Raw genomic sequence first — 57,671 nt, 5'->3', positions numbered from 1 at the left:
GAATACAAAGAAAAAATCGTTGACTATATGTTCAACGAATATGAAAAAGGACGCACACCAAACCCTGATGTGTTGTGTAATCGTGAGATTAAATTTGATGTTTTCATGAAAATTGCATTAAGTCTTGGAGCTGATTATGTGGCTACAGGACATTATTGTCAGAAAACGGAAGTAGAAGTTAATGGCGAAAAAGTATACCAACTTATTGCTGGAGCTGATACAAATAAAGACCAATCTTATTTCTTATGTCAATTGTCACAAGAGCAATTGTCTAAATCGTTGTTTCCTATTGGAGGATTAACTAAACCAGAAGTACGCGAAATTGCTGCCGAAATGGATTTGGTTACAGCCGAAAAGAAAGATTCACAAGGATTATGTTTCATCGGAAAAGTACGTTTGCCAGAATTTTTACAACAAAAACTACAACCTAAAGATGGTTTAATTGTACAAATTGATAAAAATGACCCAATATATAATGCTGAAAAATCAGAAGATTTATCTTTTGAAAAAGAATTAGAACTTGAATCTCAAAAATTACCTTATACACCAAAAATGGGTAAAGTAGTTGGGAAACATCAAGGAGCACATTATTTTACTATTGGTCAACGAAAAGGACTTAATGTAGGCGGAACAACTGATCCGTTATTTATTATTGCAACCGACGTTGAAACAAATACTATTTATACTGGTTTAACGAGTCAACATCCTGGTTTGTTCAAAAAAGCATTGTTTATAGAAAAATCTGAAGTACACTGGATTCGTACTGATTTAGCTTTAAAAAATGGAGAACAAATGGAGGTTATGGCAAGAATTCGTTACCGCCAACCTTTACAAAAAGCGACTTTACACCAATTTGAAGGCGGAATGTACGTTCACTTCGACGAGCCACAATCAGCTATTACAGAGGGACAATTTGTTGCTTGGTATTTAGATAATGAATTAGTTGGTTCGGGAGTAATTTCTTAGATTAGTACTTTTTTACGGGAGGTTTAACCTTATCTAAAAAAGTAAGCTATGAAAAGATATTTCATAATTCTCTTATTATTCATTTCGGCAGCGAGTTTTTCGCAAGAAGAAGCATGGGTTTATTTTAACGCTAAACCTAATTCTCAAACCTATTTTGATAATCCTTTATTGATGCTTTCGCAAAGAGCTTTGGATAGAAGGACGAATCAGAATATTGCTTTAGATTTTAAAGATATTCCTATCGAAACTGCTTATGTTAATCAGGTACAGGCTAGTACTGGGATTACGGTTATGGCAAAATCGAAATGGTTGAATGCGCTTCATATTCGAGGTACGCAAGTCAATATTAATAATCTAAAGTTATTATCGTTTGTTTCTAAAGTTGATTTTGCAAATAAATCATTAAATCTTACAGGAAAAAAAGTAGCATCGGATAAGGTTAAAGTAACTGATAAGGAGCTTAAAACAACCATAAACTACTCTTATGGAACTTCTGCAAACCAGATACAAATGCTCAATGGGCATATCTTGCATCAACAAGATTATACTGGTTCGGGAAAAATTATTGCTGTTCTCGATGCTGGTTTTCCGGGTGTTAATACTGCAAGTACTTTTCAGCGTTTAAGAGATAATAACAAGATTTTGGGTGGTTATAATTACGTTTTAAGAAACCCTGATTTTTATACAGGTGTTTCTCATGGCACCGAAGTTTTATCGACAATGGGAGGATACAAAGTCAATGCTTTGGTTGGTACTGCTCCCGATGCTTCTTATTATTTGTTTATTACTGAGGATGATAACTCTGAGAATCCTGTAGAGGAATCTCTTTGGGTTGAAGCTGCAGAGGAGGCAGATAGGTTAGGGGCTGATATTATTACTACTTCTTTGGGGTATTTTGGATATGATAATGCAAATTATAGCCATACATATAGTGATATGAATGGTACGACTAATTTTATTTCGCGAGGGGCTGAAATTGCTTTTAGCAGAGGTATGATTGTAGTTGCATCTGCAGGAAATGAAGGAAGTACATCTGAGAAACATATTGGCGGTCCGGCTGATGCTGTATCTGTAATTACTGTAGGTTCGGTAACTGCTATTAAAACATTATCTTATTTTAGTTCTATTGGCCCTAGTTATGACCAAAGGATTAAACCTGATGTTATGGCTCAGGGAACGGCAGCTGTAGTATCGGATGTTTCTGGAAATATTGGTACAACAAACGGAACTTCTTTTTCATGCCCTATAATGGCTGGAGCAATTGCTTGTTTATGGCAGGCTTTCCCGAATAAAACCAATCAGCAAATTAGACAATTGGTTTTGCAATCTTCAGATAAATATGCTTCGCCTAATGCGCAATTTGGCTACGGAATTCCAAATTTTAGTTTGGCTTTGAATACTGCTTTAAGTGTAAAATTGAATGAGATTCCTGATTTTGTACTGTATCCTAATCCAACTAATTCTGATATTTTCTTTACTTTATCCAATGGAGTTAACGAAGCGTTTGTAACGGTGTATTCTGTTCTTGGGCAAAAGGTTCTTGAAAAGCAAATTACTAATGAGGCATCGACGGTTTCATTACAATCATTACATTCAGGAATTTATTTTTATACTTTAGAGGCAAATAACCTGCATAAAACAGGTAAAATTATAAAACAATAATTGGCATTTTTACATGAATAAAATCACAACTCTTTTTAATATTAAATACCCAATCATTCAGGCAGGAATGATCTGGAACAGTGGCTACAAACTTGCTAGCGCGGTAAGTAATGCAGGTGGTTTAGGGATAATAGGAGCAGGCTCGATGTATCCGGAAGTTTTACGGGAACATATCCAGAAATGCAAGAAGGCAACATCTAAACCTTTTGGTGTTAATGTACCAATGCTTTATCCTAATATTGACGAAATCATAAATATTATTGTTGATGAAGGGGTGAAAATCGTATTTACATCGGCTGGAAATCCTAAAAAATGGACATCTTTTTTAAAAGAAAAAGGGATTACTGTTGTGCATGTGGTAAGTAGTACTATTTTTGCGCTAAAAGCACAGGAAGCGGGTGTTGATGCTATTGTTGCCGAAGGTTTTGAAGCTGGAGGACACAATGGTCGTGACGAAACAACGACTTTTACATTAATTCCGATGGTGCGCGAAAAAATTACTATTCCGCTTATTGCAGCGGGTGGGATTGCAACTGGTAAAGGAATGCTTGCAGCGATGGTTTTGGGTGCAGATGGTGTTCAGGTGGGGAGTCGTTTTGCGGCTTCGACTGAATCATCGGCACATGATAATTTTAAGCAAACTATAGTTAATGTAAAAGAGGGAGATACGCAATTGACATTAAAGGAATTGGCTCCGGTGCGTTTAATTAAGAATAAATTTTATCAGGATGTTCAGGCATTGTACGAAAAATGTCCAACTAAAGAAGAGCTTGTTGAACTTTTGGGAAGAGCGAGAGCTAAACGCGGAATGTTTGAAGGGGATTTGGAAGAAGGTGAATTAGAAATTGGGCAAATTGCTGGACTTATTCATGATATTAAACCTGCTGCAGAAATTATTGATGAAATGATTTCGGAATTTGAAACGGCACGTAAGCAAACATTAAATTTAGATTTTTAGATAAATGAATCGCATAAAAATATATATAGTATTACTTTTTTTAGGTCTTGGTTTGCAACAAACCTATAGTCAGAGTTATAAGTTTAGGACTTCTGGTTATAGTGTTTTACAGAAAACTGAAAAGGGAAAATGGGGCAAATGGTCTGACCTGGAATTGGTTAATATTATGGTTGTTTTGGATACCGATAAAAACCGAATTGTTGTTAACTCTCAGGAAGTACAGGTATTTCAAATTTCAGATTATATAGCCAGAGAAGAAAACGATACTGATATTGTGTATTCTTTTATTTGCAAAGATTTAGGTGGAAATGATGCTAAGTTGTCGATTATTACCAGAAAAATGCAGGATAACAGAAAGCAATTGTATATAAATTACAACGACCGAATTGTTGTATACAATATTTTTAATATGTAATGATATTGGATTTTGTTTGCGTGAGGGATGGTAGTGAAAAGCCCACAGCCTGACGAAGGAAGTGCGAGGACTTGTAGCGAACAGCCCGACCCGCTTTTTCTGCGGGACACGCCCAAATTATTATATTTTATTGTTGCAATAAAGGTTAGAATCAAAATAGAAAACCCGACAGATTTTATAGTCTGTCGGGTTTTTTGTTTTATTTTGAGATGATAACTACGACTTTATTAAAATCGGCGGCTGCATTTATAACCGCTTTGTATTGCTCAAAGCTAGACAAGGGATAGTTTACGATATTATAGAACTCTGAATTCTCGATTATAACTTCGTTATTATTCTTGGTATATTTACTTGTAAAACCTGCTTCTGGTTTGCCATTTAGCACGGTCTTGAAATCCATATTGAATTTCTCTAGGTTTTTTATAGTTGCTCCGTTTGGCAGTATAAGTTTGATTTTTCGTGTGTATGAATGCGGATAATCAATTTCTACAGGTAAGATTCTTTTGTTTTCCTGGTAAAATTCCATTTGTTTACCAATGGTTTTTCCAGCAGAAACTAGGTAATTTGGTCCTGCTTTCTGGATTATTTCTTTTCCATCAAACGTAAGATTAATTATAAAAGGTTTTTTTCCTATAAAGTCGGTTCCATCATTTTCGGTGGTTAATGTCTTGTATTCGGTTTGGGATGTATAATTCTCGGCTATGCTTTTTAGCATTGTTTGGTATTGTTCATCGGAAACGAAATCTTTTATAGGCTGAAAATTTAATCCTGAATATCCGCCATAAGTAAGTTTACTTGTTATTAATGGGTTTTCTATATCTTTTGTAAAGTCTATAGTAATGTCCATAAAATCATGCGTGATGTTTGCATCTGGAATTTCGATAAAATTGATTTCACTAATTCCCATTTTTACTCCTGCAAATACTTTTTCTTTTATAAATAATCCATTGGTATTTGCTAAGTAAGCAGGAAATAACGGAATACGAAATTCCATTTCTGTTGGAGTTAGGTATTTTTTTATTGATGGAAAGTAGAATAAAAATTCGCTTAAGTTTTCATAACTCTCAAAATTTTTATCAAATGGTATTTCGTATCTGTTTGAAGTAAATACGACATTGTTCTCGATATTAAAATTCTTTAATACGGTTACATATAATTTTAAGATATCGATGCTACAAGCTTGTTTGCTAGCAATTACCTCTGATAATGTTGCTTTCTGACTTACATATTTATCATAAGCAATGCTTTTTTTAATTGTGTTTTCGATATTCCAGATTTGTTCTTGCAGGTCATTAGACTTAGGTATTTTTGAACAAAACTCGGTTATTGCTTTTTGCTGTTTTTTATCTAATACAGGATTTACACGCTCATATAAGTTGGTAGCATATTCTTTAAAATTATTGATGTTTTTAGAACCACTATAATTATTAGCATCTAGTTTATAGCGTAGTAATCTTAATTGTACATCCCAATTAGAGTATGCTTCGTCATTTTTTAAAGCAATGATGTTTTTATCGTTTATGCTTAATACAGTTTTGTTTTCATACTTTTTATCGTCTAAAACGGGTTCGCTTAAACCGTTATATGATTTAGTTTTAAAAACGAGGTGTGATGGATAAATCAGCGCAAAATTTAGTTCGGCAATAGGGTATTGCGACTGCATTTTAATTGTTTTTCCATCTAATTCTGGAGTTTCCTGCAGGATGTATAATTTCTCGATTACAGCCCCTTTTTCGAGTCCGTTTACTGCAAAATAATGGTATTTTAACCCTTTTTCGGCATCAACTTCTTCTTTAATATCTCCTTTGTCTAAGGTTATTACTTTTCCGTTTTTTAAAATTACTCTGGCTTTGTTAAGTACCAAGGTTTCGTCATCATTAAAAGGGATATAGATTTTATTATTTCTTTCTATCGATTCATCAGAATTAATGTAAATTTTTTCATGAAGTAATCGGTATTGTTGAGCCGCTTTTCCTACTACAATAATTTCTATTTTGATGGTACGATTTAAGATTACTTCTTTTTCGTCTTTGTATTGTTTTGGGATTTCTATAGTGGTTTCTTTCTCGTTCCAATCATAGTCTTTGAAACTATAATCTTGTGCAAAAAAAACTGAGGTGTTTATAATTGCAATAAAGGTTAAGATTGTTCTTAATATTTCTTTTTTCATTATTTCTCAGATAGGATTAGATTCTCGTTGTAGTTGGTTTTTAGTTTTTTTATAGTTTCGTTCCAAGCAGCAAAATCAGAATTGATAAGCAATAATTTCTTTTGGCTTAACTCGATATTTAGATACAAAAGATTGTTCTTTAATGCATAAGTAAAGTTTGCTTTTATATAATCATTGTCTAACTCAAAGTTTTTTGGAAGATATTTTATCTTATAATTTTTTGGAATTTCGAGAATATATTGTGTATTGAATTTGGTTAGATATTCAAACTCAAACGGGAAAGTTCTATTTTGTTCTATAACTGTTTTATCTAGATATTTATCCAGAAATAAATTGATATAGACTTCCTTATCTACTTTTACGATGTAATTGTCTAAATCGAATTTGTAGTTTATTATATAAGGTTTGTCTCTATCGGTTACATTTTCTTCGGTGTATTCCTCGAGATTAAACTTATTATTACCTTTTATAACAAGACTTTTTATTCTTTCGAATCGAGCTTTATTTGTAGCATCGCCAATTTGCATTAATGTATGACTTCTGTCGTACCCTGTGCGTGATACTTTTCCTGAGCCTATTAATTTGTTTTTTGCAATAGTGATGTTTACGATTTCGTTTATTTCATTTTTATCGGCTGGTACTATCGGAACTTTAATGATTTTGTAGGTTCCGTTTTCGCTAAATATTGCTTCTTTTCCTTGTATAAATGCTGTTGGGATTCCGTATCGAGTTTGTTTGTCGGTACCATCTAAAAAGATGTATTCATCATTATTTTTAAAAATAGCAATCATATGATTATCTACCGCAGGTGTAGGTAGTTCATCATATGAATAGGGGATGCTGCGTGTCCCGATCCAGGCTAGAGTTACATTGCTTACATTGGCATATTTTGCCATGCACGAAATTATGCTTGCCATGTCTTTACAGTCTCCAAATTTTCTCTGGAAAACCAATGTTGCTTCACGAGGGATAAATCCTTCATACCCGTTTTCAAAAGCGATGTATTTAATGTTTTCTTTTACCCAATAAAAGATGCTTTTTATTTTATCGCTATCTGTTTTTTTATCTTTTGTAATTTCGAGTGATAGTGCTTTTAAATCAGCATTATCATCTTTATTTAAATCTTTAACAAAGCCTTTATAATAACCAAATAATTGATTTATTGTGCCTAATACTTCTACTGGTTTATTGTCTATTTGATACTCTTTTATATAAAAGGCAATGTGAGGAACGAGGTATAAATATCCAGGAGAATTGTTCTCGTATTTTACTGGTTTTATATCTGATAATGTCCATTTATAGACCCATTTTCCCTTTTTTTCTGTTTTAGAAAATGTGATTGTATTTTTAGGATCATTAAAAATCTTAAAATCTATCGAAATATTTTTATCGGTTTTTACCTCTAAGCTTGAAGATTGAATAGGTAAATTATTTCCAAAGATAAATCTTTGTAATAAATACGGATCTATGAATTCAGTTTGATAATCATAGACTTTTTTTGCACCTGTTTCAAGATTCGGAAATGTAAGCTGACGCTCCATTACGTCATTATAAAAGACGGAACTTTGTTGCGATTGCTTTTCGTTTGTTTGCGTTACTTTTATTTTTTTCTCTTTTCCGTTGTTGTTTATAATTGTATACGCATCGTAACTTTTTAGTTTTATTAAATCTGAGTATGAAAATGATTCTTTGGTGTTTTGAATTCCATTTTGGTTAAGAATCATTGACTCATAATGATTATCCTGAATGATTTTTAGTTTTTTATCTTTAATAGATATATCATAAGATTGGGAATCATCTAAAATAAGTTCATTATAATCTGGATATAGATTTTTATAGTCTTGAAGCGATTTCTGAGCTGAACTCGTTAACGCAAAAGACGCAAAAAAAGTAATATATAAAAGGTGTTTATTTAGTAATATTGACCAATTCATCTGAATCGTATTTTTTTGTTAATATTAGCTTTCCTTCTTTATAAATTAAGGTGTTGCCGTGAAACTCACCATTTTTATAAGCAGAAATAAGCCAAGGTTTTCCGTCTTCTTTATAGTATTCCTGATTGCCCTCGAAGTCATTTTTTACAAAATGCTCTTTTTTATATATTTTGCCGTTTGCATAATATTCTATACGATCTCCGTCAAGAATGCTATTCTTGTACATAGATTCATATTCAGGTTTACTCTCAGCGTTATAAATAACGAATTTACCGTCTAGATTCCCTTTTAGCAGATTCAGTTGTATAGCAACTTTTCCGTTAGGGTAATAAGAGCTAACCTGAGCTGTTTCGTTTTCTATAATTACTTTGTCATTTAGTTCGCCTGTTTTGCTTTTGCGAGTATAATATGTAGGCTGATTATTTGTGTAGCCAATAGCTAATATAGGTTCTCCTTTTTGATTGTAATAAATGTGTTCACCTTCAGTTAATCCGTCTAGTTCATTATACTCTGATAATTTAGTTTTATTGTGGTAATAACGAATGGTTTTTCCGTTTTCATCTCCAAATGTATACTCGGTTGTAAGTCTTAAATTACCCACTAAATCGTATTGTTTGCTGATACCATTTCTGTCTCCATTATAATAAGTACTCTCAGTGTAAATACTACCAGTAGGCCCATACGATTTGTATGCATTATGTAACTTACCATTAACATATTCGGCTGTGGTAATAGGAGTATTTAGTTTGTCTTTTGCTGTATAAGCACCATTAAATATTCCGTTCTTAAGGTTATAGTCTTGAATAATAGTACCATTATTACGTGATAAAACAAATTTCCCTGTTTTATTCTTGTAATCAATATCATTCTCTTTTATTCCTTTTAGGTTATAATATTCTTTATTAAGTAAATAACCATCAACATAATTCTCGATGCTAGAAATTGTTCCGTTTTGATAATAACTGTATTTTTTAAAATTTAAATCGCCATTTACAAAATAACCTTCAATACTTGTTGTTCCGTCAGGATAAAAAGATTTAAAAGGCCCGTTTTGTGTGTTGTTTTGGTAATAAAAAGTTCTGTTTAATTTGTTATCCTCATAGACTTCAAAAGTTCCGTTTATAGTATCATTGGCATAATTTCGAATGTTATCTAAATTTCCATTCTGATTATAAGAGGTATACAATCCATGTAGTTTACCGCGGGTATAAAATTCTTTAGTTTTAGGGCTGCCAGATCTAAAGTTATAATTCCATTCTCCGTTTTTATTACCTTTCTCATAATTACCATAAGCTATTACTTTTCCTTCGTAAGTTTTAATTTCAAAAGGTTTTTGTGAAAGGCTTATTTCTTTAGGTTTTGCATTTTTATCAGAATACTGTAATCCGTATTTTAATTCTCCAGATTTGTATTTCTCTTCGTAATATTTGTTGCCATTGATATCAAAATAGTTGTATGCTTCTACAAGACCTTTTTGGTCGTATGTTAATTCGGTTGATTTTTTTCCATTCGGGAAGTAATCATTTAATTTGGTTATTTTACCCGATAAAAATGTACTTTCTCTTTCTATGGTTTTATTACTATAATATGATTTATATGTATCCTGTAAATCACCATTTTTATAAGTAACTTCGTTTTTTACTACTTTACCATCATAGTATTCGATAGATTTTCCGTCGACTACATCGTTAGTATAATTTGCAGTTTCCTTTAAGTCTCCAGCTTCATTATACTCTAAGTAATTTCCGTTTAATTTTCCGTTTTCATAATTTGTTTCAGTTTTTTTCCCTCCGTTTTGATATGAACAAATTAGTTTTCCGTTACGTTTTCCATTGACAAAACTTATCTCGCAGTTTTTTCCTCCATTAGGATAGTAAGAAGTACATATACCGTCTAAAAGATCATCTTTATAATTTTCAACCAAATCTATAGAACCGTTTTTATAATAGGTTGTTCTAGTACCATCTAGTTTTCCATTGACGAAATTTTTCTCTTCGATTAAGTTTCCTTTGGGATCATAATATTTTTGATGTCCATCTAATAAATTATTCTTAAAGTTGATTTCTCCATTAAGGTTTCCATCACTATTTAAGTATTTGTATTTACCTTCTGATTTTCCGTTTATTTGCGGACCAATAAGATAAGGTCTGCCATTTTGTAATGTTATAACAACATCTTCTTGTTTTCCAAAAATGTCTAAGTTTCTCTTAGCATATTTTGGCCAAAAGCTTTTCGTAATGAAATTTTCATTAAATGAGGTGATTTTCTTTACGTTCTTGGTTAATGCTTTTCCTAACTTTTCTTCCATTGATACTAACATATAATAAGAGAATCCCTCAAATTGGTTTTCTTCCATCATAGTTTTTACCCACGGAATATATATAGTTTCAAAAAAACCATCACCCATTTTGTGTTCTAATGTGTATTCGGCAACAGCCTGAACTTGTCTTATTATAACATCATCAATACTAGACTTTACTTTATAAGCACTATTTAATGGTAATTGGTTTCTAAGTATTGTTTCTATTTCTTCAAAATTATCTCCTGTTTTAGAAAAAACAACTTTACTTTCGTCAAGATAATTCTGACCATATTTAGCATTCAATTTTAAAATGGCAGCTTCAGCATATGGACCCGTTGGAGCAATTACAAGGTAGCTCATTAAAGCAAGTGTACCCTCGGTTATTTTTCCGTTTTCTAATGCAATCGTTCCCAAAAAAAAGTGAGAGGAAGGATGATTAGGATTATTTGTAATTATACGTTCAAGTATATCAACACTTTTTTGTGTGTCTCCTTTTCGAACATAAAGAATTGCAAAATTGTACAAGAATGAAGAAGAGTTTGGTAAGTATTTTTCTCCTTCTTTAAAAATTTTCTCTGATTTGTCGTATTCTTTTTCATCACTCAAAAAATTAGCATAAACCGTGTAAAGCTCAGGGTATTCTGGCATTACATTTTTTGAGTATAAATCTTCAATAAAGGATTTAAATTCTTCTTTTTTATCAGATTGTTTGAGGCTAAGGGCTTTCTCGTATTGAGCATTTAAGAATTTAGGATCAGTTTTGCTGATTTTTTCATATTCTTTAATTGCTTCATCATACTTTTTAGCATCGTGAAGGGAGACTCCTTTTTTAAGTATAGAATCATTATTATAAACGAATGCATAATTTGTTTGAGAATAGGTTTTAGCAAATGAAACTAAAATAATTGCGAGTAAAATTTTTTTCATTGATGGTTTTAATTTTGTCAAATATAAAAATTTTATTAACGTTTGTAAGAAATTAAGTGTTTTAATTTGAGTTTTTTTAGCTGTGGTAATTTGCTGTTTTTAGAGCAAAACCGAACTGATTTTCAGCTTTTATCGCTATAGTTGGTAACTAAAAAAACAAACCCGACAAGTTATAGAACCTGTCGGGTTTGTTTGTTTTTTTTATGAAAGTACATTGTCACAATTCAGGAAACCTTTGTCACTTTGCGCCTCAGTGCCTTAGAACCTTAAAAAGAAACTATTCAATATCTTTAATAAATTCATCATACTCTAGGTAAAACATTTCAAGCGCATTCATTTTTTCGAAATAGAAATCAAAAATTGCATCCCAATAATTACGATTGCTAAAACCAACTCCAAGTTTTTCAACCCAAATTCGGCTAATAGTTTTACCACTTTCTAAGGTATATTCTTTTTCAAAAACAAGGTCTTTAATAAATTCTTCCTCAAGGATATTTTTTAAGGCTTCTATTTTTTCAAAGTATGCATTACGTTTGTCATCATTACGATGTTCGATATCTATTAAAACTTGAGCTTTTTTGTTATCGACATAAAACTTAAATGAAAAATCTTTTATTTTGGTATCATAAAGCACCCATTTTCGAGGATATTTTTCTGCGAAAGAAACCCAGAATTCTCGTTTTAATTTTTGTGATTCTTCTTTACTATACATTTTTATTGGCTTAAGGTCTAGAAAATTTGTGAGACACTATTTTCTAAAGTATATTTATATATTATTTGAGACTACAAAAATAGACTTTGATTATGGATTTTCAAGACTTTTTACATTTTGTTCCCAATTTTGCACATGCAAAACTTCCTGCTGTTGATGCTCACTTAAAAATGGCACCTTTGGAAAGAGTTGAGTCCTTGAAAAATCAGGATATGAGTACTAAGAACCCCAGGATTGCTGCGGTTATGATGTTGTTTTATCCTAAAAACGGGAGAACACATTTGGTATTAATTGTTCGTAATGCTTATAATGGAGTTCACTCGTCGCAAATAGCTTTTCCTGGAGGAAAATATGAACTCGAAGATGAAAATTACGAGCACACTGCCTTGAGAGAAACGTATGAAGAAGTAGGGGTTTTGCCAGAAAAAATTAAGGTATTAAAGGCTTTTACGCCTATGTATATTCCGCCTAGCAACTTTATGGTACATCCTTTTCTTGGAGTTTGTAATGAGGAAATTCATTTTTATCCAGATCCAAGAGAGGTTGCTGATATTATAGAGCTACCACTTTCAGTTTTTTTAGATGATGAAATTGTTATTGATACCATTTTATCAACTTCGTATGCAGCTAATATTTCAGTTCCGGCTTTTAAGATTGAGAATCATATTGTTTGGGGAGCTACTGCAATGATATTAAGTGAATTGAAAGATTTTTTAAAAGAGAATTTTATAACTAAATAGTTTTTAAATGCTGATACCTTAGTTGAGAGTTATAGAGGTTCTTGTTTTTTAGGATACATTTATTTAACAAACTGAGTCATTTATTTTAAATAAATTATAGTTTTAATGCTGATATTTAGAAAGTTGCAATTTGCAATCATAGACTAGATTCTACTAGGAACGACAAAAATAAATTTCGTAAGTTTGTCCTTCTAATTTGTCAAAATAACACATAAATTTATGGGATTGTTTAAAAGAAATCCTTTTGGTCATATACTATTTATTAAGAAATGGTTAATTCGAGCTTTTGGAGCAATTACGCACAGACGCTATCGTGGTTTTAACGAATTACAAATTGATGGCTCAGAAATTATAAGAAGTTTACCAGATACAAATGTTCTTTTTATATCCAACCATCAGACTTATTTTGCTGATGTTGTGGCAATGTTTCATGTTTTTAACGCAAGTTTAAGTGGGAGAGAAGATAATATAAAAAATGTAGGTTACTTATGGCAACCTAAAATGAATATTTATTATGTTGCTGCCAAAGAAACAATGAGAGCAGGTTTGTTACCAAGAATCTTATCTTATGTAGGAGCAATATCGGTAGAGCGTACTTGGCGTGCCAAAGGTGTAGATGTTACCGAAAAGAGAGAAGTAAACCCAAATGATACCGAGAATATTAAAATAGCGCTTAACGATGGTTGGGTAATCACGTTTCCGCAAGGAACAACCAAGTCATTTAAGCCTGTTCGTAAAGGTACTGCACACATTATTAAGGAACACAGACCTATTGTTGTTCCGATTGTAATAGATGGTTTCCGTCGTTCTTTTGACAAAAAAGGGTTACGAATGAAAAAGAAAGGAATACTGCAATCATTTATTATCAAAGAGCCACTTGTTATTGATTATGATAATGATACTATAGATGAAATTGTAGAAAAAGTAGAATATGCTATCGAACAACATCCTTCATTTTTAAAAGTTATTCCATCTGAAGAACTAAAACTTCAGGAAGAACTGAACCAAATGCGTAGATGGGGGTATTAGTTTTCTAGATAAAAATGATTTTCATAAAAAATGGAGATGTAAAATATATTTTACATCTCCATTTTTAGTTTAATAGTATTCTATTTTTTGAAAGACAAACTGTTATATAGAAGTTTCAGAAGTACCTCAATTTAAAATCTTTGAACCTTATGATTATAAATCAATCTTTTTAAGTTCTTTATAATTGGCATACAGTCTTCGTAGTAAGGTACCATATATTAGTCTGTAAAAACACCAGAAAAGCCCTAGGAAAAAAAGTGTTACCAATACTAGTATACCAATTACCATAAGCATTACCGTACCATTGGTAGCAATTTTCTCTTTAAGATAATTCATTTCTGGGCTTGAAAAAGCTATAAAGAAACTTATAATAGAAGTTATTACTGCCATTGCCAAGTTATACCAAACATAGTATTGAACCGTTTTACGGGTTTTTAAAATACTACTCATTAGTAATTTTGTAGATTTTGTAGTAGATATAGTAGTGTAGTTTTTATAGAAAAAATACACAAAAATTAATACTACTACATAATTAAAGTAAGTGATTACCTCAAGATATAGTATATATTCAGGATGATTGATTTGTTTTAAAAAATCATCAATGCTAAATACAAAATTCGATATAGTCCAAAATAATATTTCCAGAAGACTTATAACCAAAATCCATTTTACAATCGAAGACGACTTTTTATGAATCATATTATAAATCTCGACCTCAGACACTTGTTGAAAAGTATTTGCGGTTTTATTCCAATCTTTTTTTAGTAAATCCAGTTCTTTCATAATTCTTTTTAAGGATTTAATATTTTTTTAAGTTTCCCTTTAATTCTATTCATTTTCACTCGTGCATTCACTTCACTAATACCCAACGTTTCGGCAATTTCTTGGTAATCTTTATCTTCTAGATACATAAAAACCAATGCTTTTTCGATATCGTTTAGTTGGTAAACGGCTTTGTACATTAACTTAATTTGTTCTTCTTCCTCATAGTTGTAATCAACTTCTTTTATAAAATGTTGGTGATTTTCAAACTCTACAGTTGCTATCGAGCGTTTCGTTTTTCGATATAAAGTAATAGCGGTATTTAACGCGACACGATAGGTCCAGGTAGAAAATTTGCTGTCGCCTCTAAATTTTGGATATGCTTTCCATAGCTGAATCGTAATTTCCTGAAACAAATCTTTGTGTGCATCTTGGTTGGCAGTATATAATCTACAAATCTTGTGGATTATATTCTGGTTTGCCTGCAATTGCACAACAAATGAATGTTCTAAATTATCGCTCATATTATGTTAGTATTGTAAACACTGATTTTGTTACAAAGTATTGTTCTAATTCTCTATGATTTTTTGAAGTATACATCTCTAATAAGATTATTACTGTTCAGTTTTATACTATATATCTGTGTATGTTACAGCTAGATCCAAATATAATATAGCGGCAAGTTAATGACTCTTAACTTTATTTCTTAACAAAAGAAAAAAAATGTAAGACAAAAATAACAATTTTTACCTTTCAAGATTTGTATAAATTGTAAGAGTAGTTGTATTTTTGTGTTTTATAAGCTAAGATGCTTAATGATTTAATAATGAGTGTTTAACAAGTGTCAAATATAAGAACTGAAATTATAGTTTGTATAGAAGAATTTTAAAATATTGAAATACAAATAATAGTTTTTGATTACGAAGTACATCTGTTGGTTGTTATATAAACAAAGATATGGTGCATTTGTAAGCAACGAAATTTGAAATTTTAATTCTATAATAAATGCTAGCTAGAATATCTATTGCCTATCCTAAATTTGGTGATGTCATTGCTAATTATAAAGAATTTTGGTCAGAAATAAATATACCTTCTAAACAAACAGTATTAAAAGAGGGAGATGTTTCTAATGCACTATATTTTGTAGTAAAAGGAAGTATGCGACTCTCTAATAATAGTAATGGAAATGAAATAACAATCCAGTTTTTCTTTGAAAACGATTTTGTTGCTTCTTTTGAGAGTTTTTTAAAAGATACTCCTAGTTTCTTTAGTTTAGATACTATCGAGAATACTACTGTTTTAGTAATTAAAAAAGAACATTGGAAAATTATTATGGATGAGAATCCTTTCTTAAAAGAATTATTTTTTGATTTTACTTCAGATAGATTCATCAATTACATACATCATTTTTTATCTTATATAAAAGAGAAACCCGAAGAACGATATCAAAATTTATTAAAAAATAAATCACATATTTTAAAGCGTGTTCCTTTACAATATGTTGCTTCCTATTTGGGAATCACTACGGTATCCTTAAGTCGTATTAGGGCAAGGAAGAATAAAAAATAGATTTTATAACATAAAAAAGATATTTTGAAGATGGGGTGTAAGTGCCTTTTTAATTAACAATTGTTAATTTTTTAGAAGCAAATTAGAAAGAAATTTGTTTTAAACAAACCCCCAAAAAAAATGGACAAAAAAATTATTCTTTTCAATTTTCAACCTATTCTAGTAGGAAAATTAATCGACCAGAGAAAACTTAATCAGTACACTAAATTCCTGTACCATCATTTTCAAAACCAATCTAATCTGGCAATTGCAGGAGAAACTGAAGTATCAACCAGTTTTGAGTTTGTCTCAGAACAAGTTAATAGATATTCTATCTCTCCAGAACACATTAGTCAAAGACAGATTTTAATTTTTGAAGAAGTAGAACAGTTCATTAATGCCGAAATGGATGGCGTATCGCATCTGGATTATCAATTTCCTAATAGCCTTTCCGATAAGTCTGGAGATTTATGTATTCCTAAAATTGGTGATCGTATGCAATGGTTTAAAGAAAAAATGAGTCATGTTTTTGACGAATTTTATGCTAAAACAGATGCCGCTCCAGAAAACCTTGTACATGTTACATGTTCGGGTTACGCTTCGCCTAGTGTTGCCCAAGAAGCTGTTATTAAAAGAAAATGGGAGACTGCACAGGTAACACATTCATATCAAATGGGATGTTATGGCGCATTTCCAGCAATTCGTACCGCAAGTAGTTTGATAAGTGCAAGTACAAACAATGGAAGAGTAGATGTTATTCATACAGAATTACTATCTGCACATCTTAATTTAACCGAGTTTTCTATTTCTAATACTATGATCTGTTCTCTTTTTGCCGATGGATTTATTGGATATTCTTTACTCGAAGAAGAATCTTTCATGAATGATGATAGTATAAAGGAGAAAAAAGGATTGCGTATTTTGGCTTCACATGAGGTTATTATACCAGATTCTTTAGAGGATATGTCATGGGATTTAGGAGAGTTTAATTTTTTAATGACACTCTCTAAGCGAGTTCCTGTTTTTATTCGCAAAAATATTAAATCATTTTTGTCAACACTTTGTGAAAAAGCGGCTATAAATCTTGAAGAAGAAAAATACAATATGCACTTTGCTATTCACCCAGGTGGACCTAAAATAATTGATTATGTAGTTGAGGAAATAGGTGTTTTTAAAGAGCAAGCAAGTTGGTCTTACGAAATATTGCGCCGTCAAGGTAATATGTCATCAGCCACAATACCTCATATTTTTAATGAAATTATAAATGATCCAACAATAAAGCAAGGAACAAAAATTGTTGCGGTAGCATTTGGCCCAGGGCTTACTGCAACGGCTTTGCTAGTTGAGAAACTATAATTTTATTATATGGAAGAAGAATACGATGTAATAATTGCAGGATGTGGCCCTACGGGAGCCACATTTGCTAATTATTTTGGTAAACAAAATTTAAAGGTTTTACTCTTTGATAGAGGATCGGATGTTATTGAATATCCTAGGGCAGTGCATATTGATGAAGACGTAATCAGAATATTTCAGGAATTAGGACTTTATGAAGAAATGAAAAAAGATGCTATAAAACCTTTTGTAAATTATTCACTAGTTTCAAAAAAAGATAAACTGCTTTTTCAATTTCAGCCAAACTCAAGTATTTCAGAGGATATTCCTGATTGTAGTTGGATTTTGCAGCCCGAAATCGAAAGACATCTGCGAAATGGTTTTTTGCAATATCCAAATGTCAAATTTCTAAAAGAAACATATTGGAAAGATTTGCACGAAAAAAAAGATTCAATTTCTTTAGTGTTAACTGATAATAAAAAGCAATCCTTACATGTAAAAGCTAAATTTCTTATTGCTTGCGATGGAGGAAGAAGTGCCATTCGAAAAAAAATGAATATAGATGTTCATGATTTTGGATTTAAAAAAGAATGGTTTGTTATAGATACCAATTATAGTGGAGATAATATTTTCTCTGAAGATCATAAACAATATTGTGACCCAAACCAGCCTATGACGTATGTAAATGGGGTTAAAAACCATTTTAGATGGGAATTTATGGTTTCTAAAAAACATGCTAAATATTCAGACGAGATGCTTGCTGATACTATGATTCCTAAGTTGGCGTCATATTTTCCGATAGATGATTTTGAAATTATCAGAAAGAAAAAATATGTGTTTTATACTTTAGTGGCTAAAGATTGGCGCTCAGGCAACGTTTTTCTTGCAGGCGATGCAGCACATCAGATGCCGCCTTTTTTAGGACAAGGAATGTGTTCAGGGATAAAAGATGCTAAAAATTTATCATGGAAAATCGTTAGTGCTTGTACAAATTTTAATGTTGCTACCAATGAATTGTTAGACTCCTATTACAAGGAGAGAGCACCACAGGTGAAAAAAATAATTAAAACAGCTGCTATTTTAGGAGGATTTATTCAATATTCTAATCCTATTTTGTCTTCTTTTAGAAATGGTTTTTTGCGATTACTAAATGTCTTGCCCAGCAAACCTATTGATACACTTATAGAGAAACATCTTTATGGTTTAGAAGTGACAAACTTTTCAAGAATAAAACACCCTTTGGTTGGCAAACGAATTCCTCAGCCATTTATAAGTTTAAAGGATGAAAGGAAAGTATATTTTGATGAACTATGTGGTTTTCATTGGGTTGTATTGTTTCTTTCAGATTCTAAAATAGTTCCTTTTAACCCGAGTGGGTTTTTAAAATACATTTCAGTTGTTCAGGATTTTTCAGAGTCTGCAATAGGAATTAAATCCGTTTTTCTGAATAAATGGATGATAAAAAATAAAGTAGATTTTGTTGTAATTAGACCCGATAAATTTATTTTTGATACAGGAAAAGTTAATGATTACGATAAAATTATCAGAAATATCGATTCTTATGTTAGTAAAATTAGTTCTAATTAAATAAAAAGCTATGAATTATTTAATCATTTTTAATCATCCTTTTGAAGGAAGTTATTGTAATGCTTTGCTTGATGCGGTGCAAGAAGGACTTAAAGCTGCTCAGCATTCTATGGATTTAATTCATCTGGATAATGAGCAATTTAACCCAGTAATGACGGCCGAAGATCTAAAATCGTTTAGAGATAAAAAACCTGTTGATGAGCAAGTTTTAGGTTATCAGCAACGATTAGAAAAAGCAGATCACCTTATTTTTATATTTCCTATCTGGTGGGAATTAATGCCTGCTTTAATGAAAGGTTTTATTGATAAAGTTATTTTTCCGGGATTAGCTTATGATTATGTAAATGAAAAGAATACAAGAATGAAGCCCTTATTAAACAATATAAAAGGGATTACAGTAATTACAACAATGAATACTCCAAGGTATATTTATCGATGGATTTTTGGCAATGCGATTCAAAAAGCATTTATGAGAGGAATATTTTGGAAATTAGGATATAAAAACCGAAAATGGATTAGTTATAATAGAGTAAAAGCGGTAAGTCAGAGTAAACGTGAAGGTTGGTTAGAAGAACTAGAAAAAAAATTCTCAAAGGTATAGTTGAAATAGTAAAGAGCTGTTATTTATTATAAATTACAGCTCTTTACCTTTATAGTAATTAACCATTAAATCAACAAATTTGCTATAGCTTTCCATACCGTCTTTTTGTTGGTTTATTTTCAAGAAATTGTCATAGAAAATATGAAAACCAGTTTCGATGAAAGTTTCATATTGTTTCCAGAAATCCTTACTTTCCTTATAGTTTTTTATGATTCCAGGATGTACAGTTTTTACTAATTGTTTAGATAACGTTTCGTTTTTAGCACCTATAATACCTAAACAATAGCGCAAAGCCAGACTATAACCCGAATATTGAATGTAGATATTGTCATTTTTTATAGAAGCCAGAAAACCTATAAAATTACATTCGTTCTCACTCGCATAACCCATCTGATGTGCCATTTCGTGATTTGTAGTCATCGGGAAACTATACATCGGACCAAGACTATTTACTTGAGCTTCATTAGTAAACGGGTTTAAATAACCACCAAAACCCATATAAGTGAGCGGTAAGCTAAACAATGATTTCTTGACGCTTAAATGCGAATAAGTAAAATAAGAATATTCAGCAGCAAGATTATTATACCCGTTTAAGTTCATATTAAAAACTTGTTCTTGCGAATATGGAAACACTACTTTAAGACTATCATTCTTAGTTATTTGTAATTGAATGGAGTTGGTTTTTGTTATTAGTTTTTTGGTGAAAGCCAATAAATCAGCATCAGTATAATCTTTTTGAATTCCCATTTTTTCAAATAAAGGCTCTCGATAATAATTAAACGCCCAAAGAAAATGGAATAAAAAATAAAATACAGACAGGTAACTTAAAGCAGTTAAGAGATTATCTTTCCATAATAGTTTCCATGATTTTCGTTTTATCCAAAGCCATCTTAAAAATAATACAATCAAAATAGAATAAATACAATCTCCTATAGAAAAAGGAATTCCTCCAAGAATAATCCTGGAAAAGGCAGCAATTTTTAAGTACAATCCGTTGCTATAATTTTTTTCAATAAACTCTGGAAAAAATGGAATAATCTTTAAGATTATGATTTGTAGGAGGAAAAAAAGAGGAAGAATATATTTTCGTTTCACGGTTTTGCTTTTGGGTTAAAAATAATAATTAAAATAGTAGTTGACTTTCTTTTTTGTAAATTTGTTAATTAATAAAAGGAAAAATGACACAAATCACTTTAAATGTTCCAGATGATGAATTGTCTTTCTTTATGCAATTAATAGAAAAATTTAATTATGAAACTGTAATTAATGAATTTTCTGTAACTGAAGAAATGAAAAGTTTGTTAGATGAAAGAAGATCAACTTCAAAAGCGGATGATTTTCTTCCTTGGAATGAAGCAAAAAAGCAATTACGTTTTAAATCTGGAAAATGATTTTTGAAGTTGTAATTGAGCCAAGAGCAATTCTAGATATACAAGATGCGATTGATTATTATGAATCTAAGCAAAGTGGGTTAGGGGAATATTTTTATGAAGTAATTGATGGTCATATAGAAACATTGACTAAAAATCCTTTCTTTCAAATTAGATATAAAGATTATCACGGTTTCCCTACGAAAAAATTCCCTTTCATTATTTTTTACTTTATCGATGAAAAGTTGAAAACAATTTATATTCTATCTGTTTTTAATACATCGCTAAGTCCTTCTAAATACCCAAAGTGATCTTTTAATTTATAATATTTCTGGTGAAAATTTTAAAATAGTTTCCCAGTAAAAAAGAATTTAAACTTTGTAACTTTGAGATCTGAAAATGTTAAACTTCAAACAAAACATAAATGAGTCAAGAAATAAGAAATTTAGAACCAAAAGCACTTTGGAATAAGTTTGCCGATTTGAATGCTGTACCTCGTCCGTCTAAAAAAGAAGAGCGTGTTATTGAGTTCATGAAAAACTTCGGTACTAGTTTAGGATTAGAAACTTTTGAGGATGAAATTCGCAATGTAATTATCCGTAAACCAGCCACTCCGGGAATGGAAAATCGTAAAGCAATTGTTTTACAAGGACACTTGGATATGGTACATCAAAAAAATGCCGATACGGTTTTTGATTTTGATACACAAGGTATTGATATGTATGTTGATGGGGATTGGGTTCGTGCTCGCGGAACTACGCTTGGTGCAGACAATGGTCTTGGAGTTGCAACAATAATGGCAATTTTAGAAAGTAAAGACATTCCGCATCCTGCAATCGAAGCATTGTTTACAATCGACGAAGAAACAGGAATGACAGGAGCATTAAATTTAAAAGGAGGAATTCTTCAAGGTCAGATATTATTGAATTTAGATACTGAAGAAGATGATGAAATTGATATTGGTTGTGCTGGAGGAATTGATGTAACTGCTACAAGAACATATAATGAAGAAGAAGTTCCAGAAGGGTCAGTTGGTCATATTATTACTGTAAAAGGTTTAAATGGTGGTCATTCAGGAATGGATATCAATAAAGGGTTAGGGAATGCAAATAAAATAATGAACCGTTTATTATTTGATGCTTTCGAAAACTTCGGATTACAAGTAGTAGAAATTAACGGAGGAAGTTTGCGTAATGCAATTCCAAGAGAAAGTGTAGCAAAAGTAATCATTTCAGAAATGTTTGATGAAGCTTACATTTTTGATATGCAGGAAATCATCAACGATATTAAAACCGAATATAAAACTACTGAACCAAACCTTACAATAGAAATCGTAAAATGCGATTTGCCTGCCAAGGTAATGGATTTAGGTGTTCAGGAAGGTATTATTCGTGCAATTTACGCTGCTCATAATGGAGTTTACAGAATGAGTGCTGATATGGCCGATTTAGTAGAAACTTCAAACAATATCGCTCGCGTAATTGTAAAAGACGGTCAGATTTCTATCGGATGTTTAACACGTTCTTCTGTTGAAACGTCTAAATTTGATTTAGCAAATTCATTACGTTCAGCTTTTGAATTAGTAGGATGCGAAGTAGAACTTTCAGGGAGTTATCCGGGATGGACTCCAAATGTAAACTCTGAGATATTAGATGTTTTAGTTGGAATCTATGAAAAACAGAATAACGAAAAACCTAAAGTTGTAGCATGTCACGCTGGTTTAGAGTGTGGGATTCTAGGAACAAATTATCCAGATATGGATATGATTTCTTTCGGACCAACAATTCATGGAGCACATTCGCCAGACGAAAGAGCAAGTATTTCATCTGCTCAGAAATATTGGAAATTTGTATTAGAAATTCTATCAAATATCCCAGTAAAGTAATAAGTTAACAGTCGCAGTTTTCGGTTTTCAGTTAAAAAACTGTATGCTAAAAACTGCGACTGAATACTAAATGTTAGTCTCTTTTAGGACTGTTTTTCTTTTCTCTCTTTTCCTCTTTCTTTTCTTTTGCAGTTTTAAGAGGTTCTTTCTTTACCGTTTTTTTTGCGTCTTGACTTTTTGCCATGATATTTAAGTTTAGTTAATTTCCTTTTTATGAATGAAGTAAATATAGCAACTATTTTTCAGATGGTTAACGATTATGGATACGAAAACCTTTTTATAAAATAATCCTGCTTTGCTTTTTCTTATTTAGATACTTGTTTATATACTTCTATCGAATCTTTGGCAAGTCTAATCTTAAGCCATGATTTTAATTTATTATCCATTTCATGGTCTAATCCTTTTTGACTTTGGTATAAAATGATCGGAATTATTTTGGTAGTTTGTCCTTCTTTATAGGAGTAATTTCCAATTGTTAATGATGTTATATGAGGAAATAAAGCTTTTGATTCGTTTGTAATTTGTTCATTGTTAAATTGATATTCAGATAGCTGTTCTCGTAAACTATTAATAATGATGTCTTTTTTATCTATCATATCTTTATTAGCATTTATTCTGTTTAGGTTACTATTACTTAAATTAAAAGTGTCTTGCTCAATAATTAGTTGTGTGTTGGGTAAGTTGTATTCGGTTAGTTTTTTGTTTAAATCAACAATTTCCTCATGATTGAATTTCTTAGATAAAAAAGCTAGTTTTATTTTTTTAGGCTTAGAGTTATATTCAATCTTCTCATATATTATTGGATAATCATGATCAGTAAATTCTTTTTTAATGAAAATTTCAGCTTTCTGATTATAGCTTTTCTCAACAAAAAGCTGATATGCAAAGTAAATGCTTGGTAAAATCATGAGCATAATAAGGATTGAAATTCCATATTTTACTTGTTTTTCGCGTTTTAAATCCAATTGTTGGGCAATAGGATATTCTAGAAATTTTACGATTACAAAAGTTGCTATACAAATAAAAACACAGTTTATGGTGTATAGATACATGGCGCCAAAAAAGTAACTAATATTGCCTAGAGCCAATCCGTATCCAGCGGTACATAAAGGAGGCATTAAAGCTGTGGCAATTGCTACACCAGGAATAGGATTTCCTTTTTCGACTCTCGTTACCGCAATTACACCAACTAATCCCCCAAAAAAGGCAATCAGAATATCATAGATGTTTGGAGATGTACGTGCCAAAAGCTCAGATTGAGCCTCTTTAAATGGACTTACGTAAAAATATATAGTTGATATGGCTAAACTTACGAATGTGGCAATAAGAAGGTTTTTAATGGATTTTTTGACCAATTCGAAGTCATACATTCCTAAGCCAAAACCAGCCCCAACAATTGGCCCCATTAAAGGCGATATTAACATAGCGCCTATAATTACCGCAGTCGAGTTTACATTTAAACCTACAGATGCAATCAGTATTGCACATGCTAATATCCATAAATTAGAACCTCTAAAAGAAATGGCGCTAGTAATATTTTCGATTACCTTCTTTTTATTTTCTTCTCCTTTATGAAGGTCTATAAAATCCAAGACTTTGTTTATTTTTCGTTTCATAATAATAGAAGTTTATTTACAGTTAAAGTACGAATTTTATATTAAAATAGCTATGATGCTTAATATTGGCACAAAAAAAATCCTCAACTACTTTTGGTAGAGAGGATTTGCTTTTTATTGTTAAAAGTAATTTTAATTACGTTTAAGTATTTTATATTGTTCGTAACAACCGCTTATGGCATCCATTATTTGTAAGTCATTTGCCGATTGTATAAAAGAGTCAGAGTAGTTACAACGTTTTAAAATCTCAGGAATTTCATCTTTGCTTACTCCAAGAAGTACAGCTACAGTTTCCCTGTCAAACTTAGATTCTAATAAGTTACGTACAGTATCGTCTTTTTTCATTTCCTTGAGCTTCTTGAGCTCCTTGGGGTTTTTTCCGAAAAAGTTATAAAGTACATCGGTTGGATTAAAGATAGATCCCAATACTTTACCAAAAGCATTTGGCGAATATTCTCCAGCTTCATATCCTTGAGTTAATCCTGAAATACTATATCTATAATTTTCTTTTGCAGGAATCAGTTTAGAGTCAACTTCCAGATAACCAGTTAAGTTAAAAGGGCGTATGATTACCTCTTCAAGAGCAATTGCTTTTTCAGTAAGCTGAATTTTTGTGACTTTATTTTTTATCCAGTCATTAGTAACACGAATCCTTAAGGATTGGAATCCTAAAATAGAGAAGTGTAAAGTATCATTTGGTTGTACATCAATTTCAAAATATCCTTTAGCATCAGATGTAGCACCTCTTACCTTATTAAGGTTAATGATGTTTACGCTAGAAAGAGGAAGTTTTGTGTTGTCGTTAACAATGTAACCAGATACTCGTTGAGAATGCTCAGTGTCTTGAGAAAACGCGGTCGCGGAAAGTACTAAAAATAAGAAAACTACAAAATATTTCATAAACTGATTTAAAACTTTAAAAGTAGTAAAACAGGATTAAATATTTTGTAGTCTTCAAGTATAATTATAAGAAAATTAACAATGAGTGTTAATCTCTTCTTGGTCTTCTTGGTCTTGATGAATCACCAAAGCTTTCAGAACGTCTTGGAGCTCTATCAGAACCACCTTCGTTTCTTGGAGCCGAGCTTCTGTAACCACCTTCTCTTGGAGATGAGTTTCTGTCACCTCTAAAACCACCTTCTCTTGGAGTAGAATTTCTGTCGCTTCTAAATCCACCAGAACCTTCTCTTCTTGGGCCAGAACTTCTTCCGCCACCGAAACCTCCACCAGAATTTCTTCCGTTATGGTCACGTCTTCCACCACCGTCATTTTTAGAAATTTCAACATTAATACGACGTCCTTCTAATTGTACGTTGTTTAATACTTCCATTACTTTTTCAGTGTGCTCAGGATCAGTGTTAAAGAAAGAGAAGCCTTCTTTTACATCTACTTTGAAAACGTCATCACGACCTAAGTCTAATGTTTCTTTCAAGTAATCTTTTAATGACATCCAATCAAAATTATCTCTTGATCCAATGTTTACGAAATATCTTGTTGCACCACCGTTATTGTTAGGTCTTGCAACACCATCTCTATCGTCACGTCTGTCAGAACCAGATGATTGATTAGAGATATCTCTGTTCTTTTTGTAATAAGCAATAAAACGGTTAAATTCAACAGAAACCATTTTCTTGATTAATTCTTCTTTAGATAATCCTTCTAAAACATTGTTAATAGCAGGAAGATAGTTGTCAATTTCGTGATCAACCTCAGTATCTTTAATCTTGTTTGCTAAGTGCAATAATTGAATTTCGCAAATTTCGATTCCAGAAGGAATAGTTTTTTCTTCAAACTTTTGTTTGATGATTCTTTCGATAGAAGAAATTTTACGTAATTCACTTTTAGTAACAATTACGATAGAAGTTCCTAATTTTCCAGCTCTACCAGTACGTCCAGAACGGTGATTGTAAGTTTCAATTTCATCAGGTAATTGGTAGTTTACAACGTGAGTAACGTTATCAACATCAATACCACGTGCAGCAACGTCAGTAGCAACAAGCATCTGAATTTGTCTTCCACGGAAAGATTTCATTACACCATCACGTTGTGCCTGAGATAAATCTCCGTGTAATGCAGCTGCGCTGTATCCATCTTCGATTAATTTTTCGGCAACAGCCTGAGTGTCTCTCTTAGTACGACAGAAAACTACAGAGAAAATGTCTGGATTAGCATCAGCTAAACGTTTCAAAGCCTCGTAACGATCACGTGCATTTACTAAGTAAAATTCGTGAGATACAGTTGAAGAACCTGAGTTTTTAGCTCCAACAGTAATTTCTAACGGCTCATGCATGAATTGTTTTGCAATTCTAGCAACCTCTTGTGGCATAGTTGCAGAGAACAACCATGTGCTTTTTTCGTCTGGAGATGTTGATAAGATGTTTACGATATCTTCGTAGAATCCCATGTTCAACATTTCGTCAGCCTCATCAAGAACGCAATAGTTGATTTGAGAAATGTTTACCAATCCTCTGTTAATCATATCTTGCATTCTACCTGGAGTAGCCACAATAATTTGTGCTCCTCTTTTTATGTCTCTAGCTTGTTCTGTAATACTAGCACCACCGTAAACAGCCACTACATTAATACCTTTTTCGTATTTAGAGTAGTTTTTAATTTCGTTAGTAATCTGTAAACAAAGCTCGCGTGTTGGAGATAAAATTAATGCTTGTGTATTTCTGTTGTTGGCATCAATTTTCTGAATTAGCGGAAAACCAAAAGCTGCCGTTTTCCCTGTCCCTGTCTGAGCCAACGCAACCATATCTGTGTCTTTTTCCAATAATAGGGGAATCGCTTTCTCCTGTACTTCGGTCGGATTTTCAAATCCTAGATCTAAAATCGCCTTCAGTAACGATTCACTCAATCCTAATTGTTCAAATTTATTCATATGTATTTTTAAAATAGGGTGCAAAATTACTGTTAATTATTCAGATAAACTAATGCTATTTTAAGAATTGTATATTTATTATGATTTGATTATCAAATAGTTATATTTGTGATTAAGTATTTTATTATCGACTTTTTAGAAAATGTTGCAAAAAAACGTCTAGAAATTTAAATTTCAGACTCTAAAATGTTGCATTTTAAACAATTATTAAACTAGGTTAAGAAAATCAATAAGTTGTTGCGTTGCTTTTCCGCGATGACTTATTTTATTTTTAACCGTTAAGGGCAATTCAGCAAAAGTTTCTTCATAGCCTTCAGGCTGAAAAATCGGGTCATAGCCAAAGCCTTGATCTCCTTTTTTATCCTGAGTAATATTTCCATTAGCAATTCCTGTAAATAGGTGTTGTTTCCCGTTTAAATTTAATGCAATCACAGTTTTAAAATGAGCCTTTCGGTTAGAAACATTATTCAGTCCTTCTAAAACTTTATTCATATTATCATCAGAGTCGCGTTGTTCTCCAGCATATCTAGCCGAATATACTCCTGGTTCTCCATTCAGAGCACTAATCTCAAGACCAGTATCATCGGCAAAACAGTCGTAACCATAATTTTTGGTTACATAATCGGCTTTAAGAATAGCATTACCCTCAATAGTATCGGCAGTTTCAGGAATATCTTCGTGACAACCAATATCCTCCAAGCTTAATATTTTTATACTACCGTTTAGAATACTTTGTATTTCCAGAATTTTATTTTTATTGTTCGAAGCAAAAACGAGATTCATTATATACTAGGTGTAATTAAAATGATATTCATACAAAGTTACAAAGTTTTCGCGGGATTTTACGTTTGTAGTTTTTTATGGAGCTATTCCCGCTGTACACTATATCTTTTATGTTAATCCCGATTAACATCGGGATAGTCATAAAAGGATGTCGTTCCCATCAGGGCTAGAGAAATTTGAATTGAAATTTTATCAGGTTCTTTGTAGTCTTGATTCAAAATTTTATGAAAGATATTTAGCATATAGAATCTAAAATCTAAAATCTACTGGTTTGTACACACGAGTAGAGGCGTACCGCAGTGCGTCCCCATAATCAAAATCACACAAAAAAATCAGCATAACCTTTGTCAAAGAAAGAAACTTCCTTTGAAATTTCGCCAAGTTTTTTATTAAAACAATCATCATTTTGATTTTTGAAGTAAAGAAAACTCAAACTATATTAATAGCTCGACAACAGATTGCAAGCACAAATAACATGTTGTAAACATTGCCAACGGTTTCAACCGTTGGAGCGTAATATATTATCGTAATCTGTATCACACGGTTGAAACCGTGAGCTATGATTAAAATGGGTAGTGATAGTTTTAAGAAAAACTTCTTTGGTTCAAAACTTTGTTAAGGGTTTTCCACATCACGATATTTAACCAAACTAAAGTGATTGCTCTGGTCATTAATAAGTATTGTGTATGAAATATAATTAGATTATGTTTGAATTAATGATTTATTGATTCAACTCAAAAAGAAAAATTATGATTAAGAAAATTATCCAAATCTCATCTGCTATCGCTATTGTATTGTTATTAGTAAGTTGTAAAAACACTAAACAAAAGCTTCAGGAATATGTTATAACATATAATACAAGTATAGCGCCAAGTTTTAAAGGTGAAAATATTACCGGTACAACAGCTAGAGGATATTTAGAAGATAATAAAATTGAAATAAGAATTGAAACTGATTTAGAGCAAAACGAATCAAATAAACAGAAATACAGCAATGCATTTCCTGTTTTATTGGCTGAAATGATTAAAAAAGATCAGCTTCCTAAAGAGTTAATCGAAGAGGGAGTATCTTTTCATACATACTTTTTGGCTAAAGACAATACAGTCCTGTCCAAAGTGATAATTAATAAGGAAGAATTAAAAGAGTTATTAAAAGAAAAGTAAACTTATAAAATAGCCTAAAAACTGAAAAGCCTCTTTGTGTTAACAAAGAGGCTTTTTTATCTAGCGTTTGGTAAGTTTCTGTAATAAAGTAAAATCGTTATTATTCTGACCTATGTATCATTTTAAAATAGTAGATAATACATAATTGTGTAAGTGAAATATTAAATTACATTTGCGGGATTAATTTTGTTAAAAAAACATAAACTATGAGTAAGCATTTTATCAAAATTATATTTGTTATTGTTTTTCCACTTTTATTATTGAGTTGTAAAAATACGAAGCAGAAAATTCAAGAATTTGTTGGTTCGTACAATCATGCAGCCGTACTTTTTAGAAATGATGTTATAACTTCTACTTCAGCTAAGGCATTTTTAAAAGATAATAAAATCGAGGTAAGATTTGAAACTAATTTAGAACAAAATGAATCTAATAAGTCAAGTTATGGTTTGATATTTCCTGATATGATGATGACAATGCTTAAAAAAGATAAGGTTTTTATAGAATTGATTGATGAAGGTGTAACTTTTGACATGTATTTTTTGGCTAATAATTATGATATACTTGCCCAATTTAAGGTTGATAAGAAAGAATTAGAAGAGCTTTTTAAAATGGATTCTATAAATTCGGATAAAAAAATAGTAAACTCACATTCTAATCTCGATCCGATGCTACAAGAAATGTTAGCAATAATAAATGCAAAAGCGCCAATTAAAAGGGAAGACGGAACTAAAATATTAAAAATTGATGCAAATGAAAAAAATGAATTAGTTTTTAAAATAGAAATTCCAAATGAGTTTGTTGAATCAATGAAAGGGGAGGCTTCTAAAATTGTTTTAAAAGACGATATTTTGAGGAATCCTAATTTAAAAAATATAATTAGTAAGGTAAAAGACTACGGTATTGTTAATGTTATATTCGAGTACAAGAATACTAAAGGAGAACTGGTTAACACAGTTGTTTTAAACGAAAAAGATTTTAAATAAATGGATGAAAGACCTGTTTGGAGAACTGTTTTAGGTGTTGTAATAACTTTATTTTTTGTGACTAAAACAATATATACTTGCTCTCATACAAATAAAATAAATACTATAAATCCCGTTGTTAATACTTTTATTGAAAGCCAAGATATTCAAAGAAATGAACAAGAAAATAGTAATCGTATTAAGGCTGTTTTAAAGATAAAATCAAATAATATCTTATATAGTAGCTATGAAAGTTTAGATAGTTTACCATATTCAGAAAAAGAGGCATATGGGGTGTTGAAGCTTAAAAAAGATTCATTAGTATATTTAGATTTATCAACACAAATAAAAATACCGAAAGATTTTTATTTTCAGAATAATCACGATGATTCGTTGCAAATTGCATTTAAGTCACCTAAAAACCTAAATGTATTTGTTCATAGTTTCGAATCAAAAGAAGATGTGGAAACTAATTTTAAAAGGATTAAAGTATATAATAATTTACAAAAGTTTAAAGTAGAAAATACAATAGGGGTAACTAAGACCATTTCTTATAAAATTTCCAAAAATGAAACCAAATATAATGGCTATGCTTTATCTTTTACATCGAAAGGTTTTAATGTTTTTATAGAATTTGAAAGTCAGACATTGCCTAAAGAAAAACTAAAAGAAACAGCATTAGATTTCTTACTATTAAATTTGAAGCAGAAAAAATAAATTCTTTTATAGTATTATATATTGTTAGTTTTAATGATGTAGTACAGTTTGTAAATGAAAAAGCCTCTTTGTTTATACAAAGAGGCTTTTTTTATCTAGCGTTTGGTAACGCTTGTTAAGTTATCTGGGAAATATAGTTCCGATAAATTGGTAAATTCATCACCACGCATAAAGATATTGATATCAACATCAGAGAAGCGTGTTTTTCCTGCAGCTGCCAATAATTCATTTGCCGAATGCAATGTGTTTTTATGAAAATGATATACTCGGTCCGATTTATCAGTAACGACTAAACCTTTCATTAGCATTTTGTTTTGTGTTGCAACTCCCGTAGGGCATTCGTTATTATGGCAACGTAAAGCTTGTATACATCCTAACGAGAACATAAAACCTCTGGCACTATTACACATATCTGCACCAAGCGCAACAGCGTGTAAGATAGAGTATCCAGAAATGATTTTTCCGCTACCTATTACTCTCATCTTATCTCTAATGTTTAGAGAAATCAATGTTTTGTTTACAAAAATCAAAGCAGGTTCAAACGGCATACCCACGCCATCTGCAAATTCTAGCGGAGCTGCACCAGTACCGCCTTCAGCACCATCTATAGTAATAAAATCAGGAAAACAATCTTCACTTATCATTTCGTGGCAAATGTCTTCAAATTCTTTTGTACTACCGATACAAAGTTTAAAACCAATAGGTTTACCTTCTGATAAATCGCGTAAGCGGGCTACAAAATGAACTAATCCTTTTGCATCAGAAAATGCGCTGTGGCTAGGAGGAGATAAAATTGTTGTATGAGGTTGAACTCCTCTTATCTTGGCTATTTGTTCTGTGTTTTTAGATGCAGGAAGTACACCACCATGTCCAGGTTTTGCACCTTGTGATAGTTTAATTTCTATCATTTTTACATTTGGAAGTAAAGCTTTCTCTTTAAATTTTTCTCCATCAAAGTTTCCATTTGCATCACGGCAACCAAAATATCCTGTACCTATTTGCCAAGTAACATCACCGCCACCAGCAAGATGAAATTCTGTAAGACCACCTTCACCAGTATTTTGGTAAAATTTTCCTTTTTGTGCACCTATATTTAAAGCACGAACAGCATTCTCGCTTAGCGAACCAAAACTCATTGCTGATATATTTAATAAAGAAGCTAAATATGGTTGCTTACAATCTTTTCCGCCCACAAGAACACGAGGTAATTCTTCATTTACTTTAGCAGGAAAAATTGAATGTTTAATTCCTTCGTAACTATCGTGATTAAGATTTAATTGTGTCCCAAATGGGGAACTTGAATCTATGTTTTTGGCTCTTTGATAAACTAAGGAGCGTTGATTTCTTGAGAAAGGTTTACCATCTGTAGATCTTTCGATGAAGTATTGCTGAATTTCAGGTGCAATCATTTCAAATAAATATCTGAAATAACCCAAAACAGGGAAGTTTCTTAAAATAGCATGTTTTGTTTGTATTGTATTATAAACACCGATGATTAATAATATTGGAATAATTATAAGGAGTAAGAAACCACGTCCTGACTCAGAATAATGATAAATTGCTGCAACAACTAGAAACAATAAGAATCCGTAGATAAAGAATTTTTTTCTCATGTTTTTGATTTTTAATTTGAAAAGTATAAATGTAAATTGTGAAATGTGTTAGCTGTATCTCAAGCGAACATAATTATGCTTGATTCCTTTTTTATCGGAATCTCTTTCGTCTATTTCTAGAATATCGGTTAAGGATTTTAGCATCGGAGTTAATTTTGAAAATCCATAATTTCTAGGGTCAAATTCTGGTTTTTTCTTTACCAAAAGATTACCGATATCTCCTAAAAATGCCCATCCATCATCATCGCCAATTGCTTCAATTGTATCTTCGATAAGTTCAATTGTCTGAAGGTCGATTTTATTTAAAGGCTTTTCGGTTTGTTTTTCAGGTTGTTTTCCTGTTGGTTTTTCAACAGGTTTTTTAGAATCCGAAGCGGTAGGTTTTGGTTCTTTCTTTTTGATAGCTCCATCTAATACCTCAATATATATAAAACGATCACAGGCTACAATAAATGCACTTGGTGTTTTCTTTTCGCCAATACCGATTACTTTCATACCCGACTCACGTAGTCTAATTGCAAGTCTAGTAAAGTCACTGTCGCTAGAAACAATACAAAAACCGTCTAGTTTACCCGAGTATAATAAATCCATCGCATCGATAATTAATGCCGAATCCGAAGAGTTCTTTCCTACGGTATAACTATATTGTTGGATAGGGGTAATGGCATGTTCTAGTAAAACACTTTTCCAACCGTTTGCATTAGGCTTAGTCCAGTCGGCATAAATACGTTTAGTTGTAGGAGTACCAAATTTAGTAATTTCCTCCATCATCCCTTTTACATTACTATACGGTACATTATCAGCATCGATAAGTACAGCAAGTTTCAATTCTTTGGTGCTGTTTAAAGACATTTTATGGTTTTACAAAATTATAATCTACCAAAGATAAAACTAAAATTAGTTTTTATGAGAACTTGCTTTATAATATGTGTTTCTTAATAATTAAATTATTCTGGTTATAAATAAGGTAAGATTTTATTTTAAAAATCTATTAAAGATAAATTTGTCTTTTAATGTGTTTTTAAATATATTTGTATAAAATTTAATAAACTAGTTTATGTTTTCAAAAGCCTGTGAGTATGGCATTCGCGCCTCGATATTTATTGCTACAAAATCATCACAAGGAATTAGAGTTGGGATAAAAGATGTGGCTAAAGAAATAGATTCTCCCGAGCCATTTACTGCCAAAATAATGCAGATTCTAACCAAAAACGGAATCATAGGTTCAGCAAAAGGTGTGGGTGGTGGATTTGAAGTTTCTAATGAAGCTGTTAAATCTATAAAACTAATCCAGATTGTTGATGCCATCGATGGAGATAACATATATAAAGGTTGTGGTATTGGCCTAAAAGAATGTTCAGAGAAGCGTCCTTGTCCAGTACACAATGAGTTTAAAAAAATACGGGAACTATTACTAGAAATGCTCACGACAACAACATTAGAAGAGCTTGCTCTAGGAGTGAAATCTGGAGACTTCTTTCTTAAAACATTAAATAAAAACGATTAATATTATATAATTTAAATACATAAAAATGAATAAAAAAGTCAAAATTTCGATTGTAATGCTAATGGGATGTTTAGCAATAACTTCTTGTGGAAAAAAAGAAGCAGCGCCAACTACTGAATCTACAGAGGTAAGTGAACCAACAACAGAATCAGAAGGAGTAACAGAGGCTGTTACTAATGTTTTAGTTATAGAAGGAAATGACCAAATGCAATTTAATACCAAAGAGCTAAAAGCAGTTGCAGGAAAACCAATTACGCTAACATTAAAACATGTAGGTAAAATTGCTAAAGAAGCTATGGGACATAATTTGGTTATTTTGCAAGAAGGCACAGATGAAGCGGCTTTTGCAGCAAAGGCAGCTGCAGCAAAAGATACAGACTATATTCCAGCTTCAGAAAAAGCTTCAATTATTGCACATACTAAATTACTTGGTGGAGGAGAAGAGGATACTATTGAATTTACTGTAGATAAAAAAGGTACATATAACTTTTTATGTAGTTTCCCAGGGCATGTTGCCATGATGAAAGGGGTATTAATTGTAGAGTAATTAATTAACTCTAATCCTAAAATATTGGGTTAGAGTTTTTTATTAAACTAATAAAGGATAAAAAAGTCTTTTATTGATGAAATTTTAAAAAAATGAAAAGAGAAAAAAAATTATGGATAGCATTTGCTTTGGTAATGACCATATCCTTTGCTGTTTTGGGATACTATGGTTATGAAATTTACCAACAAGCACCACCAATTCCTAAACAAATAGTTTCAGATAGCGGAAAACTTATTTTTTCTGAGGATGAGATTAAAGACGGACAAAATGTTTGGCAAAGTATAGGAGGACAAGAGGTAGGATCTATTTGGGGACACGGTGCTTATGTAGCGCCAGATTGGACTGCCGATTGGTTACACAGAGAAGCTATGTTTATCCTAAACAAATATTCAAAAGAGGATTTTGGAAAAGAATTTAATGACTTAGATAAAGAAAAACAAGCAGCACTTAAAATACGCTTGCAAAAAGATTTGAGAACAAATCGTTACGATGAAAATTCACAAACACTTACAATTTCAGAAAATAGAGTTGCAGCAATCCAATATCTCAGCGAATATTATCAAGGACTTTTTACCAATGATCCTAAATTTGATAAATTAAGAGGTGACTATGCAATTCCTAAAAATTCAATAAAAGACGAGGCAAGAATGCATAAAATGAATGCATTTTTCTTTTGGGCAACTTGGGCAACAGTAACACAACGTCCCGATTCGGATATTTCATACACACACAACTGGCCATCAGATGAATTAGTTGGAAACAATGCCACAAAAGAATTACTTGCCTGGTCGGGTGTTAGTATTATTTTACTGATTTTCAGCATTGGAATCTTAGTATTTTATCATGCAAAATCGGGTGAAGAAGAGGAGTTTCCGCTTCCTACCAAAGATCCAATAATTAATCAAGGCATGACTCCATCGATGCATTTAATAAAAAAATATTTTTGGGTCGTGAGTTTGTTGATGATTTTACAAATGGCTTTAGGAATAATTACAGCTCATTATGGTGTAGAAGGGAATGGATTATATGGTATTCCAATAGATCAAATTTTGCCATACGCAGTTACACGAACTTGGCATACTCAATTAGCCATTTTTTGGATAGCAACAGCTTGGTTAGCAACAGGATTATACATAGCTCCGGCAGTTTCAGGAAAAGATCCTAAATTTCAATGTTTTGGAGTAAACTTCTTGTTTATAGCTTTATTAATCATTGTTTTGGGTTCAATGGTAGGACAATGGTTTGGAGTAATGCAAAAACTAAACTTGGTACAAAACTTTTGGTTTGGACATCAAGGTTATGAATATGTAGATCTGGGACGTTTCTGGCAGATATTCCTTTTAGTTGGATTGTTCTTGTGGTTAGCATTAATGATACGTCCGTTAATACCTATTTTGAAGAAAAAAACAGAAGAAAAAAATCTAATCATTTTATTCCTGATTTCTTGTACAGCAATTGCTATGTTTTATGGAGCAGGATTAATGTGGGGAAGACAAACCAATTTAGCCATTGCCGAGTATTGGAGATGGTGGGTTGTTCACTTATGGGTAGAAGGATTCTTTGAAGTATTTGCAACAGTTGTTATCGCCTTTTTATTTGTTCGTTTAGGATTGTTAAAAACTAAAACAGCAACTTTAAATGTATTATTTGCAACAATAATCTTTATGTCGGGTGGTATTTTAGGAACTTTCCATCACTTATACTTTTCAGGAACACCAACCGCTATTATGGCATTAGGAGCTTCATTTAGTGCGCTAGAAGTTGTGCCACTTACGTTAATAGGTTTTGAAGCATATCAAAATTATAAATTGTCAAAATCTACACAATGGATTATTGATTACAAATGGCCAATATACTTTATGATTGCGGTTGCATTTTGGAATTTTCTTGGAGCTGGAGTTTTCGGATTCATAATTAACCCGCCAATTGCATTGTATTATGTACAAGGTTTAAATACTACGCCACTTCATGCACACACAGCATTGTTTGGTGTTTACGGAATGTTGGGAATTGGTTTAATGCTTTTTGTTCTAAGAAGTTTATACAGACATATTACCTGGAATGAAAAACTACTTAAAATTACTTTTTGGTCATTAAATATAGGGCTGTTTTTAATGGCTGTATTGAGTTTGTTACCAATAGGAATTTGGCAAGCTATCGAAAGTATTGATCACGGTATGTGGTATGCACGTTCGTCAGAGTTAATGCAACAACCTACAATGATTACTTTAAAATGGATGCGTGCAATAGGAGATTCTATCTTCGGAATAGGAATTATAACTACGGTTTGGTTTGTCTTTGATTTGACATTAAAAAATAAAAGAAAATAATAAAATAAGAATATCATGGAAAATTTACAAAATAAAACAATAGGAGCATTTGTAGCTGAGGATTTTAGAACAGCAGCAGTATTTTCAAAATATAAAATAGATTTTTGTTGCAAAGGAAACAGAACCATCGATGAGGTTTGTGCAAAACAAGAAATAGACTCTAAAGTTTTGCTAAAAAAAATTAAAGAAGCCTTATCTGCGGAGGATACCAATACAATAGATTTTAATTCTTGGCCATTAGATTTATTGGCTGATTATATCGAAAAAACACATCATCGTTATGTAGAGGATAAATCGATTATCATAATGCAATTCCTGAATAAGCTTTGTAGTGTTCATGGCGGGAATCATCCTGAATTGTTTAAGATTAACCAATTGTTTACTGAATGTGCAGGTGAATTGGCTCAACATATGAAAAAAGAAGAGTTGATGTTATTTCCTTTTATAAAAAAGATGGTTAAAGCAAAAGAAACAGACGAAGCTTTGGCACAACCTCCTTTCGGAACCGTATCAAACCCAATTGCAATGATGATGCATGAGCATGATGCAGAGGGAGAACGCTTCCGCGAAATTGCCAGCCTAACAAATGATTACCAGGCACCAAGCGACGGATGTACTACTTACAAAGTTACTTTTGCAATGCTAAAAGAATTTGAAGAGAATTTACATACACATATTCACCTAGAAAATAATATCTTATTTCCTAAAGCAATGATTCTGGAAAAAGAGTTCTCTTAAAAAGTAAGAATGTATAATTGATTGAAAAAAAATGCACCGATAAATTAATTACCATCGGTGCATTTTTGTTTCTATAAATATGAGATTAGAAATATTTTGAACTACTTTTAATTTAAATAAAGATGAAATTATTGTCTAAAATGAGTTCGCAAAAAAGTTGGGTTGTATGTTGCTTTTTTAATTTTTTAATAGCTTCGCTTATGGGGTTATTAATGCGGTATGTCTATTTATTTCCATTAAATATAAATTACAGTTTTTTGCTTCATGCACATTCTCATGTAGCGATGTTGGGATGGGCTTATTTGATGATTTATGTTTTAATCGTTCGCTTTTTTATTCCAAAAGAAAAAAGTCAGAAACCAATTTATAATCGGCTATTTTGGATTACCGAATTTGCCGTTATCGGTATGATGGTAACTTTCCCAATTCAGGGGTATGCTTTGTTTTCGATTATATTTTCTACAATGCATATTGTGTTGAGTTATGTCTTTTGCTGGTTAGTTTGGCGAGATGGTTTTAAAGATAAAAAAAGTGACCATAAACTTTTATTGACAGCAATTTTATTTATGATATTCTCGACTTTCGGAGTTTGGTGTTTAGGACCAGCGGTAAGTATGTTGGGTAAACAAAGTGCCTTTTATCAAATCGCCATTCAGTTTTTCCTGCATTTTCAGTTTAATGGTTGGTTTTTATTTGCGGTTTTGGCTTTGTTCTTAAAGCAATTCGAGAATAAAATAGAAAAAAAATCATTCAAGAGATTCTTTCCTTTACTTATTATAGCAACAATTTTGACCGTTGCATTTCCTGTAAGTTGGTACGTCGAGAACAATCTTTTAAGATGGATTAATACTTTGGGAGTTCTTTTACAATTAATTACTTTTGTCTATTTCTATAAAATGCTAAAACCTCAAATAAGCTGGTTTAAAGCTAATTTAGATTCAACGACTAAAATCGTATATGGTTTAGCTTTGTGTTCTTTATTCTTGAAAATAGGCATACAATTATTGGTTTTAATACCTAATCTAGCTGAAGTTTCACATCAAATTAGAAGCTTTATAATTGGCTTTATTCATTTAACAACTTTAGGTATTATCACAGGATTTTTGCTTGGTGTATTAATTCAGAATAAGTTGCTTTCGCATCAATCAAATGTGCTGAGAACAGGAATAAAATGCTTCATTTTTGGATATATAATGACCGAAGTATTATTGTTTATTCAAGGAGGATTTCTTTATTTTGGTAAAGGTGCGCTTTGGGGATATTATGAAGGAATTTTTGGAACGAGTGTTCTTATTGTTGCTGGATTAAGTTTGATTACGGTTTCAATTATTAAAACTAAAAATACTTGTTCGGAATAAAATTGGTCTTGTTTTCTGGCGACAGATTAACTTTGTAAACTTTGCGTAATTGTGAACTTTGCGGTTAATTCTAATCCTCAAACATATTATAAAACAAAAAACAAGGGTCGATTAATTAAAATCTTCCCTTGTTCTTTACGAATTAATTGTAACCTATTTAATTTTTTCTGCTTCCAGATTTATTCTGTCTACTGTTTTATCATTGTTTACTCCCAAGCCTTCTTGTTGGTAAATTAATTCTCCATCAGGATTAAAAACACTTATAATATTGGAGTGTGAGAAATCTATCGGAGATATCTTTTTATAATTAACGGCAAGAACGGCTGCAAATTCTCTAGTATTATCTTCTGTGGAGCGTAAGAAAATCCACGGGGCATTTTCCATTTTATTAGCAATGGCAAATGCTTTTAATTTTTCGGGAGTATCCGTTTCGGGATCAATACTTACGAGAATAAGCTTTACGTTTTTCTTTGTTTCTTTATTTAATCGAGATTCTATATTTCTCATGTCAGCAACCAATCGAGGACAAGCCGCTTTACAAGTTGTATAAATCATTACCATAACGAGAACATTTCCTTTTAGGCTCTTTAGTTCAATGTTTTTTCCGTCTTGCGTTGTCCATTCAGAAGGTAAATTATAAATAGATAAATCACTAATTGGTTTGTCTTTTGCAGCTTCCAAACTGTCTTCTTTTTTAGATTCTTTACAACTTTGCAAAGCAAAAAGAAGAATGAAAATTGCCATTATTGTTTTTTTCATTTTAAATGATTTAAAATTAAAGCTTTGTTGTACTAGCACATCTAAAACCTAGATTTCGGGTTGAGTATTGTGCTTTAAGACTTCCTCTAAAAGCGTATCGCATAAAAGCGGCATAATCCATTAAGTCGGATGCATTTACAGATGCGCCTCCACAAAAAAGGTTCTTATCGTCGCTTTTGTCTTTTCTGGACTCTCCGGATAAAAATATACTATTAAAATCTGAAGTCCATTCCCATACTAAACCATGCATATCGTAAACGCCCCAATAATTTTTGAACGTTTGTCCGATAGGATTTTCATACGTTTTTGATTTCTCGTACCAGGATAAAATATATTTATTGAATTCTTTTTTAGTTCTGGCGTCAATCTTTTTTTCATCTGCCATAGCAACATATTCCCATTCATCCATAGTAGGTAATCGTTTTCCTTGACATTCGCAATATTTCTTGGCAGCAAACCATGAAACACTGGTTACGGGAGATTTAGGATTTGAACTTCCGAAATCGAAATCTGATTTCCAATAAGACAGATAACTTTTGTCGGCAAAAAGTCCTTTTATTTTAGATTTGCTATAGCTTGGATTTTTTTTGAGGAAACTCAAAAACTCATTATTTGTAACAGGATAAACATCTATAAAAAAAGGTTTTACAGTTACAGGTGTTTTTGTTGTAGCCCCGTAAAGAGGGACAAAGGAGCCCTCTTTTATCGGAACCATTTTCGATTCTTGTGCACTAATCATTCCCATATAGGACAAGAAAAGAATAATAATGAAAATGCTTTTTTGCATACTATTTGTTGTTGTTATCTTTGTGCTTTTACCATTTCGGGAGTAACATCTGTTTTATTATTTCCCCAACTATTGTATATGTAAGTCATAACATTGGCAATCTCATCATCAGATAAATTCTGACTTGGCATAACATTGTTGTATTTTTTACCATTTACAGTTATCTCACCACTTAAGCCATGCAGGATTGTTTTAATTGCTCGTTTAGGATCTGCGTTAAGATAATCTGATTTTGCAAGAGGAGGAAACGTACTAGGAATTCCTTGCCCTTCAGATTGGTGACAAGCAAAACAAGTTGTGCCAAAAATCTCTTTTCCAATTTTTACTTTTTCTGCTACCGTTCTTTTAGGAATTGCAGCATTTGCTGTTCCGTTATTAGGCATCTTCTGGATTGTTCCTCCTTCTGGTAAATAAATACCTTCTTGGATAGTTCCAGAGTATATGTTTTTGTGTTCAGCGCCTTCTACTTTTAATATTCCTAGTGCTCCTTTATTAAATGCTCTAAAAATAGAGTGGTCTACTAAGATGAAGCTTCCAGGAGTTTCTACTTTAAAGTCAACTATAGATGCTCCACCAGCAGGAATTAGTGTAGTTTGAACATTTTTATTAACCATACTTCCGCCTTCTACATGTACTTTATCAAATATTTCACCAATAACGTGGAAAGAAGATACTAAGTTTGGTCCACCATTACCAACAAATAAACGTACCGTTTCGCCAACTTTTGCAGTAAGTTCACCTCCATTTGTTAATGATCCAACTTTTCCATTAAACACTACATAATCAGGTGTTTCTTTTACGGCTTTATTCATATCAAAAGGCTGAAGTCCTTGCGCTCCATATTCACCTTGAGTGTAAAAATCACCTTGCATAACGTAGTATTCTTTATCTACTGGAGGAAGTCCACCTTCTGGCTCTACCAAAATCAAACCGTACATTCCGTTTGCAATGTGCATTCCTACAGGAGCAGTAGCACAATGGTAAACATATAGTCCTGGATTAATTACTTTGAAGCTAAATACTTTTTCATGTCCAGGAGCTACTAGTGATGATGTTGCTCCACCACCTGGGCCAGTAACAGCATGTAAATCGATATTGTGTGGGAGTTTATTATCGGGATGGTTTTTTAAGTGAAATTCGACTTCATCACCAACACGAGTTCTAATAAAACTTCCTGGAACAGAGCCTCCAAACGTCCAATAGGTATATTTTACACCATCAGTCATAGTACCTTCTTGTTCTCTGATTTCCATATTGACTTTTAGTTTCATGGCAGGTCGGTTACCAACAGGTTTTGGTACCATTGGTGGAGCTGTAAGTTCAGCTTCCATTTCTCCATCAGTTTTAATATCTGTGTAATTTGTTGATCCTTCTCCTTTTTTACAAGAAGCTAATAACAGCATTGCAAAAGTTGCACAAAAAAATAGTTTTAATTTTAAGGGCATTTTATAGTTCTTTTTCATAATAAGTTGGTTTATTTTAGTTTTAAATCTTTAAACAAAGATAAAAGACTGTTTTGTCTTTTATTATGATAAAAGTCATGTTACTTATATAAGTTGTGATTTAATTTTGCATTAATAATTATGTTTAATCTTGTTAAAGATACGGCTTTAAAATAGAGTTAATTTTTTAAATATTGATATTCAGAATATTTTTTAATAAAAATAAATGGCAAACTCTATTTTCGAATAATAATCATTATTTTTGCACGCTGTTTAAATTAAAATTATTACTTCAAAATATATTTATGGTAAAAGATTTATTCGAAAGAATTCAAAACAATAAAGGACCATTAGGAAAATGGGCTTCTCAGGCAGAAGGATATTACGTTTTTCCAAAGTTAGAAGGTGAGTTGGGTCCTAGAATGAAATTTCACGGAAAAGATATCCTAAACTGGAGTTTGAATGACTATTTAGGATTAGCAAATCACCCAGAAGTACGTCAGGCAGATACAGATGCAGCAATTAAATTTGGTGCGGCATACCCTATGGGAGCACGTATGATGTCTGGGCACACAACATATCATGAACAATTAGAAAATGAATTGGCTGATTTCGTAATGAAAGAATCTGCTTATTTATTAAATTTTGGTTACCAAGGAATGGTATCTATCATTGATGCTTTGGTTACTAAAAACGATATTATCGTGTACGATGTAGATTCTCACGCTTGTATTATTGATGGTGTACGTTTGCATATGGGTAAACGTTTTACATACAAACACAATGATCTTGAGAGTATGGAGAAAAACCTGCAACGTGCTACAAAAATGGCACAAGAAACAGGTGGAGGTATTTTATTTATTACCGAAGGTGTGTTTGGAATGCGTGGTCAACAAGGGAAATTGAAAGAAATTGTTGCTATGAAACAAAAATACAATTTCAGATTATTAGTAGATGATGCACACGGTTTTGGTACACTTGGTAAAACAGGAGCTGGAGCAGGTGAGGAGCAAGGAGTTCAAGATGATATTGATGTTTACTTCTCTACTTTTGCAAAATCTATGGCAAATATTGGTGCTTTCGTAGCGGCTGATAAATCTGTTATTGATTATTTAAAATACAACTTGCGTTCTCAAATGTTTGCAAAAGCATTACCAATGATTCAAACAATTGGATCGTTGAAGCGTTTAGAGTTACTACGTAATTCATCTGAAATTAAGGATAAACTATGGGTTAATGTAAATGCATTACAAAATGGTTTAAAAGAAAAAGGATTTAATATAGGTGACACAAATACTTGTATTACTCCTGTTTATTTAGAAGGAAGTATTCCGGAGGCAATGGTAATGGTTAATGATTTAAGAGAAAACTATGGTGTTTTCCTTTCTATCGTAGTATATCCAGTAATTCCAAAAGGTATTATTTTGTTAAGAATGATTCCAACAGCTTCTCATACTTTAACTGATATTGATGAAACACTTACAGCTTTTGAAGCTATTCGTGAGAAATTGGTAAACGGAACTTACAAAGAAATTGCAAGCAGAACTACAGTTGATGTAGATGCATAAAAATATCCGCTAATATTCAATTGAATAAGTGGGAATTATATAAAAGAATCCATTCGTTATGCGAATGGATTTTTTTTGTTTAAAGTTTTTATACGCTATATTTAACATTCAAACTTTTAAACGAAATGATTATGAAAAAAATAATAGCAATAATAGGAGCTGTTACATTGGTATTGGTTTCTTGTAAAAAGGATAAACCAGAAGAAATAATCCCTGATACAGTTGAATCTGCAAAAATAGAAGAGTCGGTAGGAAAGCAATGTTTTCAATCAATAACTAATAAGGATACGATTGTATTAACTTTAAATACAAACTCTCATAATGAAGTTGATGGGCAGCTGACTTATGAAATTTACGAAAAAGACAAAAATGAAGGAACTATAATTGGCAATATAAAGGGTGATACACTTATTGCCGATTATACTTTTAAATCCGAAGGAGTTTCGTCTATAAGAGAAGTTGCTTTTCTGAAAAAAGCAGGAACTTTTATCGAGGGATATGGGGATCTTATAGAAACAAATGGTAAAATGGTGTTTAAAGACAAAAAGAGTTTAAAATTTGATTCAAAAATGACCTTAACAAAGGTTGATTGTAAATAGTTTGAAATTTGAGAGGATAAAAAAAATCCATCTCGTTTAAACGGGATGGATTTTTTATTATAATTCTTTACGAAAAGTAGCTCTTCGTTTGTGTATTACAGGATCAAAATGTTTCCATAAATTATGAATTGCTACATTGTCAGACAATTCGGGAGTTCTGTAGCAATTAATAATTCCTTTTTCTTTAAATGTATGGTAGTATTCATTGAATATAATTGCTGTTACAGCCTTGTTTTGATATTCAGGATGAACACCAATTAAGTAAAAAATCATATCCTTGCTATGTTTTTTTGCTTTAAGCAAATGAAGGAATCCAAATGGAAACAATTTTCCTTTTGTTTTCTGTAAAGCTTCCGAAAAGGAAGGCATTACAATACTAAAAGCTACAATGTTATGATCTTTATCTTCTACAAATTTTATAAATTCTGGATTGATAAAACTAATGTATTTTTTCTTGAAATATTCTTTCTGAACATCGGATATTGCTACAAATGAAGATAAAGAAGCATAAGATGCGTTGAATAAATCAAACATCTTATCTACATGAGGCATAACATCTTTGGTTGTCTTGAAGTTCAGCGGTCTTAATTGGTATCTTTTCTTTACCAACTCATTTGCCTTTTCAAAAGTCTCCGGTTTTACATTGGCAAACGGAAATTTACTTTCATCATATTGTTTTTCTACAACATAACCCAATTGTTCAAAATGAGTTGCGTAATAAGGATGATTGTACCAAGTAATCATGGTTCCTATTTCGTTAAAACCTTCGGTTAAAACGCCAACTTTATCCAGATTAGAGAATCCCATCGGACCTTCAATATATTCTAGATTGTTTTTTTTACCTAATTCATATACTTTTTCAAGTAAAGCTTTGGTTACTTCAATATCATCAATAACATCAAACCATCCAAAACGGACTTTCTTTTTTTGTTGTCCATTAACTTCATCCCAGTTAATTATAGCAGCAATACGACCTACGATTTCATTATTTCTTAAGGCTACATAAAAAGTAGCTTCGGCATTCTCGAAAGCAGGGTTTTTGGTTTTGTCAAAAGTTTCCAACTCATCTGCAATAATAGGCGGAACCCAATATTTATTGTCTTTATATAGAGAGAAAGGAAATTTTATAAATTCAGTTAATTCCTTTTTTGTTTTAGCTTCTTGTATTGTAATCATTAAGATGGTATTGTTTGTTTTAAATAAAAAACAACTGTTTTAAGAGAATATATTTAGTATGATTTGCACTTTATTCAAAAGTTGCTTTACGTTTTTGTTCCATTAATTGGTAATCTTCTTCTTTTTCTTTCTTCTTGCTTTTTTTGTCTTTCTTGCCTTTTTTTCCTTTCGTGTCTTTAAAGTTCATTTGTACTTCTTTGTACTTTGCATCGTAACGCCAAGAAAAACCTACACCACCATAAAAAATAGAAGGAGTATCTTTAAAATTTGTACTTATAGATGCATCGATTTGCATGCTTTTGTTTAGCAAATAAGCTGCACCACCTCTAACAATACAATCACTGTAAAAGTCACTTTTGTAACCTTGATTTTCGACAAAACCAGACCATTTGTCATTAAAACCTCTTGTAAGAGTTAACACATATCCATAACTAGGATAGTCGGTAGTAATGTAATCGGCAATAATATTGGTCACAAAAACCCATTTCCCGTCGCCTAGGTGGTTTTGAGTAATCAACATGATTTTAGGAGAAATACTAGATTCGTTAGAAAAGGCATACGGATTTCCTGCAAAAGTAAAATTAGCTCCTGCAAAAATAGAAACCGCAGGAATTAATTGATGCCAGTCAAATTTTTGATTGGCTTTCCAGCTATAAATATTAGGTTTCTTTTCGTAGTTTTTAAAAGGATCATAAATTAAATACTTTGCTCCAAGTATAGTTTGTTTAAAATCATTCTTCTTGTAACTAACAAAAGGAGTACTGTAATCCTCCATTTGATATTGTAAATCGACAATAAGTTCTAATTGCTCACGGAAAAGCCCCCAACGAAGCGTTAAATCTGTCCCGAAACCACTTGCGTTATAATTTAATAAATCGTGTTTTTCATTAATTCCATAAACCCCAACTTCGGCTTGAATTACAGATTTTCCTACAGCAAATGCCGACATTGTTTCGCCTGGGCGATTTGAATTGATTACATCGGTATGTTGTCCGAAAAATAGATAAGGCGTTAAAAAAACGCTGGAAATAATCAAGTTTCTGATTTTAAACATATTATTTTTATTAGTTAAAAAGTAATAACGCATTTCAAATGTACTATATTTTATTATTAATTTAAGATTGATATTTTAATTTTGAAGAATGGATTTATTATTTTTGAAAAAAATTATATGATTATGCAAACAGCATCTTTTTCAGGTCTTATAAAAGCGATTTTTTATATGATTGCTTTTTATTACATTTTTAGATTCTTGGCAAAATTATTTTTGCCAGTTTTAGTTAAAAAAGTAGTAGATAAAGCAGGTGAAAACTTTCAGAGACAACAGCAACAGCAATATAGACAACCACAAGATAATTCATGGCAAAAAACCAGAAATAATGATGAGGTAATAATTGATACCGCTAATGCGAAAAACCCTCGTGAAACCAAAAAAGTTGGCGATTACGTTGATTACGAAGAAATAGATTAAGTTTGTAGTCAAAATAAGAGATTTTCATCCATAACCAAACCCACCAAAATTGAAAGTAATAAATAAGCTTTATCCGCATGCCCTTGTTATATTGGGATTTGTACTCGTTTCTTTAATTTATTTTTATCCTGTATTACAAGGAAAACAGATTTTTCAATCGGATATTGCACAATATACCGGAATGGCCAAAGAGCAAAATGATTTCAGAGCAACTGAACATTCTGAACCATACTGGACAAATTCGGCTTTTGGCGGAATGCCAACTTATCAATTAGGAGCTAATTATCCACATGATTATGTAGGTCAAATAGACGATGCTTTGCGATTTTTACCTCGTCCGGCAGATTATCTTTTCCTATATTTCTTAGGATTTTATGGTTTGTTGTTGGTTTTAAAAATAGATCCACTTAAGGCTTTTATTGGAGCTCTCGCTTTTGGATTCTCTACCTATTTAATTATAATTCTTGGAGTTGGCCACAATGCCAAAGCACACGCTATTGCGTATATGCCATTGGTTATTGCTGGATTTATACTCGTATTCCAGAAAAAATATATTCTCGGAGGTTTGCTCACCATGTTTGCGGTAGCGTTAGAAATTAATGCTAACCACTACCAGATGACCTATTATTTATTAATATTCTTATTGATTCTTTCAGGATATTACACTTTCAATTTTATTAAAGAAAAAGAATATAAGCCACTTTTAATCTCATTTGGAGTTTTGGCAGTGGCTGGAATTTTTGCTTTAGGCGCAAATGCTACTAATTTAATGGCAACTAGCGAATATGCTGGTTTTAGTACCAGAGGAAAAAGTGAATTAACATTTAATCCTGATGGTTCTAAAAGCAATACAAACGGAAGCGCATTAACTCGTGATTATATTACAGAATACAGTTACGGAATTGCTGAAAGTTTTAACTTAATTGCGCCAAGATTATTTGGTGGTTCTAATAGTGAAAATGTTGGTACAGATAGTAAGATGTACGAATTCATGATTGGACAAGGTGTTCCAGAAGTGACGGCTAAGGATTTTGTTACCGCAATGCCAACCTATTGGGGAGATCAGCCTATTGTAGCTGCTCCGGCATATATTGGTGTTATCGTTTTCTTTTTGGCAGTTTTGGCTTTGTTTATAGATGATAGAAAAATAAAATATGTGTTTTTCTCAGGAGCAATGGTTGCTTTAGTACTTTCTTGGGGGAAAAACTTTCCGATAGTGACTGACTTCTTTATTGATCATGTTCCTATGTATGATAAATTTAGAGCAGTTTCTTCTATACAAGTTATTTTAGAATTATGTTTCCCTGTTCTTGCAATTATGGGATTACAGTCTTTCTTTAAACTAAAAGATATTGACCCAAAACTACAACAAAAAGGATTGGTACAAACAGGAGTATTTAGTATTGGTGTTTTACTAATATTGGTTTTCTGTAAGAGCATGTTTAATTTTTCTGGAGGTAGCGATAGTTATTTCTTAGAGAGTTACGGGCCTGATTTTGTAGATGCGCTTAAAGAAGACAGAAGAACGTTATACTCTGCAGATTTGTTGCGTTCAGGATTTTTTATCGTAGTTACTTTTGGTGTTTTATGGTTCTTTATCAAGAACAAATTATCTCAAAATACTGCATTAATTATTGTGAGTGTTTTTATGATTTTTGATTTGTTCTTTGTAGACAAAAAATATGTTTCGGCTAAAGATTTTGTAAGCGGAAGAGAAGTAGCAGTTCCTTTTCAGGAAACGCCTTCGGATGTGCAAATTTTAAAAGATACTACACATTATAGAGTTTTTGAAGTAAATGGAAACTTATCAAGTGCGAGAGCTTCTTATTTCCATAAATCAATTGGCGGATATCATGCTGCAAAACCTAGAAGAATGCAACAGTTGTTTGATTATCAAATAGCTAAGAATAATATGGAAGTATTGGATATGTTAAATATAAAATACATAATCCAAACAAATAAAGAAGGACAAGAATTCCCGACAATAAATCCAAATACAAACGGAAATGCTTGGTTTGTAAAAGATGTAAAATTGGTAAATACTGCCGATGCCGAAATGAAATTTTTAGACCATTTAGATACTAAAAACGTAGCTGTTTTTAATATTCATGACCATGGTTCTAAGTTTAAAAGTGCTCGATTAAAGAAAAAATGGGATGCAAGCGGAACTATAAAATTAGACGTTTATAAACCAAATTATATCAAATACACATCGGATAACTTAAATGATGGTTTAGCTGTATTCTCTGAGATTTATTATGAAAAAGGATGGAATGCTTATATTGATGGTAAACTTACAGATCATTTTCCTGTAGATTATGTATTAAGAGCACTTGAGGTTCCTGGAGGAAAACATACAATAGAATTTAAATTTGAACCAGAAGTTGTTAAAACTGGTAGTATGATTACACTTGCTAGCTCAATAGGAATGCTAGTTCTTTTAATTGGAGGAATTTATTTTGAAAGAAAAAAATCGGTTACTGTATAGTAATCGATTTTTAGTCTCAGTTTGCAACTTTAAACATTAAATCATTTTTTTCTTGGAACAAAAGAAACTCCTAATTATAACATATTACTTTCCACCAGCTGGAGGACCTGGCGTACAACGTTGGTTAAAATTTGTAAAATATTTGCCAGAATTTGGTGTTCAGCCAATTGTATATGTGCCAGAAAACCCAACATATCCTATTGTTGATGAAGGGTTGGTAAATGAAGTTTCGGATCAGGTAATAGTTATTAAGAATAAAATTATAGAACCATACCAATTAGCTTCTTTTTTTTCGAAAAATAAAACAAAGAAAATTGCTTCGGGAATTATTCCGAATCAAAAAAAGCAATCTCTTCTTGATAAAACATTTCTTTGGATTCGTGGTAATTTATTTATTCCAGATGCTCGTGTATTATGGGTAAAACCATCGGTCTCTTTTTTAGAAAAATATATTATAGAGAATAATATTGATACGATTGTAACTTCTGGCCCGCCACATAGTTTACATCTTATTGGATTAGAATTAAAACAAAAATTAAATGTAAAATGGTTTGCTGATTTTCGTGATCCATGGACTACTATTGGATATCATAAATCATTGCGTTTATCGAGTTATGCTGCCAAAAAGCATAAGAAACTAGAACATCAGGTTTTAAATACTGCAGATACTATTCTTGTAACGAGTAAAACGACTAAAACTGAATTTCAGGAAATAACGACAAAACCTATTGAAGTTATTACTAATGGTTATGATGTAGAAAATGTCGAGAAACAAACATTAGATACCAAATTTACTTTGGCCCATATTGGTTCTTTTTTATCAGAAAGAAACCCACTTTTGTTATGGGAATGTTTGGTTGAGTTATTACAAGAAATTCCTGAATTCAAACAACATTTAGAGATAAAACTAATTGGAGCTGTAAGTCAGGAAGTATTAGAAACAATTACTAAGTTTAAACTTAACGACTATCTGAATAATTTAGGGTATGTTTCGCATAAAGAAGCTATTGCACATCAGAAAAAATCTCAGGTTTTATTATTGATCGAAATCAATTCAGAAGATACAAAGAGTATTATTCCTGGTAAATTGTTTGAATATATGGTTTCTAACAGACCAATAATTGCAATTGGACCAAAAGGTTCTGACTTCTCAGATATTATAACTCAGACAAATACGGGTGTGTTTTTTGACTATTCTGAAAAAATGAAATTAAAAAGTGTAATTTTGGATTTTTATAATCAATTTTTAGAAGGAAAACTACAATCAAACGGAGTAGGATTACAACAATATTCTAGAAAAAACCTAACAAAACAGTTAGCACAATTGATTAAATAGAATACTTTTTAAAATTTCAATAAAAAACATAAATACCTTCAATGGGCATAGTCTTAAATCAGTCTTTTAAAAATACTATTATAACATATATTGGTTTTGGTATTGGTGCATTAAACACGCTTTATTTATACCCGATTTATTTAGGCGAAACGTATTACGGATTAACAAATTATATTCTTTCTGCAGCAAATGTAATTATGCCTTTGTTTGCTATCGGAATGCAAAATACGTTAGTCAAATTTTATTCTCAATATAAAACAGAAGAAGAAAGGGAGCAGTTTTTGTCATTTACGGCTTTGTTTCCAATACTAATGTGTATTCCGCTAGGGATAATCGGAATCTTCTTTTTTGATGATATTACAGCCTTCGTTTCAAAGAAAAATCCTGTTGTAAAAGAGTTTATTTTATTGATTCCTTTTGTTGGAATTTGCATGGCTTATTTCGAGATTTTTTATGCTTGGGCAAGAGTACATATGCATTCCGTTTTTGGGAATTTTATAAAAGAAGTTGGCTTAAGATTGTTCTCTTCGTTTGTATTAATAGGATTGTATTTTCATTGGATAACCTTAATTCAATTTGTATATATAACGGCAGGGATTTATTTTTTAGCTTTTATTGTAACAATGTTTTACGCTTTTAGTATCAAGAAGCCAAACTTCCAGATTACAATACCAGAGAATGTAAAAAGTGTAATGGAATATACATTTTATATAATTCTTTCAGGAAGTGTTGCTAATTTACTTTTGGATGGAGATAAGCTTATGCTTAATCAATATATGAAAATTGAGAATATTGCTTATTATTCAGTAGCAACATATATTGCCTTGGTAATCTCAGTTCCTAGCCGTGCGATGCATCAAATTGTGTATCCTATTACGGCAAAGTTAATGCATGATGATAAACATGATGAATTGAATGATTTGTACAAAAAGACATCTATAAACTTGCAGATTGTAGGTGGGTTTGTGATGTTGTGTATTTTCGTAAATATTAATCAGTTGTATGAAATAGTTCCTGAGCAATATAGAGGAGGAGTTCCAGTTGTTTTTATGATTGGATTATCTAAATATTTTGATCTTATTTTGGGGAATAATAATGCTATTATTTTTAATACAAAATACTACCGAACGGTATTGTTCTTGGGATTAGGTTTAGTTGTTTTAACCTTTGTTTTAAATATAATTTTCATACCGATTTATGGTATTAAAGGTTCTGCATTTGCAACGTTACTATCTATTACGGCATACAGTTTAGCAAAATTACTTTTTGTAGTTAAGAAACTTCATTTATATCCTTTTACAAAGCAAAATCTGTATTCATTGCTGGTTACAACAGTATTGTTTTTATTGTTTTACTTCTGGGAGTTTCAAGTGTATCCGTTAATCGGAATTGCTTTAAAATCTGCTATTGTGACGGTTTTTTATGTGTATTTAAACTATAAATTCGCCATATCTAAAGAGATAAACCAAGTAATAGATAAGTTCATAAATAAGCTTGGAATTAAAATTTAGTAAGAAATAAGGTCAGAAATAAAAAGTGATTCATTTTGTTTTTATATTTGTTATAACCGCTTGTGGTTTTATTACATACAGATATGAAAAAGAGGGTAATTGTTTTTCTGTTTATTTCATTGCTATTAGTTTCACAAGTTAGTTTTGCCCAAAAGGCAAAAAAACAACCTGAAAAAGAAATCGTAGAAAGTAATACTGTAGATACGATTGCTAAAACTAATTTAAAAGGATATCCCGTAACTCCTTTTAAAGACACCCTTTTTTATGTTTATAATAAAGTTGGTTCGTTCTCTGCCGAGAATAGAGCCAAAGCGATTTCTGATAAAATAAAAAAGATTTACGAAGATGCTTTTTTTGTAAGCGATTCTCTAAAAATTATTCCTTCGGATATAAGTCTGGATATTGTTTACGAAAGTGATTTTGTAATAATGTCGATTCTGGAAGCTGATGCAAAATCAGAGAATATGCCTGCAGCCGATGTTGCCAAGCGTAATTTTACAGCAATAAAAAGAGCCATTCTTTTTCAGAACGAAAATTATTCCTTGTTACCAAAAAGACTCGGTTTAACAGCGCTACTAATATCAATTCTTGGTCTAGTATTGTTTTTTGTAGGCAAACTTTTTAATAAAGTGAGTCTTTATGTATCTAGAAATAAAAAAAAGTATTTTACTGGGTACAAGTACAATGAGATAACGATTCTTAGTCCGCGGAAGCAACACTTCTTAGCATTGCGACTAATAGGTGCAATAAAGGTTTTTGTTTTATTATTAATAGTGTATTTATCGTTACCGATACTATTTAGTATTTTCCCCGCTACAGAAGGATATACAACAACTTTATTACGATGGATTCTTACCCCTGCAAAATTGGCTGTGTTGAGTTTTCTGGCATTTCTGCCTAATTTATTTACAATACTAGTAATTGCATTTATTTTTAGATACACCTTAAAAGCGATTAAGTTTTTTGTTGATGAGATTAGCAAAGGAAATATTAAAATAGATGGTTTTTATAGCGATTGGGCAAAACCAACCTTTAATATCATCCGATTTTTAATGTATGCCTTTATGCTGGTAATTATTTTTCCGTACTTACCAGGTTCAGATTCACCTATATTTAAAGGAGTTTCGGTTTTTGTGGGGATTTTATTTTCATTAGGATCTTCTAACGCAATTGCTAATATGGTTGCTGGACTTGTAATAACATATATGCGTCCTTTTAAGATTGGTGATTTCATAAAAATAGGAGATGTAAGTGGGGAAGTAATCGAAAAAACGGCTTTAGTTACACGTATAAGAACACCGAAATTTGAGGATATTACCATACCAAATTCATCTGTTTTATCGAGCACATCAACAAATTATTCGGCAAATACAAAAGAAGAATCGAGAGGATTGGTTATGCATACAACCGTTACAATTGGGTATGATGTACCTTGGCGAGATGTTCATAAAGCATTACTTAATGCAGCTACCAAAACAGATTTTATAGAAACTACTCCAGCACCGTTTGTGTTACAAACAGGTTTGGATGATTTTTATGTTGCTTATGAAATTAACGCTTATACTAAAGAACCTCAAAAACAACCTCATATTTATTCATCCTTACATCAAAATATTCAGGATAGTTTTAACGAAGCTGGTATCGAAATTATGTCGCCACATTATAAAGCGCTACGTGATGGAAATAAAACAACAATACCAGAGGATTATTTAGGTAATAATTACGAAACTCCTACGTTTAATATAAATGGCAAGTTATAATTTGTTTATAGGGAATTAGATAGCTAGAAGAAAACGAGGATTGTCTTATGTGTAATGAAGCTTTTGATAAGAGGCTTTATCTTGTGGAATTAATAGGTTTTAGTATTTTATAATGAAAAACTAATTGTAATATCACTAAAAGTGGGTATTGTGTAGTTTATGATTGTAAGCTAATTTTGTTTACTAATTCCCCCAAATAAATTATTAAAGTAAATAGCTAAAATAATTTTAATTATCGATTATGAAAAGCCCACAGTTTACACAGGAAGAAAGTCTACAAGTATTTTCGAATATAATTTCAAATAAAATACATAACGGTTTTATCTTAGAAGAAAGAAACGATGAAATGCTTTTTGCGGTTTTATCAAAAGGGGAAAGAGTAGTTGATCATAGTTTTAATTTCCTGATTTGTTGCTTAACATTCGGATTATGGTCAATCGCTTGGTTATATTTAACCATAGAATCATCTAAAAACAAAAAGATATTAGTTGCCATCGATGAAGATGGAATTCCTTTTGAAGATAAATGTTACTACGAATAATCTAAGCTTATAGCTTGTCTTTTAGATAAATACCAGTTATAGATTTTTTTACTTTAACGATTTCCTCTGGAGTTCCTTCGGCCAATAATTCTCCACCATTTTCTCCACCTTCTGGACCTAAATCTATTATCCAGTCGGCACATTTTATAAGGTCAAGATTGTGTTCAATAACAATTATCGAGTGACCTTTGTCTATTAATGCATCAAATGAAGCTAACAATTTCTTTATATCATGAAAATGAAGTCCGGTTGTAGGTTCATCAAAAACAAATAAAGCTTTATCTTTTGTAGCGCCTTTTACCAGGAACGAAGCTAGTTTTATACGTTGCGCTTCACCACCAGAAAGAGTAGAAGAAGATTGTCCTAATTGTACATATCCTAAACCAACATCTTGGAGCGGTTGTAATTTTTGAGTAATCTTAGTTTGATTGTTTTTTGAAAAGAAACTAATAGCATCATCAATAGTCATGGTTAAGATGTCATTGATGTTTTTATCGTCAAAAGCAATTTCTAAAATTTCTTTCTTGAAACGTTTTCCGCCACAAGTTTCGCATGGCAACTGTACATCGGCCATAAAAACCATCTCAACGTTAATAGAACCTTCACCTTTACAAGTTTCGCATCTTCCGCCATCTACGTTAAAAGAGAAATGTTTGGCTTGGTAGCCTCTTATTTTTGATAGTTTTTCTTTGGCATATAATTCACGAATATCATCATAAGCCTTAATGTATGTTACAGGATTAGAACGTGAACTTCTTCCAATAGGATTTTGATCCACATATTCGATATGTTTTATTTGCGAGAAAGAACCTTTTATTTCGGTAAACTGACCTGCTTTTTCGGCTGCATTATCTAATTTTTTCTGAATAGCAGGGAATAAAATCTTCTTAACAAGCGTACTTTTTCCGCTACCAGAAACACCCGTGATTACGGTTAAAACATCTAATGGAAAAGTAACATCTATGTTCTTAAGATTGTTTTCGCGAGCACCAATAACCTGTACGAAGTTTTTAGATTTTCGACGGTGTTTAGGAACAGAAATTTCTAAATCGCCATTTAAATATTTAGCCGTTAGCGACGTCGATTTTAATATTTCATAATACGTTCCTTGAGCTACTAATTCTCCTCCAAAAGTTCCCGCTTCAGGGCCAATATCAATAATCATATCGGCAGCTTTCATGATGTCTTCGTCATGTTCTACAACAATTACCGTATTACCTAAATCACGAAGAGAAAGCAACACTTTTATCAATCGTTCAGAATCCTTTGGATGCAAACCAATACTTGGTTCATCTAGAATATACATTGACCCAACCAAACTACTTCCTAGAGAAGTTGCCAGATTGATACGCTGAGATTCTCCACCAGAAAGAGTCGAAGAATTTCGGTTTAAAGTAAGATAAGATAAACCTACTTCTGTTAAAAATGATAATCTATTATTAATTTCGACCATCAAACGTTTTGCGATTTGTTTTTCGTAAACGTTAAGATCTATGTCATTAAAAAAAGTAACTAAATGCTGAATTGGTAAATCGACTAAATCAGAAACCGTTTTACCGTTTATTTTTACATAAGAAGCTTCTATTCGTAAACGTTTTCCTTTACAAACATGGCATTTTGTTTTTCCGCGGTAACGCGAAAGCATTACTCTGTTCTGAATTTTATAATTTTTCTCTTCTAGTTCTTTGAAGAAATCATTTAAACCTTCAAAATATTGATTTCCTTTCCAGATTAACTCTTTTTGTTCCTCACTTAATTGAAAGTAAGGTTTGTGTATTGGGAAATCGAATTTATGAGAATTATTTACCAACTGATCACGAAACCAACTCATGCTTTCGCCGCGCCAAGGAAAAATAGCGTTCTCGTAAATAGATAAAGAAGTATTTGGAACAACTAAATCGGCATCGATACCAATAATATTTCCATACCCTTCGCAAGCAGGACAAGCTCCGTATGGATTGTTGAAACTGAATAAATGCGGATTTGGTTCTAAGAATGTGATTCCGTCTAACTCAAAATTATTAGAATAACTAAGTCTTTTATTCGTGCTTAATTCCTGTAGAAAACAAATTCCTTTTCCTTCAAAAAATGCAGTTTGGACAGCATCAGAAAGACGGTTATAAAATTCTTCCTCATCTTTTACAACTATTCTATCAATAATCAATAAGATATCCTGATCCTTTTTCGCGTCAAGCGAAGAAGCAAATTCATCAAGACGAACCATTTCGTTATCTATTAAGATACGAGCAAAACCTTGTTGTAATAAAACATTAAGTTTCTCTTCTAGTTTTCTTCCTTTTTCAAGATGAATAGGAGCTAGAAGCAACCATTTGCTATCTAACTCAAAGCTTTTTACATCGGTAACAACATCGGTAACAGTATTTTTTTTGACTTCCTGACCTGAAATCGGAGAATATGTACGACCAATTCTGGCAAAAAGTAACTTTACATAATCGTAAATCTCTGTAGATGTTCCTACTGTAGAACGAGCATTGGTAGTATTTACTTTCTGCTCAATAGCAATTGCCGGAGCAATTCCTTTAATGTATTCAACCTTTGGTTTATCTAATCGACCTAAAAACTGACGCGCATACGATGACAAACTCTCCACATAACGGCGTTGTCCTTCGGCATACAAAGTATCAAAAGCCAAACTCGATTTTCCAGAACCCGAAAGTCCCGTTATAACAACAAGTTTGTTTCTTGGAATGGCAACATCTACATTTTTTAAATTATGTACCTGAGCACCTTTAATAATGATATTTTTCTTTGGGTCGAGTGTAGAAAGGTCAATTTGCATACAAAAAATCAATTTCCACAAAAGTAATCAATTTTCATTTGAGTTATGTTAAGGATAGAGACTCAATTTATCTAAAAAACAATGCGATAATTATTTTATCGATTAGGCTTAATTTGTAAAATAGCAGAAAAAAGACAAAATCAATTTCTTTAGCGATAAAGATTTGGTTTATACATTCGAGTTTTTTACAAGATTATTATTGTCTATTATATTCGAGTATATCTGTAATTTAAGATTGCAAAAGAAAGAAGGTTAAAATGTAATGGCTTTATTTTGTGGGATTTAAGCTTCTTTTTTAACAATTGTAACCAA

General features: G+C 31.7%; 48 protein-coding genes (1 of these 48 running past the window's edge). 29 read left to right on the top strand and 19 right to left on the bottom strand.

The window, feature by feature from the left end:
* The 4 genes in view from mnmA to IW20_RS13490 are tightly spaced (at most 48 nt apart) and all read left to right on the top strand, a layout consistent with a single transcriptional unit that may run on beyond the window.
* Positions 1 to 966, top strand: partial view of a tRNA 2-thiouridine(34) synthase MnmA gene (mnmA, locus tag IW20_RS13505; RefSeq protein WP_035623164.1) — the 3' portion only. It extends 222 nt beyond the left edge of the window; the window shows 966 of its 1,188 coding nt (coding positions 223–1,188); its start codon lies beyond the left edge, outside the window; the stop codon is at positions 964 to 966.
* Between the two features lie 48 nt (positions 967 to 1,014).
* Positions 1,015 to 2,628 (top strand): S8 family serine peptidase, encoded by a 1,614-nt coding sequence (locus tag IW20_RS13500; protein WP_035623163.1) that lies wholly within the window; start codon positions 1,015 to 1,017, stop codon positions 2,626 to 2,628.
* A 13-nt stretch (positions 2,629 to 2,641) separates the two neighbouring features.
* Positions 2,642 to 3,586, top strand: a complete 945-nt coding sequence (locus tag IW20_RS13495; protein WP_035623161.1) for an NAD(P)H-dependent flavin oxidoreductase — start codon at positions 2,642 to 2,644, stop codon at positions 3,584 to 3,586.
* 4 nt (positions 3,587 to 3,590) lie between these two features.
* Positions 3,591 to 4,001 (top strand): hypothetical protein, encoded by a 411-nt coding sequence (locus tag IW20_RS13490; RefSeq protein WP_035623159.1) that lies wholly within the window; start codon positions 3,591 to 3,593, stop codon positions 3,999 to 4,001.
* Between the two features lie 199 nt (positions 4,002 to 4,200).
* On the opposite strand, the gene IW20_RS13480 is transcribed toward IW20_RS13490, so the two are convergent.
* From IW20_RS13480 to IW20_RS13465, 4 genes are all read right to left on the bottom strand, one after another.
* Entirely contained in the window at positions 4,201 to 6,171 is a 1,971-nt protein-coding gene (locus IW20_RS13480) for a DUF3857 domain-containing protein (RefSeq protein ID WP_035623155.1), read from the bottom strand.
* Positions 6,171 to 8,105: a DUF3857 domain-containing protein gene (locus IW20_RS13475; RefSeq protein WP_035623153.1), complete on the bottom strand. Its 1,935-nt coding sequence runs from the start codon at positions 8,103 to 8,105 to the stop codon at positions 6,171 to 6,173. The genes IW20_RS13480 and IW20_RS13475 overlap by 1 nt, the downstream gene beginning before the upstream one ends.
* On the bottom strand, positions 8,080 to 11,334 hold the full coding sequence (locus tag IW20_RS13470) for a toxin-antitoxin system YwqK family antitoxin (protein ID WP_035623151.1): 3,255 nt from the start codon (positions 11,332 to 11,334) through the stop codon (positions 8,080 to 8,082). The genes IW20_RS13475 and IW20_RS13470 overlap by 26 nt, the downstream gene beginning before the upstream one ends.
* Before the next feature lie 277 nt (positions 11,335 to 11,611).
* Entirely contained in the window at positions 11,612 to 12,046 is a 435-nt protein-coding gene (locus IW20_RS13465) for a DUF4268 domain-containing protein (RefSeq protein WP_035623150.1), read from the bottom strand.
* Positions 12,047 to 12,138: 92 nt separating this feature from the next.
* Here IW20_RS13465 and IW20_RS13460 point away from each other — a divergent pair, with 92 nt between their 5' ends.
* Both IW20_RS13460 and IW20_RS13455 read left to right on the top strand, forming a co-directional pair.
* Positions 12,139 to 12,786: an NUDIX hydrolase gene (locus tag IW20_RS13460; RefSeq protein WP_035623148.1), complete on the top strand. Its 648-nt coding sequence runs from the start codon at positions 12,139 to 12,141 to the stop codon at positions 12,784 to 12,786.
* 219 nt (positions 12,787 to 13,005) lie between these two features.
* Positions 13,006 to 13,815 carry a lysophospholipid acyltransferase family protein gene (locus tag IW20_RS13455; protein WP_035623147.1) on the top strand — a complete coding sequence of 270 codons (810 nt, stop codon included), beginning with the start codon at positions 13,006 to 13,008 and terminating at the stop codon, positions 13,813 to 13,815.
* 153 nt (positions 13,816 to 13,968) lie between these two features.
* On the opposite strand, the gene IW20_RS13450 is transcribed toward IW20_RS13455, so the two are convergent.
* The gene (locus tag IW20_RS13450; protein ID WP_035623145.1) at positions 13,969 to 14,598 is read right to left on the bottom strand and encodes a hypothetical protein; all 630 of its coding nucleotides are present in this window, start codon (positions 14,596 to 14,598) and stop codon (positions 13,969 to 13,971) included.
* 8 nt (positions 14,599 to 14,606) lie between these two features.
* On the bottom strand, positions 14,607 to 15,101 hold the full coding sequence (locus tag IW20_RS13445; protein WP_035623144.1) for an RNA polymerase sigma factor: 495 nt from the start codon (positions 15,099 to 15,101) through the stop codon (positions 14,607 to 14,609).
* A gap of 481 nt (positions 15,102 to 15,582) precedes the next feature.
* Here IW20_RS13445 and IW20_RS13440 point away from each other — a divergent pair, with 481 nt between their 5' ends.
* The 4 genes from IW20_RS13440 (at position 15,583) to IW20_RS13425 (ending at position 19,648) form a co-directional block, all read left to right on the top strand.
* Positions 15,583 to 16,146, top strand: coding sequence for a Crp/Fnr family transcriptional regulator (locus IW20_RS13440; RefSeq protein ID WP_081912487.1), 564 nt, complete (start codon positions 15,583 to 15,585; stop codon positions 16,144 to 16,146).
* Between the two features lie 120 nt (positions 16,147 to 16,266).
* Positions 16,267 to 17,481, top strand: coding sequence for a 3-oxoacyl-[acyl-carrier-protein] synthase III C-terminal domain-containing protein (locus IW20_RS13435; RefSeq protein ID WP_051885753.1), 1,215 nt, complete (start codon positions 16,267 to 16,269; stop codon positions 17,479 to 17,481).
* A gap of 9 nt (positions 17,482 to 17,490) precedes the next feature.
* Positions 17,491 to 19,047 carry an FAD-dependent monooxygenase gene (locus IW20_RS13430; RefSeq protein ID WP_035623143.1) on the top strand — a complete coding sequence of 519 codons (1,557 nt, stop codon included), beginning with the start codon at positions 17,491 to 17,493 and terminating at the stop codon, positions 19,045 to 19,047.
* 10 nt (positions 19,048 to 19,057) lie between these two features.
* Positions 19,058 to 19,648, top strand: coding sequence for an NAD(P)H-dependent oxidoreductase (locus IW20_RS13425; RefSeq protein WP_035623142.1), 591 nt, complete (start codon positions 19,058 to 19,060; stop codon positions 19,646 to 19,648).
* 33 nt (positions 19,649 to 19,681) lie between these two features.
* Here the strand turns inward: IW20_RS13425 and IW20_RS13420 are convergent, their stop codons facing one another.
* Complete coding sequence (locus tag IW20_RS13420; RefSeq protein WP_035623141.1) at positions 19,682 to 20,743, bottom strand: DUF3810 domain-containing protein; 1,062 nt, start codon at positions 20,741 to 20,743, stop codon at positions 19,682 to 19,684.
* A gap of 83 nt (positions 20,744 to 20,826) precedes the next feature.
* Here IW20_RS13420 and IW20_RS13415 point away from each other — a divergent pair, with 83 nt between their 5' ends.
* The 3 genes from IW20_RS13415 to IW20_RS13405 all read left to right on the top strand — a co-directional run bounded on the left by IW20_RS13415 (position 20,827) and on the right by IW20_RS13405 (position 22,903).
* The gene (locus IW20_RS13415) at positions 20,827 to 21,039 is read left to right on the top strand and encodes a hypothetical protein (RefSeq protein ID WP_035623139.1); all 213 of its coding nucleotides are present in this window, start codon (positions 20,827 to 20,829) and stop codon (positions 21,037 to 21,039) included.
* Positions 21,036 to 21,329 carry a type II toxin-antitoxin system RelE/ParE family toxin gene (locus IW20_RS13410; RefSeq protein WP_035623137.1) on the top strand — a complete coding sequence of 98 codons (294 nt, stop codon included), beginning with the start codon at positions 21,036 to 21,038 and terminating at the stop codon, positions 21,327 to 21,329. The genes IW20_RS13415 and IW20_RS13410 overlap by 4 nt, the downstream gene beginning before the upstream one ends.
* 113 nt (positions 21,330 to 21,442) lie before the next feature.
* A complete protein-coding gene (locus IW20_RS13405) occupies positions 21,443 to 22,903 on the top strand; it encodes an aminoacyl-histidine dipeptidase (RefSeq protein ID WP_035623135.1) in 1,461 nt (486 codons plus the stop codon).
* Between the two features lie 305 nt (positions 22,904 to 23,208).
* On the opposite strand, the gene IW20_RS13400 is transcribed toward IW20_RS13405, so the two are convergent.
* The 4 genes from IW20_RS13400 to IW20_RS13385 form a co-directional block, all read right to left on the bottom strand.
* Positions 23,209 to 24,519: a TIGR00341 family protein gene (locus tag IW20_RS13400; protein WP_035623133.1), complete on the bottom strand. Its 1,311-nt coding sequence runs from the start codon at positions 24,517 to 24,519 to the stop codon at positions 23,209 to 23,211.
* A 132-nt stretch (positions 24,520 to 24,651) separates the two neighbouring features.
* A complete protein-coding gene (locus IW20_RS13395) occupies positions 24,652 to 25,419 on the bottom strand; it encodes a carboxypeptidase-like regulatory domain-containing protein (protein WP_035623131.1) in 768 nt (255 codons plus the stop codon).
* Positions 25,420 to 25,507: 88 nt separating this feature from the next.
* On the bottom strand, positions 25,508 to 27,403 hold the full coding sequence (locus IW20_RS13390) for a DEAD/DEAH box helicase (protein WP_035623129.1): 1,896 nt from the start codon (positions 27,401 to 27,403) through the stop codon (positions 25,508 to 25,510).
* 207 nt (positions 27,404 to 27,610) lie between these two features.
* Positions 27,611 to 28,186 (bottom strand): non-canonical purine NTP diphosphatase, encoded by a 576-nt coding sequence (locus IW20_RS13385; RefSeq protein WP_035623127.1) that lies wholly within the window; start codon positions 28,184 to 28,186, stop codon positions 27,611 to 27,613.
* 749 nt (positions 28,187 to 28,935) lie between these two features.
* On the opposite strand from IW20_RS13385, the gene IW20_RS13380 reads away from it, so the two are divergent.
* The 3 genes from IW20_RS13380 to IW20_RS13370 all read left to right on the top strand — a co-directional run bounded on the left by IW20_RS13380 (position 28,936) and on the right by IW20_RS13370 (position 31,028).
* Complete coding sequence (locus IW20_RS13380) at positions 28,936 to 29,349, top strand: hypothetical protein (protein ID WP_035623125.1); 414 nt, start codon at positions 28,936 to 28,938, stop codon at positions 29,347 to 29,349.
* Between the two features lie 206 nt (positions 29,350 to 29,555).
* Positions 29,556 to 30,332, top strand: a complete 777-nt coding sequence (locus IW20_RS26605) for a hypothetical protein (RefSeq protein WP_205625912.1) — start codon at positions 29,556 to 29,558, stop codon at positions 30,330 to 30,332.
* Positions 30,333 to 31,028 (top strand): hypothetical protein, encoded by a 696-nt coding sequence (locus IW20_RS13370; protein ID WP_035623123.1) that lies wholly within the window; start codon positions 30,333 to 30,335, stop codon positions 31,026 to 31,028.
* Positions 31,029 to 31,123: 95 nt separating this feature from the next.
* Here IW20_RS13370 and IW20_RS13365 read toward each other — a convergent pair whose 3' ends face one another.
* Both IW20_RS13365 and IW20_RS13360 read right to left on the bottom strand, forming a co-directional pair.
* Positions 31,124 to 32,641 carry an FMN-binding glutamate synthase family protein gene (locus IW20_RS13365; protein ID WP_035623121.1) on the bottom strand — a complete coding sequence of 506 codons (1,518 nt, stop codon included), beginning with the start codon at positions 32,639 to 32,641 and terminating at the stop codon, positions 31,124 to 31,126.
* 48 nt (positions 32,642 to 32,689) lie between these two features.
* Entirely contained in the window at positions 32,690 to 33,493 is an 804-nt protein-coding gene (locus IW20_RS13360; RefSeq protein ID WP_035623119.1) for an NYN domain-containing protein, read from the bottom strand.
* A 205-nt stretch (positions 33,494 to 33,698) separates the two neighbouring features.
* Here IW20_RS13360 and IW20_RS13355 point away from each other — a divergent pair, with 205 nt between their 5' ends.
* From IW20_RS13355 to IW20_RS13335, 5 genes are all read left to right on the top strand, one after another.
* Positions 33,699 to 34,148 carry an RrF2 family transcriptional regulator gene (locus tag IW20_RS13355; RefSeq protein ID WP_035623117.1) on the top strand — a complete coding sequence of 150 codons (450 nt, stop codon included), beginning with the start codon at positions 33,699 to 33,701 and terminating at the stop codon, positions 34,146 to 34,148.
* Positions 34,149 to 34,173: 25 nt separating this feature from the next.
* On the top strand, positions 34,174 to 34,695 hold the full coding sequence (gene azu, locus IW20_RS13350) for an azurin (protein WP_035623115.1): 522 nt from the start codon (positions 34,174 to 34,176) through the stop codon (positions 34,693 to 34,695).
* A 92-nt stretch (positions 34,696 to 34,787) separates the two neighbouring features.
* Positions 34,788 to 37,025 carry a nitric-oxide reductase large subunit gene (locus tag IW20_RS13345; RefSeq protein WP_035623113.1) on the top strand — a complete coding sequence of 746 codons (2,238 nt, stop codon included), beginning with the start codon at positions 34,788 to 34,790 and terminating at the stop codon, positions 37,023 to 37,025.
* A 15-nt stretch (positions 37,026 to 37,040) separates the two neighbouring features.
* Positions 37,041 to 37,763, top strand: a complete 723-nt coding sequence (gene ric, locus IW20_RS13340) for an iron-sulfur cluster repair di-iron protein (RefSeq protein WP_035623111.1) — start codon at positions 37,041 to 37,043, stop codon at positions 37,761 to 37,763.
* A gap of 200 nt (positions 37,764 to 37,963) precedes the next feature.
* A complete protein-coding gene (locus IW20_RS13335; RefSeq protein WP_240478490.1) occupies positions 37,964 to 39,121 on the top strand; it encodes a hypothetical protein in 1,158 nt (385 codons plus the stop codon).
* Positions 39,122 to 39,274: 153 nt separating this feature from the next.
* On the opposite strand, the gene IW20_RS13330 is transcribed toward IW20_RS13335, so the two are convergent.
* From IW20_RS13330 to nirK, 3 genes are read right to left on the bottom strand one after another with little or no spacing between them, the layout of a single operon-like run.
* Positions 39,275 to 39,880, bottom strand: a complete 606-nt coding sequence (locus IW20_RS13330; protein ID WP_035623108.1) for an SCO family protein — start codon at positions 39,878 to 39,880, stop codon at positions 39,275 to 39,277.
* 16 nt (positions 39,881 to 39,896) lie between these two features.
* Positions 39,897 to 40,667, bottom strand: a complete 771-nt coding sequence (locus IW20_RS13325; RefSeq protein WP_035623106.1) for a formylglycine-generating enzyme family protein — start codon at positions 40,665 to 40,667, stop codon at positions 39,897 to 39,899.
* A gap of 14 nt (positions 40,668 to 40,681) precedes the next feature.
* A complete protein-coding gene (gene nirK / locus IW20_RS13320; protein ID WP_035623105.1) occupies positions 40,682 to 42,130 on the bottom strand; it encodes a copper-containing nitrite reductase in 1,449 nt (482 codons plus the stop codon).
* A 284-nt stretch (positions 42,131 to 42,414) separates the two neighbouring features.
* Between nirK and IW20_RS13315 the strand changes: the two genes are divergently transcribed.
* The gene (locus IW20_RS13315) at positions 42,415 to 43,677 is read left to right on the top strand and encodes an aminotransferase class I/II-fold pyridoxal phosphate-dependent enzyme (RefSeq protein ID WP_035623104.1); all 1,263 of its coding nucleotides are present in this window, start codon (positions 42,415 to 42,417) and stop codon (positions 43,675 to 43,677) included.
* A gap of 131 nt (positions 43,678 to 43,808) precedes the next feature.
* A complete protein-coding gene (locus IW20_RS13310) occupies positions 43,809 to 44,276 on the top strand; it encodes a hypothetical protein (protein WP_035623184.1) in 468 nt (155 codons plus the stop codon).
* A 57-nt stretch (positions 44,277 to 44,333) separates the two neighbouring features.
* On the opposite strand, the gene IW20_RS13305 is transcribed toward IW20_RS13310, so the two are convergent.
* Both IW20_RS13305 and IW20_RS13300 read right to left on the bottom strand, forming a co-directional pair.
* The gene (locus IW20_RS13305; protein WP_035623103.1) at positions 44,334 to 45,452 is read right to left on the bottom strand and encodes a hypothetical protein; all 1,119 of its coding nucleotides are present in this window, start codon (positions 45,450 to 45,452) and stop codon (positions 44,334 to 44,336) included.
* Between the two features lie 70 nt (positions 45,453 to 45,522).
* On the bottom strand, positions 45,523 to 46,506 hold the full coding sequence (locus IW20_RS13300; RefSeq protein ID WP_035623102.1) for a transporter: 984 nt from the start codon (positions 46,504 to 46,506) through the stop codon (positions 45,523 to 45,525).
* Positions 46,507 to 46,629: 123 nt separating this feature from the next.
* Here IW20_RS13300 and IW20_RS13295 point away from each other — a divergent pair, with 123 nt between their 5' ends.
* From IW20_RS13295 to IW20_RS13270, 6 genes are all read left to right on the top strand, one after another.
* Positions 46,630 to 46,923 (top strand): DUF4834 family protein, encoded by a 294-nt coding sequence (locus tag IW20_RS13295; RefSeq protein ID WP_035623183.1) that lies wholly within the window; start codon positions 46,630 to 46,632, stop codon positions 46,921 to 46,923.
* Positions 46,924 to 46,972: 49 nt separating this feature from the next.
* Positions 46,973 to 49,411: a YfhO family protein gene (locus IW20_RS13290; RefSeq protein WP_035623101.1), complete on the top strand. Its 2,439-nt coding sequence runs from the start codon at positions 46,973 to 46,975 to the stop codon at positions 49,409 to 49,411.
* Positions 49,412 to 49,463: 52 nt separating this feature from the next.
* A complete protein-coding gene (locus IW20_RS13285; RefSeq protein ID WP_035623099.1) occupies positions 49,464 to 50,747 on the top strand; it encodes a glycosyltransferase family 4 protein in 1,284 nt (427 codons plus the stop codon).
* Positions 50,748 to 50,788: 41 nt separating this feature from the next.
* Positions 50,789 to 52,258: a lipopolysaccharide biosynthesis protein gene (locus IW20_RS13280; RefSeq protein WP_035623097.1), complete on the top strand. Its 1,470-nt coding sequence runs from the start codon at positions 50,789 to 50,791 to the stop codon at positions 52,256 to 52,258.
* Between the two features lie 83 nt (positions 52,259 to 52,341).
* Positions 52,342 to 54,018: a mechanosensitive ion channel family protein gene (locus IW20_RS13275; RefSeq protein ID WP_035623095.1), complete on the top strand. Its 1,677-nt coding sequence runs from the start codon at positions 52,342 to 52,344 to the stop codon at positions 54,016 to 54,018.
* A 241-nt stretch (positions 54,019 to 54,259) separates the two neighbouring features.
* Positions 54,260 to 54,559 (top strand): hypothetical protein, encoded by a 300-nt coding sequence (locus IW20_RS13270; RefSeq protein ID WP_035623094.1) that lies wholly within the window; start codon positions 54,260 to 54,262, stop codon positions 54,557 to 54,559.
* A 7-nt stretch (positions 54,560 to 54,566) separates the two neighbouring features.
* On the opposite strand, the gene uvrA is transcribed toward IW20_RS13270, so the two are convergent.
* Positions 54,567 to 57,359, bottom strand: a complete 2,793-nt coding sequence (gene uvrA / locus IW20_RS13265; RefSeq protein ID WP_035623092.1) for an excinuclease ABC subunit UvrA — start codon at positions 57,357 to 57,359, stop codon at positions 54,567 to 54,569.
* Between the last annotated feature and the right edge of the window lie 312 nt (positions 57,360 to 57,671).

This window comes from Flavobacterium hydatis, assembly GCF_000737695.1.
GTDB classification, from domain to species: Bacteria; Bacteroidota; Bacteroidia; order Flavobacteriales; family Flavobacteriaceae; genus Flavobacterium; species Flavobacterium hydatis.
Note: the sequence above shows the minus strand (reverse complement) of the source record. Positions and strands in the feature narration are given on the sequence as shown.

Excerpts from the sequence above, each read along its gene's own strand:
- IW20_RS13335 (WP_240478490.1), top strand. The coding sequence starts at position 37,964 with ATGGGGTTATTAATGCGGTATGTCTATTTATTTCCATTAAATATAAAT.
- IW20_RS13305 (WP_035623103.1), bottom strand. The coding sequence starts at position 45,452 with ATGATTACAATACAAGAAGCTAAAACAAAAAAGGAATTAACTGAATTT.
- IW20_RS13390 (WP_035623129.1), bottom strand. The coding sequence starts at position 27,403 with ATGAATAAATTTGAACAATTAGGATTGAGTGAATCGTTACTGAAGGCG.
- IW20_RS13500 (WP_035623163.1), top strand. The coding sequence starts at position 1,015 with ATGAAAAGATATTTCATAATTCTCTTATTATTCATTTCGGCAGCGAGT.
- IW20_RS13355 (WP_035623117.1), top strand. The coding sequence starts at position 33,699 with ATGTTTTCAAAAGCCTGTGAGTATGGCATTCGCGCCTCGATATTTATT.
- IW20_RS13430 (WP_035623143.1), top strand. The coding sequence starts at position 17,491 with ATGGAAGAAGAATACGATGTAATAATTGCAGGATGTGGCCCTACGGGA.
- IW20_RS13480 (WP_035623155.1), bottom strand. The coding sequence starts at position 6,171 with ATGAAAAAAGAAATATTAAGAACAATCTTAACCTTTATTGCAATTATA.
- IW20_RS13310 (WP_035623184.1), top strand. The coding sequence starts at position 43,809 with ATGAAAAAAATAATAGCAATAATAGGAGCTGTTACATTGGTATTGGTT.
- IW20_RS13425 (WP_035623142.1), top strand. The coding sequence starts at position 19,058 with ATGAATTATTTAATCATTTTTAATCATCCTTTTGAAGGAAGTTATTGT.
- IW20_RS13410 (WP_035623137.1), top strand. The coding sequence starts at position 21,036 with ATGATTTTTGAAGTTGTAATTGAGCCAAGAGCAATTCTAGATATACAA.
- IW20_RS13475 (WP_035623153.1), bottom strand. The coding sequence starts at position 8,105 with ATGAATTGGTCAATATTACTAAATAAACACCTTTTATATATTACTTTT.
- ric (WP_035623111.1), top strand. The coding sequence starts at position 37,041 with ATGGAAAATTTACAAAATAAAACAATAGGAGCATTTGTAGCTGAGGAT.
- IW20_RS13330 (WP_035623108.1), bottom strand. The coding sequence starts at position 39,880 with ATGAAAAAAACAATAATGGCAATTTTCATTCTTCTTTTTGCTTTGCAA.
- IW20_RS13440 (WP_081912487.1), top strand. The coding sequence starts at position 15,583 with ATGCTAGCTAGAATATCTATTGCCTATCCTAAATTTGGTGATGTCATT.
- IW20_RS13445 (WP_035623144.1), bottom strand. The coding sequence starts at position 15,101 with ATGAGCGATAATTTAGAACATTCATTTGTTGTGCAATTGCAGGCAAAC.
- IW20_RS13280 (WP_035623097.1), top strand. The coding sequence starts at position 50,789 with ATGGGCATAGTCTTAAATCAGTCTTTTAAAAATACTATTATAACATAT.
- IW20_RS13295 (WP_035623183.1), top strand. The coding sequence starts at position 46,630 with ATGCAAACAGCATCTTTTTCAGGTCTTATAAAAGCGATTTTTTATATG.
- IW20_RS13365 (WP_035623121.1), bottom strand. The coding sequence starts at position 32,641 with ATGAGAAAAAAATTCTTTATCTACGGATTCTTATTGTTTCTAGTTGTT.
- IW20_RS13460 (WP_035623148.1), top strand. The coding sequence starts at position 12,139 with ATGGATTTTCAAGACTTTTTACATTTTGTTCCCAATTTTGCACATGCA.
- IW20_RS13400 (WP_035623133.1), bottom strand. The coding sequence starts at position 24,519 with ATGAAACGAAAAATAAACAAAGTCTTGGATTTTATAGACCTTCATAAA.
- uvrA (WP_035623092.1), bottom strand. The coding sequence starts at position 57,359 with ATGCAAATTGACCTTTCTACACTCGACCCAAAGAAAAATATCATTATT.
- IW20_RS13415 (WP_035623139.1), top strand. The coding sequence starts at position 20,827 with ATGACACAAATCACTTTAAATGTTCCAGATGATGAATTGTCTTTCTTT.
- IW20_RS13370 (WP_035623123.1), top strand. The coding sequence starts at position 30,333 with ATGGATGAAAGACCTGTTTGGAGAACTGTTTTAGGTGTTGTAATAACT.
- IW20_RS13360 (WP_035623119.1), bottom strand. The coding sequence starts at position 33,493 with ATGTCTTTAAACAGCACCAAAGAATTGAAACTTGCTGTACTTATCGAT.
- nirK (WP_035623105.1), bottom strand. The coding sequence starts at position 42,130 with ATGAAAAAGAACTATAAAATGCCCTTAAAATTAAAACTATTTTTTTGT.
- IW20_RS13315 (WP_035623104.1), top strand. The coding sequence starts at position 42,415 with ATGGTAAAAGATTTATTCGAAAGAATTCAAAACAATAAAGGACCATTA.
- IW20_RS13395 (WP_035623131.1), bottom strand. The coding sequence starts at position 25,419 with ATGAAATATTTTGTAGTTTTCTTATTTTTAGTACTTTCCGCGACCGCG.
- IW20_RS13300 (WP_035623102.1), bottom strand. The coding sequence starts at position 46,506 with ATGTTTAAAATCAGAAACTTGATTATTTCCAGCGTTTTTTTAACGCCT.
- IW20_RS13455 (WP_035623147.1), top strand. The coding sequence starts at position 13,006 with ATGGGATTGTTTAAAAGAAATCCTTTTGGTCATATACTATTTATTAAG.
- IW20_RS13495 (WP_035623161.1), top strand. The coding sequence starts at position 2,642 with ATGAATAAAATCACAACTCTTTTTAATATTAAATACCCAATCATTCAG.
- azu (WP_035623115.1), top strand. The coding sequence starts at position 34,174 with ATGAATAAAAAAGTCAAAATTTCGATTGTAATGCTAATGGGATGTTTA.
- IW20_RS13405 (WP_035623135.1), top strand. The coding sequence starts at position 21,443 with ATGAGTCAAGAAATAAGAAATTTAGAACCAAAAGCACTTTGGAATAAG.
- IW20_RS13450 (WP_035623145.1), bottom strand. The coding sequence starts at position 14,598 with ATGAAAGAACTGGATTTACTAAAAAAAGATTGGAATAAAACCGCAAAT.
- IW20_RS13435 (WP_051885753.1), top strand. The coding sequence starts at position 16,267 with ATGGACAAAAAAATTATTCTTTTCAATTTTCAACCTATTCTAGTAGGA.
- IW20_RS13325 (WP_035623106.1), bottom strand. The coding sequence starts at position 40,667 with ATGCAAAAAAGCATTTTCATTATTATTCTTTTCTTGTCCTATATGGGA.
- IW20_RS13345 (WP_035623113.1), top strand. The coding sequence starts at position 34,788 with ATGAAAAGAGAAAAAAAATTATGGATAGCATTTGCTTTGGTAATGACC.
- IW20_RS13380 (WP_035623125.1), top strand. The coding sequence starts at position 28,936 with ATGATTAAGAAAATTATCCAAATCTCATCTGCTATCGCTATTGTATTG.
- IW20_RS13385 (WP_035623127.1), bottom strand. The coding sequence starts at position 28,186 with ATGAATCTCGTTTTTGCTTCGAACAATAAAAATAAAATTCTGGAAATA.
- IW20_RS26605 (WP_205625912.1), top strand. The coding sequence starts at position 29,556 with ATGAGTAAGCATTTTATCAAAATTATATTTGTTATTGTTTTTCCACTT.
- IW20_RS13275 (WP_035623095.1), top strand. The coding sequence starts at position 52,342 with ATGAAAAAGAGGGTAATTGTTTTTCTGTTTATTTCATTGCTATTAGTT.
- IW20_RS13270 (WP_035623094.1), top strand. The coding sequence starts at position 54,260 with ATGAAAAGCCCACAGTTTACACAGGAAGAAAGTCTACAAGTATTTTCG.
- IW20_RS13490 (WP_035623159.1), top strand. The coding sequence starts at position 3,591 with ATGAATCGCATAAAAATATATATAGTATTACTTTTTTTAGGTCTTGGT.
- IW20_RS13470 (WP_035623151.1), bottom strand. The coding sequence starts at position 11,334 with ATGAAAAAAATTTTACTCGCAATTATTTTAGTTTCATTTGCTAAAACC.
- IW20_RS13465 (WP_035623150.1), bottom strand. The coding sequence starts at position 12,046 with ATGTATAGTAAAGAAGAATCACAAAAATTAAAACGAGAATTCTGGGTT.